The organism is Streptomyces mashuensis (genome assembly GCF_014654785.1).
GTDB lineage: Bacteria > Actinomycetota > Actinomycetes > Streptomycetales > Streptomycetaceae > Streptomyces > Streptomyces mashuensis.
In genome coordinates, this window is sequence record NZ_BNBD01000001.1 from 1,143,694 (window position 1) to 1,201,364 (window position 57,671).

Genomic DNA, 57,671 nt, shown 5'->3' on the forward strand with positions numbered 1-57,671 from the left:
TCCCCCGCACGCGCCGCGCAGGCCCTCGACCACGCGCTTGCCGCCGATGGGCACCAGGCCGACCTCCACGGGGATGCCCGGCTCGAAGCGGACGGCGGTGCCGGCGGCGATGTCCAGCCGCCGCCCGTGGGCGGCCGCGCGGTCGAAGGCGAGCCCCGGGTTGGCCTCCGCGAAGTGGTAGTGGGAGCCGACCTGCACGGGCCGGTCGGCGGTGTTGAGCACGGTCAGCCGCACGGGGTGCGTGCCCTCGTTGAGCCGCACCGGCTCGTCGGCGTACAGGACCTCACCGGGTATCACGGGCGTCTCCGGTTCACGCGATGGGCTGGTGGACGGTGACGAGCTTGGTGCCGTCCGGGAACGTGGCCTCGACCTGCACGTCGGGGATCATCTCGGGGACGCCCTCCATGACCTCCTCGCGGGCGAGCACCTTGCGCCCGGTGGACATCAGCTCCGCCACGGTGCGCCCGTCGCGGGCGCCCTCGAGGACATGCACGGTGATCAGGGCCACCGCCTCGGGGTGGTTGAGCCGCAGGCCGCGGGCGCGCCGCCGCTCGGCGACGTCGGCGGCCACGTGGATGAGCAGGCGTTCCTGCTCGTGGGGGGACAGTCGCATGCAGCCACCTCAGCACAGGGTTGACCTGGGGTTCCGTACCCCGGGAGCACAGATTGCAGATTAGGGCGCAACCTTTTCCAACGCGTTAACCGGGCCTTTGCGTTGTCATGGACGACCGCTGCGGGATCATGCCGCTCCGCCGGTACGGGATCTCCTCGGACGGATCACTGCGGTCCCGACGCAGGGACACGTACGCCGGACTACGAGCCGCGCAGACGCTCGTGCCCGCCGCGACGGGCCCGGCCGGGACGCCGCCGCGGCCGTCCCGGCGGAGTGAACGGACGGGGTGCGTGGGGATGTTGGGGGAAGGGCGGACGCGCGCGGTGCCGGTCGTGGCCCTCGCCCGGCGGGCCGGGCGGCCGGCGCCGGCGCGGTGGTCCGCCGCGCCGGGAACGGAAACATTCTTCCCCCGATCTCGTTCCGACGGCGGAGCCGATCGTAGACGTGGCGCAGCGATCATCCCGGACCGTGCGCGCACGCGGCGCTCGCGGAGATCGCCGAGCCGCAGGTGAACGGGTCAGCCGGTCCGGCCCGCAAGGATCAAACCGCCTCGCGTCCAGTCGAATTGGGCAGAGGTGACGAGGCTCACATCCCGCCGGTTCCCCTCGGAATGGCCCGGCCGGCTGGGACAAGATCCCTGCGACGACAAGACCCCGCCACCACGGCGGGGCGGTCCGGGCGGACGCCGAACCCTGCCGCCGCTCCGGGCGCCTGGTCGACAGAAGGGCATCGGCAGGGATGGAGGACCCAGGCACGGCGGGGGCGACCGGGCGGCGACGCCGGACGGGAGTCCCCTTGGGGTGAAGCCGCAGCCGCGGCCGGGCATTCTTCGCCTGCCCGAACCCGACAGGTCATCCTTCACAGGCGGCTGACGAAGGGTTTGGCATGGGCGCTCACCATCGTCCCTCAATGCTGTCCAGGGCGGGGGCCGCTTCGGCCCTGACGCTCGCGGCCGTCGGCGCCACGGCGATCCTGCCGGGCGCCGCCCCGGCCGCGGACGCCTCGTCGGTCTCCACGGCCGCCCTGTGGATCGCCGCGTCCAAGGCGGGCTCCCCGTACCAGTGGGGGGCCACCGGTCCGTACCGCTTCGACTGCTCGGGGCTGACCCAGTACGCCTTCAAGCGGGCCGGCAAGCAACTGCCGCGCACCGCCGAGGAACAGTACAACCGCACCCACCACATCCCCGCCTCCGCACGGCAGATGGGCGACCTCGTCTTCTTCCACGGCCGGGGCGGCGTCTACCACGTCGGCATCTACGCCGGTGACGGCGTCATCTGGCACGCGCCGAAGACCGGTTCCGTGGTCCGCCGCGAGCGGATCTGGTCGAAGAACGTCTCCTACGGCCGGGTGAACGGCTGACCCCACGGCCGGCCGCCGCACAACGGCCCCCGGCCCGGCACCCGTTCCCCGCCCCCTCTTCCCGTTCCCACGGCTCGGTCAGCGTACGGGCACCGGCCACGGCAGGCGGACCCACACGGTCTTGCCGCCCTCGGCGGTCGGCACCACCGACAGCCCCCCGCCGCGCTCGGCCGCGAGGAAGCGGACGATGACCAGCCCGCGCCCGTTGTCCTGCTGCACCGCTGCCGGAAGCCGCCGGGGCGGACGCGGATGACTGTCGGTGACCCCGATCCACAGCCGTCCGTCCCGGTCCACCCGCACCTCCACGGTGAACTCGGGGGACTCCTCCCGGGTGTGCAGCACGGCGTTGGTGGCGAGCTCGGAGACGACGAGCCGGGCCACCTCGGCCTCCTCCGCCCCGGCGGCCAGGCCCCACCGTTCCAGTGCACCGGTGACGTGGCGCCGGGCGACGGGGACCGATGCGGGGGCGCTCGGCAGGGTGACGGTCGCTTCCATCAGGTCGGCCATCGCGCGGTCCCCTTCCGGGCGGCTTTCGGCGACAGCCTGCCACCGGGTTCCGGCAGGGTGCGTGCCGACCACCGGATCGTGACGGCATCTGTCGCCCGAAGCGGTGAAGGAGGGGAAAATCGACCGGAACGTTCCGGACCGGGCGCCATAATGGACCGCTGCCGACCCCGGGACACGGGTGACGGGTACGTGAGGCAGCGTTACGCGGGCGACCGTGCGCGGCCGGCCCGCGCGTCGTCCGTGCCGGGCCCCGAGGGCTCATGCGCCCTCGGGCGCCGTCGCCAGGATCGTCTCGACGGCCCGTGCGACCTGCGCGTCCGACAGGTCCGCGCGCGCGGTCAGCCGCAGCCGCGAGATGCCGTCCGGCACCGACGGCGGCCGGAAGCACCCCACGAGCAGCCCCGCCGCCCGGCAGTCCGCGGCCCAGCGCACCGCCGCCCCGGGCGACGGCGCGTGGACGGACACCACCGCGGCGTCCGGGCGCGCGGCCGTCAGGCCCGCCGCCGTCAGCGTCCCGTGCAGTTCCGCGGCCACGGCCCGGACCCGGGCCGCCCGCCAGGGCTCCCGGCGCAGCACCTCCAGGGCCGCCAGGGCGCCGCCCGCCGCGGCCGGTGCGAGGCCGGTGTCGAAGATGAACGTCCGCGCGGTGCTCACCAGGTGCTCGACGACGCGGGCCGGGCCCAGCACCGCGCCGCCCTGGCTGCCCAGCGACTTGGAGAGCGTGACGGTGGCCACCACGTCGCCGGCCCCGGCCAGCCCCGCGGCCTGCACGGCGCCCCGGCCGCCGTCGCCCAGGACGCCCAGCCCGTGCGCGTCGTCGACCAGAAGGGCCGCGCCGTGGGCGCGGCAGGCGGCGGCCAGGGCGGGCAGGGGGGCGGCGTCGCCGTCGACGGAGAAGACGGAGTCGGTGACCGCCAGCGCCGGGCCGTCGTGCGCGGCCAGGGTCTTGGCCACGGCGTCGGGGTCGGCGTGCGGGACCACGGCGCGCTCGGCGCGCGAGAGCCGGCAGCCGTCGATGAGCGAGGCGTGGTTGGCCTCGTCGCTCACCAGCAGGCTCGGCGCGCCGCCGCCCGGCGGGCCGGTCAGCGCGGTGACGGCCGCCAGATTGGCGGCATAACCGGACGAGAAGACCAGAGCGGACTCTGCACCGCAGAACGCCGCAAGCTCCTCCTCCAGCTGCGCGTGCAGCTGGGTGCTGCCGGTGACCAGCCGGGAGCCGGTGGCGCCCGCGCCCCAGCGCCGGGCCGCCTCGCCCGCCGCCGCCGTGACCTCCTCGTGCCGGGTCAGACCCAGGTAGTCGTTGCCGGCGAGATCGACGGCGTCCGACCCGGCCGCGCGCGGGCGCAGCGAGCGCAGCAGCCCGGCGGACTCCAGGCGGGCGCGCCGGTCGTCGATCCAGTCGAACGGGTCCTGGGGCATGGCGGTCCCTCGGGGGTGGCGGGGCGTGGTTTGGTGGGTTCGCATAAACCTAGCCTCCGCCGCGGGCGGTGCGGGATGTGGTGATACACACATGGGAATCACCCGTCCTTGTGCGATCTCTCCTTGGCCCGGGACGGTCGCGTGAGCGAGGATCTGCGCCATGGACCTGCTGAACACGCTGGTGGAGAAGGGGTTGCGGCGCGAGCTGCCGACCCGCGAAGAGGCGCTCGCCGTGCTGGCGACCTCCGACGACGAGCTGCTCGACGTGGTGGCCGCGGCCGGCAAGGTGCGCCGGCAGTGGTTCGGGCGACGGGTGAAACTCAACTACCTCGTCAACCTGAAGTCGGGCCTCTGCCCGGAGGACTGCTCCTACTGCTCGCAGCGGCTCGGTTCCAAGGCCGAGATCCTCAAGTACACCTGGCTCAAGCCCGACGAGGCGTCCAAGGCGGCCGCCGCGGGCGTCGCCGGCGGTGCCAAGCGGGTCTGCCTCGTGGCCAGCGGCCGCGGCCCCACGGACCGCGACGTCGACCGGGTGTCGCAGACCATCCAGACCATCAAGGAGCAGAACGAGGGCATCGAGGTGTGCGCCTGCCTCGGCCTGCTCTCCGAGGGCCAGGCGGAGCGGCTGCGCGCGGCCGGCGCCGACGCCTACAACCACAACCTCAACACCTCCGAGGCCACCTACGGGGACATCACCACCACCCACACCTACGCCGACCGCGTCGACACCGTGCACCAGGCCCAGTCGGCCGGCATGTCGGCCTGCTCCGGCCTGATCGCGGGCATGGGCGAGAGCGACGAGGACCTCGTCGACGTCGTCTTCTCGCTGCGCGAGCTCGACCCGGACTCGGTCCCGGTCAACTTCCTCATCCCCTTCGAGGGCACCCCGCTGGCCAAGGAGTGGAACCTCACCCCGCAGCGCTGCCTGCGCATCCTGGCCATGGTCCGGTTCGTCTGCCCCGACGTGGAGGTCCGGCTCGCCGGCGGCCGCGAGGTGCACCTGCGCTCGCTCCAGCCGCTCGCCCTGCACGTCGTCAACTCCATCTTCCTCGGCGACTACCTCACCAGTGAGGGCCAGGAGGGCAAGGCCGACCTGGCGATGATCGCCGACGCCGGCTTCGAGGTGGAGGGCGCCGGCACCACCACGCTGCCCACCCACCGCGCGGACGCCCTGGAGGCGGCCGGAGCGGCCGGTGGCTGCGGCGGTCACTCCGGCGGCGGCTGTGGCCCCTGCGGCGACGGCGCCCCCGCGGACACCGCCGCGACCTGCGCCCCCACCGGCGGCTGCGCCCCCGCACCGGCCGCCGTGCCGGCCGCGGACCAGGCCCGTACGGACCTGGTGGCGGTGCGCCGCCGTGGCGCCGGCACCGACCTGCCGCCCAATGCCTGAGCCGCTCGGCACCGAGGCGCTGCTCGCCCTCGACCGGCAGCACGTGTGGCACCCCTACGGGCCGATGCCCGGCCGCCAGGAGCCGCTGGTCGTGGAGAGCGCATCCGGCGTACGGCTCCGCATGGCCGGCGGCCCGGGGGAGGAGCCGTACGAGCTGGTCGACGGCATGTCGTCGTGGTGGTCGGCCGTGCACGGCTACAACCACCCGGTGCTCAACCAGGCCGCTCAGGAACAGCTGGGGCGGATGAGTCATGTGATGTTCGGCGGGCTCACCCACGAGCCCGCCGTGCGGCTGGCCGCCCGGCTGGTCGAGCTCACCCCCGACGGTCTCGAACACGTCTTCCTCGCCGACTCCGGATCGGTGTCGGTCGAGGTCGCCGTGAAGATGTGCCTCCAGTACTGGCGCTCCGTCGGCCGGCCGGAGAAGCGCCGCCTGATGACGTGGCGCGGCGGCTACCACGGTGACACCTGGCAGCCCATGGCCGTGTGCGACCCCGACGGCGGGATGCACGAGCTGTGGTCCGGGGCCCTGCCCCGGCACGTGTTCGCCGACGCCCCGCCGGACGGCTTCGACGCCGGCACCGACGCCGCCTACGCCGCCCACCTGGAGGAGACCCTCGCCCGGCACGCCCACGAGCTGGCCGCGGTGATCGTCGAACCCGTCGTCCAGGGCGCCGGCGGCATGCGCTTCCACTCCCCGGAGTACCTGCGGGTGCTGCGCGACCTGTGCGACGCGCACGACGTGCTGCTCGTCCTCGACGAGATCGCCACCGGCTTCGGCCGCACCGGCGCGCTCTTCGCCGCGGACCACGCGGGCATCACCCCCGACGTGATGTGCCTCGGCAAGGCCCTGACCGGCGGCTACATGACGCTCGCGGCCACCCTGTGCACGTCGCGCGTGGCCGACGGCATCAGCTCCGGCGAGGTGCCCGTGCTCGCCCACGGCCCCACCTTCATGGGCAACCCGCTGGCCTGCGCCGTCGCCAACGCCTCCCTCGACCTGCTGCTCTCCCGCGACTGGCGCACCGAGGTCAAGACGGTCGGGGCCGGGCTGAGCGAGGGCCTCGCCCCCCTGGCCGGTGCGCCCGGCGTACGGGACGTGCGCGTGCTCGGCGCCATCGGCGTGGTCGAGCTCGACCACGAGGTGGACGTGGTGGCGGCCACCCGCGCCGCCGTCCGCGAAGGGGCCTGGCTGCGGCCCTTCCGCAACCTCATCTACACCATGCCGCCCTACATCACCGGCGAGGACGACCTCGCGCGGATCTGCGCCGCCGTGCGCGCCGCCGCACGCGAGGGCTGACCCGGGGCAGCACCCCCCACGGCAACAAGGGCAATAAGAGCAATAAGAGAGAGGAACACCAACATGTCGGTGCTGGTGGTCACCGGGACGGGCACGGAGATCGGCAAGACCGTGGTGACCGCGGCCGTGGCGACGGCCGCGCTGGCCCAGGGCCGGTCGGTCGCGGTGCTCAAGCCCGCCCAGACCGGGGTCGGCCCGGACGAACCGGGCGACGTCGCCGAGGTCGCCCGCCTCGCCGGCCCGGTCACCGGCGCCGAACTCGCCCGCTTCCCCGAGCCGCTCGCCCCGAACACCGCCGCCCGCCGCGCGGGCCGCGCCCCGGTGCGGCCCCACGAGATCGCGGAGGCCGCGCGGGAGCTGGCCGCCACCCACGACCTGGTCCTCGTCGAGGGCGCCGGCGGCCTGCTCGTCCGCCTGGACGACGAGGGGTCGACGCTCGCCGACGCGGCCCGGCTGCTGGACGCGCCGGTGCTGCTCGTCACCCAGCCGGGCCTGGGCACCCTCAACGTCACCGAGCTCAGCGCCGAGGCGCTGCGGGCGCGCGGCCTGAGCTGCGCGGGCGTGGTCCTCGGCAGCTGGCCGGCCGAACCGGACCTCGCCATGCGCTGCAACCTGGCCGACCTGCCCGTCGTGGCCGGTCTGCCGCTGCTCGGCGCGGTGCCCGAGGGCGCGGGCGCGCTGTCCCCGGAGGAGTTCCGCTCGGCCGCGCCGCTGTGGCTGGCCCCGCGCCTGGACGGCGTCTGGAACGCGGCGGCGTTCACCGCCTCCGTCGCCGCCCCCGCCCCGGTGGCCGGCTGAACCGCCGCGGGCGTACGGCTCAGCCGGCCAGCCCCGCCGGGTCCAGCCGCCGTACGTCGTACCGGCTGCTCAGCGCACCGCGCACGGCGGCCGCCGCGTGCCCGGCGCCGACCGGTACGTCGACCACCGTCCAGCCCTCGGGCCAGGCCGGGGCGCCCGGGCCGCCGTTGCCCAGGTAGTCGAGGTCCAGTTCGCGGCCGAGGCCGGTGCCCAGGCCCTTGAGGTACGCCTCCTTGCGCACCCACAGCCGGGCGAAGACCGCCGCGCGCCGCTCCGGCGGCGCGGCCGCGACCTCCTCGCGCTCCGCCGGGTGCAGCGCCGCCGAGACGTCCCGCACGGTGCTCTCCGCGGGCGGTTCCTCGACGTCCACGCCGACCGCCCCGGCGGCCACGCCCAGCAGGACCAGGCCGCCGCCGTGCGACAGCGAGAAGTGCGGTGCGCCGGGCGCGGCCACGGCGGGCCGGCCGTGGTCCTCGCCGCAGCAGGGGCACGGCTCGCGGGTGAACTCCACGTCGCCGGGCGGCAGATGGAGGTACGCGCCGAGGACGCGGCGCAGCATCAGGTGGGCGGCGACGTACCGGACCCGGTCGGTGTCGCGGACGAACGCCGCGGCGCGGGCGCGCTCCCCGGCGTCGAGCGGGGCGAGGTCGAGGGCGGCCGCGGCCGGCCAGGGGTCGGGGACGTGCAGCAGCCACAGGTCGAGGGCGCCGGGCGCCGGCGCGTCCAGGGTCGTCGGCCAGGGCGTGCGGGCGGCGGTTTCCGGGTGGCGGGTGACGGCGGGGTCGAAGGGTGACGGCACGAAATCGCTCCGGTCGTGGGTTTCCGTTGGTCGGTCGGTGACGGGCGAACGCCGCAGCGTACCGGAGACATATGTCTCGTGCAGACCGTGCCGTATCGATGTGGTCATGAGTCGATCAATTCCGGACAGGTCCGCTCAGTTCCAGCCTCGACCCGGTCTGCGGGAGATTGACACCCCTTCTTGATCTCCCTAGCGTCACCGGCGGCGTGATCGACGCCGGTCGACGCCGACCCGACGAAAGGCCAGACATCCGTGGACCCTCGCACGGCCGCCGCACCGCGGCAGCCCCTCTCCCGCCGCCGGCTGCTGGGCCTGGCGGCCCTCGGCGCCGCCGCGCTCTCCGGCGCCACCACCATCAGCGCGGCCCCCAAGGCCAAGGCCCACGCGTTAGCCGGTGCCGACGGCTCGCACACCCCCGCCGTCGTGGTGGGCACCGGCTACGGGGCCGCCGTCGCCGCCCTGCGCCTGGCCGAGGCGGGCGTGGAGACGCTCATGCTGGAGATGGGGCAGCAGTGGGACACCCCGGGCGCGGACGGCAACGTCTTCCCGTCCATGCTCAAGCCCGACGAGCGGTCCACCTGGCTGAAGAGCCGCACCGAGGCGCCGCTGGGCTCCTTCCTGTGGCTGGACGTCGTCAACAAGAACATCACCCCCTACACCGGCGTCCTGGACCGGGTGAACCTCGGCCAGATGTCCGTCTACGTCGGGCGCGGCGTCGGCGGCGGCTCGCTGGTCAACGGCGGCATGGCCGTGACGCCCCGGCGCTCCTACTTCGAGGAGGTGCTGCCGCAGGTCGACGCGGAGGAGATGTACGCCCGTCACTTCCCGCGCGCCAACGCCGCGCTGAAGGTCAACCACATCGACGCGGGCTGGTTCGAGGAGACCGAGTGGTACCGCTTCGCCCGCGTCTCGCGGGCGCAGGCGGCCAAGGCCGGGCTGGGCACCACCTTCGTGCCGAACGTCTACGACTTCGACCACATGCGCCGCGAGGCGGCCGGCGAGGCCCCCAAGTCGGCCCTGGCCACCGAGGTCATCTACGGCAACAACCACGGCAAGCGGAGCCTGGACCGCACCTACCTCGCCGCCGCCCTGGGCACCGGCAAGGTCACCATCCGCACCCTCCACCAGGTGAAGGCCATCACCCGGCAGCGCGACGGCGCGTACGTGCTGACCGTGGAGGAGACCGACACGCGCGGCCGGACCGTGGCCCGCAAGCAGCTCTCCTGCACCCACCTCTTCCTCGGCGCCGGCAGCCTGGGCACCACCGAGCTGCTGCTGCGCGCCCGCGAGACCGGCGCACTGCCGGAGCTGAGCCCCGAGATAGGCGCCGGCTGGGGCCCCAACGGCAACATCATGACCGCCCGCGCCAACCACGTGTGGAACCCCACCGGCGCCCACCAGTCCTCCATACCCGCCCTCGGCATCGACGACTGGGACAACCCCGCGGCCCCCGTCTTCGCCGAGATCGCGCCGCTGCCCGCCGGACTGGAGACCTGGGTCAGCCTCTACCTGGCCATCACCAAGAACCCCGAGCGCGGCACCTTCGTCTACGACACCGCCACCGACCGGATGGGCCTGCGCTGGACCCGGGACCAGAACGCGCCCGCCGTGGCCGCGGCCAAGTCGCTCTTCGACCGCATCAACAAGGCCAACGGCACCATCTACCGCTACGACCTGTTCGGCTCGGGCGCGCGGAACTTCGCCGACGACTTCTGCTACCACCCGCTGGGCGGCTGCGTCCTGGGCAAGGCCACCGACCTCTACGGCCGGGTCCGCGGCTACGACCACCTCTACGTCACCGACGGCTCGCTGATCCCCGGCTCCATCGGCGTCAACCCGTTCGTGACGATCACGGCGCTGGCGGAACGCAACGTGGAGCGCGTCATCGCGCAGGACATCGCCCGCTGAGGAAACGATCCTTCGGGGCATGACGGGCGGGGCGCCACCCAGTGAGGGTGGCGCCCCGCCCGTCGTTGTGCCCCTGGGCTCAGGAGGACTCGGTGTCCCGCAGCACCTTGCCGTCGTGGGCGAACCAGTCGCCGAACGGCGCCTGGGCGGTGCCCTGCGAGCGGCTGCTGCTGAGCCGGCCGTCCATGCCGAGGACCACCGCGACCGTACGGCCCTTGGCGTCCTGCGCCAGCGCGGGCGTCCCGCGGTACGGCACGCCGCCGTCGACCCACGGCCCCGGGCGGCCCGAGCCCGCGGCGAGCCGGACCCGGCCCTTGTCGTCGCGCGCGGCCAGCACCGTCGAGGAGTTGGCGCCCTGCGCGAGCGACACGCGGCCGTAGCCGCCCATCGCGTCGCACTGCACCGTGACCCGCCAGCCGCCCTGCTCCCGCAGGTCGGCGATGACCACCCGCGCGGTGACCGGCTGGCGCATGGCCAGGCGCATCCCGCCGCCCTTCAGCGGCGCCAGCGTCAGGCTGCCCGTGGTGGCCGGCAGGCGCGTCGGGTCGGCCTTGCGGAACGAGTCGCCGGACTCCTCCGCCACCCAGTGGTGCACGGTCTTGGTGTCCGCCGCCACGACGTGCACCCGGCCCTGCGCGTCCACGGCCGCGTCGATGCCGTCCTGGACCCGTACGGGCTTCCCGCCGCCGGTGGGCAGCTGCTGCCACTCCGACCACTCGCCGTCGCCGGCGGCGGAGCGGAAGGCCACCCCGCCCTCCCAGGTCTTGACGAAGACGTGCAGGGCGCCGTCCTTGCCGGTCACCGCCACCGGGTAGCCGACCTCCAGCGACCGCTCCGGGTCGCTCTCGGGCGAGCCCAGCGACTCCCACCGGCCGAAGGACGGCGTGCCGTTCGCGTCCGTGCCCTTCTGCGCGGCGCTGACGATCTCCCGGCGGTAGTCCTTGCCGCCGGCCGGGCCGGGCAGCACCGTGCGCACCGAGAACAGCCGCAGCGTGCCGTCGTTCAGGCGCAGCGCCTGCACCTGGCCCTCCAGCATCGAGCCGCCGGCCGACACGGGGCCCGACCACACGCCGCTGCCGGGCCGGGTCTCGGTCCAGCACTGGGCCTGCCCGTCGAGGAGCGCGACGGCCACGAGCCGGCCGTCGGGCAGCGGGTGCACCCAGTGCTGGGTGCCGGTGGCCCGGTGGCGGAGGTTGAAGGACCAGCGGCTGTCCTTGGAGCGGGCGCCGACCTTGCGGTCGCCGCAGCCGTTGGGGTCGCCGCAGTCCTTGCCGTCGGCCCAGCCGTAGACGTCGAGGATCTTGACCTTGTGGTCGATGGTGGGGCGGTCCAGGTTGCTGGGCAGCGTGTCGACCTCGTAGCCCACGTAGCTGTCCACGGCCGTGGGGCGCGCGTGCTTGCGGCCCCAGTACTGGGCCAGCGCGGCCTGCGCGAAGCGCGCCGAGGCCGTGTGGTCCTGGTGGTCGTGGCTGAAGATGCCCTGGAGCTCCGGCGGCGTGTCCGCGTAGTGCGGCTGCTTGGCCAGGTGCGTGGGCGTGGGGTCCAGGGTGCGCACGACCGTCGGCCGGTAGCGGTCCAGCACGGCCGTGAGCGAGTCGATCACCTGCTGGCGGCTGTAGCTGTACGCGCGGCGCACCGGGCCGGAGGCCGGCGCCATCGTGGTGAGCGTGGGCGTGGCACCGAGCCACAGGCCGCGCAGGCACTCGCGGACCGGGTTCTTGATGTACCGGGCCTCGACCAGCTCCATGAAGATCAGCTGGATGTGCGGGGCCGCCTTGAGGCTCTGCACCTCGACCTCGAGGCCGGGCATCAGCGACACGGCCTCCACCGTCCAGGGGCTGAGCCAGTCACCGGTGGCCATCTGGGCGGTCGCCTCGCGCAGGCCGTTGATCCGGGCGCGGGCGAACTCCGGGCGCTTCTCGGGCATCCGGGAGTAGCCCGGGGTGCGGGTGAGCGCGTTGCGGCCGTCGGACTCGCCGCCCGTCATGCAGACGGTCACCGAGGGGGCGCCGCTGCGTATGGACTGCTCGAGCTCCGGGTTCATGAAGTACAGCGAGTCGTCGGCGTGCGCCATGATGTGCACGAACGACTCCGAGGTGACGGCCTTCGCGGGCCGCGCGGGGAACTCCCCGCCCTGGTGTCCCTTTTCGGCACCGGGGGCCAGCCACTCCCAGGCCCCCACCGCGCCCGCTCCGACGACCAGGCCACCACCGGCGACCTGAAGCACGCGTCGACGGGGTATTCGCCCTGGCACAGGGGTCACTCCTTCGTTCCGCGCGGCGGGCGCGCGGGAGTTGGCGGTTGGCTGGCATAAAGGGGCTGATCAAGGGCGCGTCGCCCGCGTGATCATGAGGTTGATCCTATGATCCGCAAACCGCTGTTTCCCTGCTGTTGTGTAACAGCCGTGCCACGGCGAGCCATAGATTCCCGCGCGATTGGGCAAACGTGCCGTTACTTGCGGTACGAGTCACCGTTGGTGACCGATATCTACCGGAACGTGCACGTTCCCTGAGTGTCGTGCTCCGGACAATGCGGGTCCCAGGACAGCGCCCCCGGCCCGGCGCGGGCAAGGGCCGGGGGCGCGATTCGCCCGAAGGAGCGCGGGCGGGGCGGGGTCGCTCAGCCCGCCGGCGGCCGGTCGCCGAGGATGCGCTGGTACAGCCGGTGGTCGCGCCAGGCGTCGTTGATGTGCAGGTAGTTGCGGGCGATGCCGATCGGCTCGAACCCGCACTTGGCCAGGACCCGCTGCGAGGCGGTGTTGTCCAGGAGCGTCCCCGCCTCGACGCGGTGCAGGCCCAGCCGCTCGTACGCGTCGGTGCACACCGCCGACACCGCGGCAGTGGCCAGGCCGCGCCCGGTGTGGCCGGCGTCGATCCAGTAGCCGAGGTTGGTGCTGTGGAAGGCGCCGTGGACGATGTTGTTGAGGTTCACCACGCCGACGATCTCCCCGCGGTCGTCGTCCTCGGCCAGGACCCAGGGCATCACGCGCCGCTCGCGCCGCAGCGCCTCCAGGTCGCGCAGCCGGGCCGCCTGCCCCTCGGTGGTGTAGAAGACCTCGGGCCGGCGGGGGTCCCAGGGGCGCAGGTGGTCCCGGTTGCGGCGGTAGGCGCGGGCGAGCGTCTCCGCGTCGTCCGGGGAGACGGGCCGCAGGACGACACCGGGGACCGCCTCGTACCGAGGCTCCCGGTCCCGGTCGTGCGGGGCGTTCTGCTCATCGATCATGGGCCCACGGTAGGACGTCGGGGTACGCGTGCCCACACGATTTCCCGGTGGGGGCGTCCCGGCCCCCGGCCGGGGCGGCCGGCGGGGGGCCGGAGGAGCGGGGCCGGTGGGGTCAGCGCCCGCCCGGGCCCGGGCTCCGCTCCGCGTCCGGGGCGCACACGCCCGGCAGCCGGAGTCGGTGGCGGGGCTCGCCGCGCGACGGGTGGCTCGCGGCCGGCTCCTCGGGGTCCGCGCCGGCGCCGCGCGTCACGTGGCCGGCCGGGGCGGCGGGGGAGGAGTCCTGGTCCCGCACCATCTTCACGCCGCCGAGCACCACGCCGACCAGCGTGACGAACGCCGCGAACAGGGCGATGCGCTCGGTGCGGCTCCACGGCGGCCGGGCGTCCGCGTCGAGCAGGACGTACGACGAGAGGGACTTGGCGACCCACAGCAGCAGCCCCGTGACCACGGCCAGCTGGGCGCCCGCGACCAGCCACCCCCAGCCGCCCAGCTGCCACCAGGCGAGGCAGGCCGAGACGTCCGCCACCGCCAGCAGCGGCAGGGCCACCCGCAGGCTCTTCCGCAGCCGGTGCGGGACGTGCCGGCTCGCCCAGGAGCGGCGGCGGTCCAGGATGCGGCGGACGTCCCCGCACAGGCCGTCGGCGAAGTATCCCTCGCCGTCAGCAGACATCCTGATCCGGTCGGGATGGATCTCCAGCGCGAAAGATTCCTTTCCATTCTGCGCGGCGATCGAAAAAGTTCTGACAATGTCCGGTGATCCGGCGGATCGCGTTACCTTCTCCAAGGAGCTTTCGGTGTAGACGTTGTTGCCGATGCCTATGGAGAACTCCCGCATGGAGGGCGAGGGGAAGTGCTGCCTCAGGGTCTCGACGATGTCGTCGATCTGACCCTTCGAGACCGGACGCCCGGAAAGCTCGTGAGAAGCCTTGCGCGCCATGAGCCGTTGGACCTTTCGCTCGATCGGCTCGTCGGTCGGCCGGTACGACGGAAGCCCGCTTCGTCGGGGGCGTACACGTACGCGGCCGAGGTCCAGGACCATGCGGAACGCGGCATGCCTCAACCCAACGCGTAGGTTACGGCATGAACTCCGTGTGAACAGAGCCGCTTTGGACCGCTCGCTGCAGAAATGATTCCGCAGCGCTCGGACCCTGAATTTCTCACCCCCGGCACCGGGCGCCGGCCGTGACTGCGGAGCGTCACAGCCGCCGGTCCACCAGGAAGTCCGTGAGCTCCAGCAGCTCCCCGACGACCTCCTGACGGAAGGGGGCGTGCGTGAAATACTCCCGCGCCGCATCCGCGCACCCGCGCGCCCGGTCGAGGGCGAACTGCCGTCCGCCCGCCTCCTCCACGAGCACGGCGGCCTCCGCGGCCGTGGCCGGGTCCAGCGCCGTGCCCGCCCCCAGCAGCACCGCCAGCCGCCGGGACGCCGCCGTGCCCGCCGCGAGGGCCGCCAGCACCGGCAGCGTCTTCTTCCCGCGCACCAGGTCCGCCAGCACCGGCTTGCCCGTGGCCGCCGGGTCGCCCCAGATGCCCAGCAGGTCGTCCACGGCCTGGAAGGCCGTGCCCAGTTCACGGCCCGCCCGCGCCAGCACCTCCACCAGCGGCGCCGGAGCACCCCCCAGCACCGGCCCCAGGGCCAGCGCGCACGCCAGCAGCGAGCCCGTCTTGCCGGCCGCCATGGCCTCGTACTCCGCGACCGCCACCGCCTCCGGGCCCGTCCACGGCCGGTCCTCGAAGAGCAGGTCGTCGGCCTGGCCGGCCACCAGCTCCCGCAGCGCCGCACCCACCCGCCGCACCGCCGCCGCGCCGTGCCGGCCACCGCCCGCCAGCGTCTCCACGGCCAGCGCGAACAGCGCGTCCCCCGCGAGCACCGCCGGGCCCGTGCCGAACGCCTGCCAGGCGCTCGCCCGGTGCCGGCGCCGCTCGTCGCCGTCCATCACGTCGTCGTGCACCAGCGAGAAGGTGTGCACCAGCTCCACCGCGACCGCCGCCGGCACCGCGTGCTCCGCGGCGACGCCCACGGCCTCGGTGCCCAGCACCACCAGGGCCGGCCGCACGCCCTTGCCGCCGCCCCCGGGCAGCGGCACGCCGTCCGCGTCGCACCAGCCCAGCGCGTACGACGCCATGCGGCGCGGCCAGGGGTGCAGTTCCCCGACCGCGGCCCGCAGGGCCGGCTCGACCAGCTCGCGGCTGCGCTCCAGCACACGCGGCCGGTCCAGGACCGGCGCCACCTCAGCGCCCCGCCCCGGCGCCGGCGGCCACCGGCTCCAGCAGCTCGGCCCGCGCCCGTTCGACCATCTCCCGCGTGTGGTGCAGGCCCCGTCCGCGCAGCGTGCCGGCCAGCGCGTCGAGGTCGGCCGCGGTCTCCTCGGGCGCCCGGCCCAGCCGCGCCCGCGACTTGACCAGGCCCAGCGTCGCCAGGGCCGTGCCGCGCGGCTCCGCCATGGCGCGGAACTCCTCCAGCGCCGCCTCGTACGCCGTGCGCGCCTCCTCGTAACGCGCCGCGCGGTAGAGGACGTTGCCGCGCATCTTGCGGTTGTAGGCCAGCGCACCGGCCAGGCTCATCCGGCGGCAGATCCCCTCCGCCTCCGTCAGCAGCGCCAGCGCCTCCTCGCTACGGCCGTGCAGGGACACCACGTCGGCTATGCCGCGCAACGCCCAGGCGTGGCCGCGGGCGTCGTCGGCGGTCCGCGCTATCTCCGCGGCCTCCTCGAACAGCGCGAGCGCCTTGTCGTACGCGCCGGTGTTGCGGTGGATCTGGGCGATGCCCTCCAGCGCCCAGACCGTGTGCCGGGCCTCGCCACGGCGTCTCGCCTCGGCGAGCAGCTGCTCGTGCAGCTCGGCCACGGCCGCGTAGTCGCCCTGGATGCGCCCGGTCTCGGCGAGCCCGGCGAGCGCGTAGCCGCGCGCCACGACGTCGTCGCCGCGCGCGGCCAGTTCCGCGGCGAGCGTCAGCAGCCGCCGGGCCAGCGCCAGCGCCCCGCGCTGCCGGGCCAGGGTGCCGCCGCTCCACACGGCCCAGGCCATCGCGCCCTGGTGGCCGGCGGCGCGCGCCGCGCGGTAGCCGGCCCGCCAGGCCCGTTCGGCCTCCTCGACCAGGCCCAGCCGCCGGCTGGACTCGGCGACGGCGAGCTGGGCGTGCGCCGCCTCCAGCGGGTCGCCGGACTCCTCGGCCCGGCGGAGCTGGCCGAGCGCGGCCTCGCGCACCTCTTCCAGTGAGGAGTTGACCGAGAGCGCGCCGAGCGCGCCGCGGTACTCCGGAGCGAATGCCTTGCCGTACATGCGGTCCCCTCGTGCTGCGTGGTGCGCGCCGGCCCCTGACGTGGCCGACGCGGCGACGGGCGCGGCCCCCGCACCCGTCCGGTCATGATCGACAACCTAAGCCGGGCAGGGGGACGGGAACATCCGTCCGCGAGGCGGTCCGGCGTCCGACCGGAGAGGGGGAGCAGGGCCCAGGGTCATCCCCGAGTCGTACGGGAACGTCAGATTCCGGACGGATCCGGGCCGGGGGATGGCCGGAACCCGGCGGTCCGGCCGCGCGGTGACCGCAGGCGCACGGACCGTGCCCGGACGGCTGATAGCTTCTCGGCGTTGATCATCCGTTCACCCGCAGGTCACCCCCGAGTCGCCGTGCCGTGACGGACCGTCAGCCATTCACCCCCGAAAAATCACTGCATGTCGAAGGATGCACCGTGCTGCGCCACCGGCCCCGTCCCCTGACCGGCCTCGCCCGCCGGGCGACCGCCTCCGCCGTCGCCCTCGTCGCGCTCCTGCCCGCCGCCCCCGCCCACGCGGCGGCCCCGCCCGCCCCGGCCACCCCGCACCTCGATGCCGTCGAGCAGGCGCTGCGCGAGGTCTCGCCCGGCCTGGAGGGCGAGGTGTGGGAGCGCACCGCCGGCAACAAGCTCGACGGCACCACCGCCGACCCCTCCGGCTGGCTGCTCCAGACCCCTGGCTGCTGGGGCGACGCCACCTGCGCCGACCGCCCCGGCACCCGGCGGCTGCTGGCGAAGACCACGGAGAACATCGCCCGCGCCCGGCACACGGTCGACATATCCACCCTGGCGCCGTTCCCCGACGGCGCGTTCCAGGACGCCGTCGCCGAGGGCCTCAAGGCCGCCGTGGCCTCCGGCAACACCCTGCGCGTCCGCGTCCTGGCCGGCGCCGCGCCCGTCTACCACCTCAACGTGCTGCCCTCGAAGTACCGCGACGACCTCAAGGCCCGCCTCGGCCCCGCCGCCGACCGCATCACCCTCAACGTCGCCTCCGTCACCACCTCGAAGACGGGCATCTCCTGGAACCACTCCAAGCTCCTCGTCGTGGACGGCGAGACGGCCGTCACCGGCGGCGTCAACGGGTGGAACAGCGACTACGCCGCCACCACCCACCCCGTCACCGACGTCGACATGGCCCTCCGCGGCCCCGCCGCGAGCTCCGCCGGCCGGTACCTGGACACCCTGTGGACCTGGACCTGCCGCAACAAGAACAACATCGCCGACGTCTGGTTCGCCTCCTCCGGCGGCGACTGCATGCCCACCCTGCAGAAGGACGCCCACCCCAGGCCCGCCGCACCCGCCGGCGACGTCCCCGTGATCGCCGTGGGCGGCCTCGGCGTCGGCGTCCGCGACAAGGACCCCGCCTCCGCGCACCACCCGCAGCCCGCCACCGCCCCCGACACCCGCTGCGGCATCGGCCTGCCCGACCGCACCAACGCCGACCGCGACTACGCCACCGTCAACCCCGAGGAGAGCGCCCTGCGCGCCCTCATCGGCAGCGCGCAGCGCCGCGTCGTCATCTCCCAGCAGGACCTCAACGCCACCTGCCCGCCCGTGGCCCGCTACGACATCCGCCTCTACGACCTGCTCGCCGCCAAGCTGGCCGCCGGCGTGAAGGTCCGCATCGTCGTCAGCGACCCTGCCAACCGCGGCACGGTGGGCAGCGGCGGCTACTCGCAGATCAAGTCCCTCGCCGAGATCGGTGACACCCTCCGCGACCGCCTCACCCGCCTCACCGGCGACCGCGACAAGGCCCGCGCCGCCCTCTGCTCCCACCTCCAGCTCGCCACGTTCCGCAGCTCCGCGAGCCCGCGCTGGGCCGACGGCCACCCGTACGCCCTCCACCACAAGGTGGTGTCCGTGGACGACGCGGCCTTCTACATCGGCTCGAAGAACCTCTACCCGGCCTGGCTCCAGGACTTCGGCTACATCGTCGAGGACCCGCGCGCCGCGGCGCAGCTCGACGCCGAACTGCTGACCCCCGAGTGGCAGTACAGCCGCGCCGCCGCCACCGTCGACGCCGGCCAGGGCATCTGCACCGCCTGACCCCTCCGCAGCCCCCGCCCGCCCGTCCGGCCGGTGCGCACCTCCCGTGCGCCGGCCGGACGGGCGTACGACTCCCCGGCGTTCGTCCGACGGTATGCCCGTAGGGGTGAACCGGATTTCATCTCGTACGGCCGGTGGTGCGAGCATGCGCTCTCCCGCACCACCCACCCCGAACACCGAGGGAAGTCTGGAGAGTTCATGGAGTCATGTGGGGGATCCGCGACGCGCCGGTGGGGAACGGCGCTGACCGCCTCGACGGCGGCCGTCGCGGCCTGCCTGCCGGCCGGGCCCGCCGAGGCCGCCGCCGGCCCGCCGGGCGTCACCGCCCGCGGCGCCTACCTGCTGGACAGCGGCGCCGACCGCGCCCTGTGGGGCAAGGCGGCCGACGCCCGGCTGCCGATGGCCAGCACCACGAAGATCATGACGGCGGTCGTGGTCCTCGACGAGCACGCCGGTGACCTCGCCCAGCAGGTCACCGTCAAACAGTCCTACCGCGACTGGGTCGAACGCCGCCAGGCCAGCACCGCCGACCTGCGCACCGGCGACCGGCTCACCGTCCGCCAGCTGCTCTACGCACTGATGCTGCCCTCCGGCTGCGACGCCGCCTACGCCCTCGCCGACACCTTCGGCACCGGCGACACCGAGGCCGGGCGCACCGCCTCGTTCGTCGCCGCGATGAACGACAAGGCCCGCGAACTGGGCCTGCGCGACACGCACTACGACTCGTTCGACGGCAACTCCACCGGCGGCGCCAACTACACCAGCGCCCGCGACCTGGCCCGCCTGACCCGCCACGCGATGCGCAACGACCTGCTCGTCAACGTGGTGAAGTCGTCCGGCACCCAGCAGAAGGCCGCCAACGTCAACCGCCTGTACACCTGGTACAACACCAACAAGCTGCTGGGCTCCTACCCCGGCGTCATCGGCGTGAAGACCGGCTCCACCCGGGCCGCCGGGCCCTGCCTGGTCTTCGCCGCCCGCCGCGACGGCCGCACAGTCGTCGGAGTGCTCCTCAACGACCCGGCGGGCCGCTACCCGGACGCCGCGAAGATGCTCGACTACGCGTACCACGTCAGGACGCCGCTGCGGCTGCGGACCCTGCCGCCGGGCGCGCACGAGGACTGACCCGCGCCCACGCCGGCCCGGGCCCGTCCCACCCGGGCCCGGCCCGGCACGGCGTACGGCTCAGCGGCCGGCCGACTGCCGCGGCCCGGGCAGCGGGGCACGCGTACGGGCCCCGAAGTGCTCGACCGGCGTGCAGTACTCCAGCCCGGCCAGGGTCTCCCCGGAGTAGAACCGCAGCAGCAGGTCGACCAGTTGCGCCGGGCACTCCAGGTGCACCAGATGATCGGCGTCCCGGAGGGTGGTGAACCGCGCGTCCGGGCACAGGGCCGCCGTCTCCCGGCTCAGCGCCGGGGTGCTGAGCGGGTCGTGCTCACCCGTGGCCACCAGCACCGGGACCCGCACCGGAGGGCCGTCCGGCACCTTCAGGTTCGCCAGCAGCCGGCGCGAGTTGTTGCAGTACTTCGCCAGGTCGTCCGCCGACATGTCGTACAGGGCCCGGGTCAGGCACCGCACCACCGTCGCCCGGCGCGACACCGTCACCCACGGGGAACGGCACATCATGCCGTCCAGCACCCGCTGCACGAACTCCGCCCGCCGGCCCTCCTCCACCAGCCGGATGCTGTCCTCCACCGACGCCCGCGTCGCGTCCGTCAGCCGCGACGTGGCACCGACCAACGCCACCCGCTCGGCCCGCCCGGGATGCTCCCGCGCCCACTCGTACGCCACCGCGCTCCCGTACGAGGTGCCCAGCACATTGACCGGCGACGACGTGACCTTGCACAGCAGCTGGTCCAGCGCCTCCGCCAGGAAACCGAAACCGTAGTGCGCCGGCAGCCCGTCCGCGCCGCCCCAGCCCGGCAGATCGACGGTGATCACGCTGGCCGCCTCCAGACAGCCCTGCTCCAGCCGCCCCCAGGCGTTCTGGTACTGGAAGGCACCGCCCACGAAGACGATCGGGGCCAGCCTGGCACCGGGCTGGTGCACGACCCGGCCCGTGTAGGCGTAGCCGTCGAGAGTGAGCGGAATGACCTCTTCGGAAAGTGAGGTGCGGGTCGGCACGGCCGGTCTCCGATCGTGGGGGAAGGATTCACCAGGGCAACGAGGGCTAACGAAGGCTGCGGCGGGACGTCACTGCGGCGCGGGCCCCGGCCCGGCCCGCAGCGCCGCCACCTCCTGCCGCGCGAGCGCACAGAGACGGGGAGCCAGGTCCCGGTGCGCGTGATCCGCCGTCACCGCCAGCACCGCACCCCCGTCGTGCAGCACCATCGTCAGCGCCAGCGGGTGCCCCGGGCTGAGCGGCGGCATCACCGCCATGTCCGTGCACCGCGCCCCGCCCAGCCACAGCGCCCCGCAGTGCGTCGCCATGCTGCTGCACAGCACCGACGCGTACAGCGGCGAGTCCGCGTACCGCCCCAGCAGCGCCGCCACCGCCCCGTACCGCCGGGGCCGCGACGCCACCAGCCGCGCCTGCGCCACGGCACGCGGCCGCAGCCCCGCGCGCCGCGTGAACTCGTCGACCTCCCGCAGCCGGCGCAGCGGGTCCCCGCCCAGCGGCAGCGGCACCCGCACCGTGGCGTAGTGGTTGCCCAGCAGGTCCGCCTCGCCCTCCGGCCGGACGTCCACCGGCACCATCGCGCACACCCCCGGCAACGCCAGCCGCCCCGTCAGCCCGGCCGACCGCAGGGCACCCCCGGCCGTCGCCAGGAACACCGCGTTGGCCGACGCCCGGCCCGACGGCAGCGCCGCACGCGCCGCGGCCAGCTCCGCCGGCGGCAGCCGCAGCCACGACACCGCCCGCCGCCCGTCCACCGGCCCGTGGAACGGCAGCACCCGGCCCCGCGGCACCAGGTCCGCCAGCGCCCGCAGCGCCCCCGCCCCGCCCCGCGCCGCCCGCCCGTCGCCGGCCGGCCCGCGACGCGGCGGCGGCAGCGCGGCCGGACGGTCCAGCAGCGTCCGCAGCAACGCCAGCAACGACATGCCGTCCAGCAGCCCGTGGTGCGCGCGCAGCAGCAGCGCGAAACCCTCACCGGCCGGCAGCAGATGCAGCTGCCACGGGGGCCGCCCGGCCGGCAGCGGCTGCGCCAGCAGCCGCGCGGCCAGCGCCTGCGTCGGCACCAGCGGCGCCCCCGGCTCCGCGGCGACCACATGCGCCACCGCGTCGAACTCCCGGTCCATCGCCCAGCCCGGCCACGCCCGCCGGCCCCCGGCCACCACCGGCACCAGCCGCAGCCGGTCGTGCACCCGCCAGCGCTCCGCGACCCGGCACCGCAGCGCCGCGAGGTCCGGCGGCGGCCCGTCGAACCACGCCAGCGCCTCGATGGTCATGCACATCGCGCCACTGCTCTCGTGCCGGTGCATCCAGGCGTCCAGCGGCGGCATCGCCACCGGCGCCCCCACGACCACGCCCGCCACCGGCGCGGCGGCCACCGCCCGCCCCACCACCTGCCGGGCCACCTGCCCCGCCTCCGGCCCCGTCACCACGCCGTCTCCGCCACCGCCCGCACCACGGCACCCGCACCGTCCTCCCGGCCCAGCCGCCCGGCCAGCTCGATGGCCCGCCGCACGTACCGCGGATCCGACGTCACCCGGCGCAGCCCCGCCGCCAGCCGCTCCGGCGTCAGCTCCGCGAACGGCACCGCCCCCGGGCTCACCCCCAGCGCCGCCAGCCGCGCCGCCCACCACGGCTGGTCCGTGAGCACCGGCACCGGCACCGCCGGCACCCCCGCCCGCAGCCCCGCCGCCGTCGTCCCCGCACCGGCGTGGTGCACCACCGCCGCCACGCGCGGGAACAACCGCCCGTGCGGCAGCGGGCCCACCGTGATGACGTCGTCGCCCACCACCGACAGGCCGGCCCAGCCCGCCTGCACGATGCCCCGCACACCCGCCAGCCGCAGCGCCTCCGCCGTCACCTCGGCCAGCCGCCCGGGATCACCCGGCACCATGCTGCCGAACCCCACGAACACCGGCGGCGGACCGCTCGCCAGGAAGTCCGCGACCAGCGGCGGCGGTTCCCAGCCCGCGCACTCGTGCGGCCACCAGTAGCCCGCCACGTGCAGCCCCGGCCGCCAGTCCGCCGGCCGCGGCACCACCGTCGGGCTGAACCCGTGCCAGATCGGCCAGCGGCTCCGCTCCCGCTCCGCCCGCAGCCGGCCGCCGCCCCGGTGCGCCAGGCCCAGCCGCGCGTGCAGCTCCCGCAGCGCCGCCCCGTACAGCGCGTCCATCACGCCGTTGGCCAGCCGCGCCTTCAGCCGGTTCGCCCGGCCCGGCGGCCGCCACGCCGACGTGCACGGCGGGAACGCCATCGTCGGCACGTCCGGCTGGAGGAACACGCCCATGCTCGGAATCCCGTGATACCGCGTCACCACCCGGCCCAGCGGCGCCGCCAGCGTGGACAGCAGCACCAGGTCGGCCTTGGTGTCCACCGCCCCCAGCAACCCGTCCACCAGCTCCAGCGCCGCCCGCCGGGTGGCCGCGGCCAGCCCCGCCAGCGCCCCCGGCACCCGCGCCGCCCCCCGCGACCCGCGGTGCGCGGCCAGCAACTCCTCGAACGGGTCGTCCCCCAGCGAACTCACCCGCAGCCCGCAGCACGACAGCTCCGCGAAGCGCGCGTGCGCCACGACCTCCACGTCGTGCCCCTCGGCCAGCAGCCGGTGACCGAGACCGGTGTAGGGGGCGACCGAACCCGTCGTACCCGCTGTGATGATCTGGATGCGCATGCCCGGCCCTTTCACCGCCTGACCGGACAACGACGGCGCACCCGGGCCGGATACGGCCGCACCCCGCGGGACCCGCAGGGCTTGGCGAAGCGGTGAACAAGATGATGAAGTCGTCCCGGCAGCGACCACCCACATGGACCACCGACACCCCGTCAGGAGACAAGCTCCCCATGGACATCGCCGCGCTCCGCCGTGGTACCCCCGGCTGCGCCCACCGGACCCACCTCAACAACGCCGGCGCCGCCCTCCTCTCCCACCGGACCCTGAGGACGATGACGGCCCACCTGGAGCTGGAGGCACGGATCGGCGGCTACGAGGCCGCGAACGAGCGCCTGCCGGAGATCCGGGAGGTGTACGACGCCGTCGCCGCGCTCCTGGGCGGACGCGCCGACGAGGTGGCCCTGTTCGACAACGCCACGCACGCCTGGCAGGCCGCGTTCCTCGCCGTGCCGCTCGGGCCCGGCGACCGCATCCTCACCGGCCGTTCCGAGTACGGCAGCAACCTGCTGGGCTTCGTGCACGCCGCGCGGCGCACCGGTGCCGAGGTCGTCGTCGTCCCCGACGACGAGCACGGGCAGATCGACACCACCGCGCTCGCCGGGCTCCTCGACGAGCGCACCAAACTCGTCGGCGTCGCCCACGTGCCCACCGACGGCGGCCTCGTCAACCCCGTCGCCGAGGTCGGCCGCCTCACCCGCCGCGCCGGCGTGCCCTTCCTGCTGGACGCCACCCAGTCCGTCGGGCAGTTCCCCGTCGACGTCGAGGAGACCGGCTGCGACATGCTCGTCGGCACCGGCCGCAAGTTCCTCCGCGGCCCGCGCGGCATCGGCTTCCTGTGGGTGCGCACCGGCATCCTCGACCGCCTCGACCCGTACGTCTGCGAGACCGCCTCCGCGCAGTGGGACGGCGGCCTCGGCTTCCGCTGGCGCGACGGTGCGACGCGGTTCGCCACCTGGGAGATGAACTACGCGGCCGTCCTCGGCCTGGGCAGCGCCGTGCGCCAGGCCCTGGACCTGGGCCAGGACGCCATCGGCGAGCGCGCCCTCGCCCTCGGCACCGCCCTGCGCGAGCGGCTCGACGCCCTGCCCGGCGTCCGCACGCACGACCGGGGCCTCACCCGGTGCGCCATCGTCACGGCCGAGGTGGAGGGCATGGCCGCCGCCGAGGTGAAGTCCCTGCTCGGCCGGCAGGGCATCAACGTGACCGTCACCCACGGTGAGGACGGGCCGCGGTTCGACGAGAAGGACCCCGGGTTCCCGTCGCTGGTGCGGTTGTCGCCGCACTACTACAACACCGAGGAGGAACTGGACCGCGCGGCGGACGCCCTCGCGGAGCTGGCGCGGCGGGCTCAGCCCAGGTAGTCGATCTGGTACAGGTGCAGCGTCCTCGTCCGGTGGCCCAGGTAGATCACGGCGAACACCTCGTCGAGGACCAGCATCCGCATCATGCCGTCGTCCTCGCCGTACGGCACGGTCGCGCCCAGCGGGTCGGTGCAGGCCGTGGCGAGGACGTCGCTGAGCTGCTCGCTGACCTCCGGCGGCAGGGAGTCCCAGACGGCCGCCACCGTCGTGTCGTACTTGAGCGCGTACACCGGCCCAGCGTGTCAGCTCACCGAGGCGCCGCGGGAGCGAACCGCGGCCGCGTCATCCTGCACCTTCTGGGTGATGTCGATCCATTCGCCCGGCACCTGACGGCCCGCCTCCTGGGCGGCCGCGGCCTGCCGGCCGCGCTCGACGGACGCGAGCGTGCGCTCGGCGATGTCCTGCCACTTGGCCAGCAGCGCCGGCAGCTCGCGCGCCGGCGTGCGGCGGAGCTCGCGGACGAAGCGCTGCGCGAGGACGGGGCTGCCCAGGGCGTCGCGGATGCGGTCGGTGCTCCACACCGGTCCGGTGCTCATGGGTCCTCCCCGCGTCGGCGGCCGGGTCGCCCACATTAGCGAACGGTCCCCGGGGCGGGCGGAGAAACGCCGTGGCCCCGCGGACGTACGTCCGGCCGGGCGTACGGTGGCCGGGCGGCTCACGGGACGAAGTTCACGCTGTGGAACCGCCCCACCGCGTAGAAGCCGGTGGGGACGTACGCGGCCGGGCCGCGGCAGTCCGGCGTGTCGTACAGGTAGGCGCCGCGGTCGGTCTCGTTGCCGACGACGCCGTGGGCGTCGCCCACCGGGTAGCAGCGCCCGTCCACGGGGTCGGCCAGCTCGTGCGGTACCGCGCCTGCCTGGGTGTGGTATACGAACGTGCCGGCGGCGGCGTGCGCGCCGCCGGGCGAGGCCAGGGCCACCAGCCCGGCGAGGGCGAGGACGGCGGCGCACCGGGGAGAACACCAAGGACGCGCCTGGGGGCGCGGTCGGGGATGTCGCACGCCGTGAAGCTATCGGCGGCCCCTACGGCCGGTCCCGGGCGGCCGGGAGCTTCACCCGAACGATTCCGGGCCGTAGACGCGGCGGGCGTTGTCCGCGGCGATCATCGCGGCGACCCGCTGCGCGTCCGCGGCCGCCCAGACGCCCTCGGCCACCCACGCGCCCAGCACGTGGCGCAGCCCCCGGCGGAACAGCTCGGCGCCCACCACGTACAGCTCCGGCAGCCCGTAGGCGTCGGTGGAGAACAGGAGTTTGCCGAAGGGGGCGAGTTCCAGCATCTCGCCGAGCACGGCGGTGGCGCGGGCGCCGGTGTGGGTGAGGGCGAGGCCCATGTCGAGGTGGACGTGCGGGAAGGCGTGTGCGAGGTAGCCGGCCTGCCGGTGGTACGGGTAGCAGTGCAGCAGGACGAGGGGGCAGCCGGTGGGTGCGGTGGCGCGGACGAAGCCGGTGAGCAGCAGCGGGTCGCAGTGGTGGAGGGTGAGGTCGGGGTCGCCGAACCCGGTGTGCAGCTGGAGGGGCCGGCCGGTGCGGACGGCCGACCACAGCAGGTGGCGCAGGAGGACGGGGTCGGTGAGCCGGCCGCCGGGGGAGCGGCCGGCCAGCCAGCGGCCGGCGGCGGCGCGGACCTCGGCCGGGCCGGGCGGTGCGGGGTCGATGTCCAGGCCGTGGCGGTAGGCGAGCACGGATTTGAAGCCGGCGGCGGTGCCGGCGCCGTCCTCGACGGCGCCGGCCAGGCCGTCGAGGAAGGCGCGGGTGTCGTCGGTGCGGTCGGCGGTGTGTTCGGCGAGCCGTTCCAGGCGGAGGATCTCGCGGGCGGTGGTGCCGGGCCCGGCGGCCGCGGCCAGTTCGGCGGGGCCGAGGAGGTCGCCGGGGATGCCGGTGTCGACGAGGAGGCCGCCGATGCCGCTGCCGGCGAGGAGCCGCCGGGTGGTTTCGGCGGCGCCCAGTTCGCGCCGGCGGGCGAGGTAGGCGTCGGGCGGGCAGTGCGGTTCGAGGCCGAGGAGGGGTGGGCACCAGCGGCGTACGGCGAAGCCGGCCTGGGTGTCGAAGAAGGTGGTGCCCGGGGCGGGCGGCGCGTCGGACTCGGTGAGGAAGGACGCGAACCGTTCGGCGGTGGGGTCGGTGCGGAGCACGCCGTGGCAGTGGTGGTCGAGGAGGGGCGGCAGGGGCAGCGCGCTCATTCAGTACCGTCCGCGGGTGGCGGCGGCGAGCTCCTGCGGGGAGACGCCGTCCAGCAGGGCGGCTTCGGCGGCGCGGACGGCGGCGACCGTCTCGAACAGGTCGTCGCCCAGGGCCCGGCGGAGCACATCCGAGCGGCGGAAGTGGTCGAGGGCCTCGGGGAGCGAGGTGGGCAGGCGGGGGTGACCGCCGGTGACGGCGGGGTCGGCCGTGGCGGGCGGCGGCAGCCGCAGCCCGTCGTCCACCCCGGCCAGGCCGGCGGCGAGCACCGCGCCGGTGAGGAGGTACGGGTTGGCGGCGGCGTCGAAGCACTTGACCTCGGCGTTGGCGCCGGCGGGGTCGTCGGGGGCGCCGGTGATGAAGCGGAGGGCGGCTTCTCTGTTCTCCGGCCCCCAGCACTGGAACGCGCCGGCCCAGCGGGAGGGTTCCAGGCGGAGGTAGCCGGCGGGGGAGGGGGCGCCGAGGGCGAGGAGGGCGGGGAGTTCGCGCAGGACACCGGCGAGGAACGCCTGGCAGATGTCGGTCATGCCGTACGGGCCGTCGCCGCCCCGGAACAGGTTGCGGTCGTCCTCCCAGAGGCTGACGTGCAGATGGGCGCCGTTGCCCACGCCACCGGGCTCCACGACGGGGCCGAACAGGGGCGTCAGCCCGTGCCGGTGGGAGACCGCGCGGATCGTCTCGCGCACGAGGACGGACAGGTCGGCGGCGCCCACCGGGTCCGAGGGAGCCACCGACACCTCGAACTGCCCCGGCGCGTACTCGGGGTGCAGCTGCAACACGTCGACCTGCTGCGCCGCCAGAGCGCGCAGGACGTCGCGCAGGTAGCCGGAGAGCTCGGTGACGCGGGTCAGCCCATAAGCGGGGCCGGAACTGCCGTACGTGAGCGCCTCGCCCTTCCCGTCCGCCGTCCCGGCGCGGACCACGACCCACTCGGTCTCGAAGCCCATGCGCGGCCGCAGGCCCCGGTCCCGGGCCGTGTCCGCCATCCGGCGCGCGAACTGCCGCTGGCAGCCCGTGTAGGGGGTGCCGTCCTGCCAGAAGCGGTCGACCGGTGCCCACGCCCAGCCCGGATGGCCGGCGAGGACCGTCAGCCGGTCCAGGTCGGGGAAGAGCCGCAGGTCGCCCACGGGCCGGCCCTCGGCGCTGGAGTCGTCGACGAGGAAGACGTCGAAGCAGGGCCCCGCGCCCACGCCCCAGCGGGCGGTGTGCGCCAGCCGGGCCGTGGGCACCGTCTTGACCCGGCTGATGCCCGCGTTGTCAACGAACGTCAGGGCGACCCCCTGGACGTCCTGCGCGGTGAGCTGCGCGGCCGCCTGCCGTGCCGCCGACTCCGCCCGCTGCCGTTCCGGTCCTGCCACCGTCCGCTCCTCACCGGGGCGTTCCCCCTCGGCGCGATCCCATCGGGTCCGCTCGTATTACACCGCACGGCCCGCCCGGCGGGGGCGGATCCGGCCGGGCCCGGCATGCGGCGTCACCGGGCCCGGCCGTGCGCGTCAGCGCAGGGCCGTCAGCTTCTCCAGGGACGGGGAACGCTGGGCGGTGTGCCCCTTGGCGGGCGGCACCGTGCCGCAGTACTCGGCCTCCACCAGGGCCCCGAGGTCGCCCAGCCAGTCGCCGTTGAGGTTGAACGCGGTGGTGTGGCGGCCGTCGTCCGTGGAGGCGGCCAGGGTCGACGAGCCGTGGATGCCACCGGTGTGCAGCCACACGGACGTGCCGCAGGAGAGTTTCGCGCGCATGAGGCCCAGGCCGTAGCCGGCGGCACCGGCGGACTCGCCTCCGGGGCCGGTGGGCACGGCGGTCAGCAGCTCCTTCTGCTGCTTGGCGGGCAGCAGCTTCCCGCCGACGAGCGCGGAGTAGAACCGGTTGAGGTCTCCGGTGGTCGAGATGATCTCACCGGCGGCCCAGCCCCACGACGGGTTGAGCTCGGTGGTGTCCTGGATGGGGCCGGACGGGCCCGACGGGCCGAACTTCAGCTTGCTGTAGGCGCGGCCGTGCGGCGAGGGCATGGCCGACGAGTTGCCCGGCAGGGTGGTGTCGCGCAGACCGGCCGGGCGCAGCACGCGCTGCCGCACCTCCTGCGCCCAGGAGCGGCCGGTGACCTTCTCGGCCACCATGCCGGCCAGGACGTAGTTGGTGTTCGAGTAGTTCCAGCCGGTGCCGGGGGCGAAGTCCGGCTGGTGCCGCATGGCCAGGCCCACCAGCTGCCCGGGCTTCCAGACGTCGTAGCGGTGCTGGGGGAAGCCGGTGGTGAGGGCCGCGGCCAGCTCGGGGTCGGCGGTGTAGTTGTAGATGCCGCTGGTGTGGTTGAGCAGCTGGCGCAGGGTGATGCGGGTGCCGTCGTGGCCGTTGCCGCGGACCAGGCCCGGCAGGTGGCGGTCGACGGTGTCGTCCAGGTTCAGCCTGCCCTCGGCCTCCAGCTGGAGCAGCACCACGGAGGTGAAGGCCTTGGTGACGCTGCCGATGCGGAACCGGTCGCGGTCGGTGCGCTTGCGCCCGGTGGAGAGGTCGGCCACGCCGGCCGAGCCCTTCCACGTGGCGCCGTGGTCCTCGCTGCGGCCCAGGACCCCGGGTATGCCCTCCTTCACGTGTTGGTCCATCACCGCCCGTACGGCGGCGTGCCGGTCGTGGTCCGGTCCCGGTGAGGGGGCCGCCGTGGCGGCGGTCGCGGTGAGGGCTGTCGCGGCCAGGGCGGACACCATGGTCCCCGCCAGGACACGGGTCGCTCGGCGTGCTCTCATGTCGCCTGCCTTTCGGAAGAAGGTCCTGAAGAAGGTCGTCCTACGCCCTCCCGGACGGCGACCGGCGGCCCGTTGCCTGACCGGACCCGGTGGGGAGGGGCGGAATCCGGCCAGTCGGACCGTCGTACCGGGGGCACCTGACATGTCGTGATCTCGCCCTCAATCTCACCCGATCGACGGAATGCACCCGAGGTGACCGAACAACTACGGTTGGTGTATGGCGAGGCGGGGTCGTGCCGGCGGTCCGCAGTCCGTGGCGCGGGCTGTGGTGGCCGTGCTGGCCTCCGTCCTGCTGTTGCTGGCCGGCACCGTCGCCGGGGCGGGCGAGGCGGTCGAGCCGGGTACCGTCCGCGAGGAGGTGCCGCTGTCGGCGCTCGCGGTGGACGGCTCTCCCGACGAGGGCCTGCCGTGTGTGCCGGAGCAAGGCGTAGCGCGTCCGGGGAGGGTGGGGCGGCCCGTGGGCAGGCGTTCCTGTCCGCAGGCCGGCGTGTCCGGGGCGGCCGGGGCCGGGGGGCCCGCCGCCCCGCGGCCGCCGGCCGGGCCCGGTGGCGCCGCCGTCGCCGCCGGTCACGCGTGCCATTCCGTCCTGCGCTGCTGAGAGGGCCCGCTCCGTTCCGCGCCGCGTTCCGGCGTCGGACGGGGCGTCGTGCATTCCCGTCCTCTCCCGAGCCCTTGAGCCCTCGTGGCCGAGCCCCGAGGGGTTCCGCCGGCACGCCCGGCAGGCATGACAGCAGGAGTCACCCATCATGCGCATCGACCCCGCGCGCGCCCTCGGCGCCTACGTCCGCGCCGAGGCGTACCGCGCCTTCCGTCCCCGGCCCGAGCCCGAGCCGGCCCCCGTCGTCGTCGAGGAGCGGCCCGAGGAGGCGCTGCCCGCCCGGCCCGCGGGCCCGCGGCCGGGCCTGCTCGCCCGGCTGAGGTTCCTCCTCGCCGCCCGGCCCCCCGTCAGCCGTCAGGACGGCCGTCAGGAGGTGGGGAGCGGACTGCCGACGGAGTGACATTTAGGTAAGGCTAACCTAATATCCACCTGCGTCCGGTGGAGGCCCCCACCCTCCTCCGGACGCCTCCGCCTGTCCCGACCTTGACCGAATCCCACCGGCAGCCGCCGGTATTCACCGCCCGGAGCCTTCGATGACCGCACCCCTCCGCCCCCGCCCCTCCCTGCCGCGCCGCGCGGCACGGGTCCTCGCCGCCGTGGGAGCGGCCGCCCTGCTGGTGACCGGCTGCGGCTCGTCCGGAGGTTCCGGCGGTGACCGGGACGGCGGCGTGCGGGCCGGGTCCTCGGGTGGCACCCGTACGGTCAAGGACGCCACCGGCACCGCGGTGCAGGTGCCCGAGCACCCCCGGCGCATCGTCACCCTCACCCAGGAGGACCTCGACGCGGTGCTCGCCCTGGGCCTCAAGCCCGTCGGCATCACCAACGGGCAGGGGATGGACAAGCCCCCGGCCTACCTCGCGGACAAGGTCAAGGGCGTCGACGTCGTCGGCAATCTGCTGCAGCCCGTCATGGACAAGGTCGTCGCCGCCCGCCCCGACCTCATCCTGGCCGGCGACATGCAGGACCAGCAGGTGCTGAAGCAGCTGCGGAGCATCACCCCCGCGACCCTCGTCACCATGGCGCCCACGGACGACTGGAAGTTGTCGTTCCGGGGCATCGCCAACGCGGTCAACAGCATCGACAAGGCGAACGAGGTCATCGCCGGCTACGAGGCGAAGGCGAGGAGGGCCGGCGAGGACCTCGGCGCGAACAAGGGCGCCGCGGTCTCCATCGTCCGCTGGAACCCGGACGGTCCCAGCTGGATGGAGAAGAAGCAGTTCGCCAGCGGTGTCGCCCTCGACATGGGGCTGAAGCGTCCCAAGGCGCAGGACAAGGACGGCAACGCGCACACGCCGCCGCTGAGCCTGGAGCGCATCTCCGAGATCGACGGCGACTGGCTGTTCCTCTCCACGCTGACGTCCGACGGCGAGAAGGCGCTGAAGGACGTGCAGGAGAAGCCGGCGTACAAGGACCTGAACGCGGTGAAGCAGGGGCACGTCGTGACGGTGAGCGGCTCGGTGTGGTCCACGCGCGGCGGCCCCCTCGCGAGCCAGGCCGTCATCGACGACCTCACGAAGGCACTGAAGAAGTAGGGCGCGCGAACCGGGCGGGCCTCCGCGGGCCGCCCGGTACCGGCGTCGTACGGACTCGTGTCAGCGCTCCGCGCGCCGGGCCGCGAAGTCCGCGGCCGTCCACGCCATGCCCACCGCGCCGTCCACGACCGCCCGTTCCGCCTCCGGCGACACCGCCGCCTCCGCGAACGCCGCCTCGTGCGGCCCGCACGCACCGCCCGTGATGTCCAGCACCGGGTGGAGCGACGGCACCACGTGCGACACGTTCCCCATGTCCGTGCAGGCGAAGGCGGTCCGTGCCACCGGCTCCGGGCGGCCCAGCCGCCGCGCGTTCTCCCGCCACAGCCCGGCGAGCCCGGGGTCCGTGCGGAAGTCGAGGTATTCGGGCTCGGGCCGGGTCAGGGACACCTCGCACCCGGTGGCCAGCGCGCCCGCGCGGAAGCACGCCTCGACGCGGTCGCGCAGCTCCCGCAGGTCGTCCGCGACCGTGGCACGGATCTCGTACTCCGCCGTGGCCCGGTCCGGTACGAGGTTCGGCGCGGTCCCCGCGGCCGTCGTCACCCCGTGCACCTTCCACTCCGGCGGCAGCTGCTGCCGCAGCAGCCCCAGCGCGACCTGGGCGACCGTCAGGGCGTCGGCCGCGTTGCGGCCCCGGTGCGGCTCCAGCGTGGCGTGCGCCGCCTTCCCCCGGTACTCCACCGACAGCGTGCCCAGCGCGAACGACGTGAACTCCGTGACCTCGAACGGGCACGGGTGCACCATCATCGCCGCGTCCACGCCCGCGAACACCCCGGCCTCCAGCAGCAGCGCCTTGCCCGCGCCGCGCTCCTCCGCCGGGGCGCCCACGACCCGTACGGTCAGGCCCAGTTCGTCCGCGTACGGCGCCAGGGCCAGGGCCGCGCCGACGCCGGCGGCCGCGATGACGTTGTGGCCGCAGGCGTGGCCGAGGCCGGGCAGCGCGTCGTACTCGCACACCACGGCCACCGTCACCGGGCCCGTACCCGCCGTCGCGACGAAGGCGGTGTCCAGGCCGCCGGCGGGTGCGGTGACCGCGAAGCCGTGCCGGCGCAGCGCCTCGGCGCACCATGCCGCCGCGCGGTGCTCGCCGAAGGCGGTCTCCGGGTGCGCGTGGATGCGCCGGCTGAGCGCGACGAGCTCCTCGCGCAGCTGCGAAACCCGCTCGCGCATCGCTGATTTGAGGCCCTCGGCCACGGTGGTGTCCGGCATGTGCCGCTCCTGTCGTCGGTACCGGCCGGCGGGGCGCCTCGGTCCGGCACCCCTCTCACCGGCAACCAAAAGATAGCTTAGGCTTACCTAAGTCGACGTGCCCGGGATGTCCCCGGAGCGCGCAGCACCCCTGTCACCTCACGGGAGTCCCCACGCCATGCGTCACCACCCGGCCGCGTCCCCCAGCCACCCCCGCGAGGTCCCGGAACCCGCCGGACTCCCGCTGCTCGCCGCCCAGTCCGGCATCCTCCACGCCCAGGCGCTCGCCCCCGGCAGCCCCGTCTTCAACACCGGCGACACCGTCGACATCCACGGCCCCCTGGACACCGGCCACTTCGAGCAGGCGCTGCGCCGCACCGCCGGCGAGGCCGAGACGCTCTCCGTGCTCGCCGTCCCCGGCGACCACCCCCACCAGCGCACCGGCGCCGCCGGCCCCTGGCAGCTGCACCACGTCGACCTGCGCACCGCCGCCGACCCCGCCGCCGCGGCCGACGCCTGGGCCCGCGCCGACCTCGCCCGGCCCGTCGACCCCGCCCGCGGGCCCCTGGTCACCCAGGCCCTGTTCCGCCTCGCCGACGAGCACTACCGCTGGTACCAGCGCGTCCACCACTTCGCCGTCGACGCCTACGCCCTCACCCTCATCGGCCGCCGCGTCGCCGAGGTCTACACCGCCCTCGTCACCGGCACCGACCCCGCGCCCCGCACCTTCGGCACCCTGCGCGAACTCACCGACGACGAGGCCGCGTACCGCGCCGGCGAACGCCACGCCGCCGACCGCGACTTCTGGCGCCGGCGCCTGGCCGACGCGCCCGCCCCCGCCTCCTTCTCCGACCGCCCCGCCACTCCCGCCGGCCCCGCTCTGCGCCACACCGCCGACCTGCCCGCCGGCACCGTCGACCGCCTCCAGGCCGCCGCCGAGACCGCCCGCGCCACCTGGGCCGAACTCCTCGTCGCCGCCACCGCCGGCTACGTCCACCGCGTCACCGGCGCCCACGACGTCGTCCTCGGCCTGCCCCTGACCAACCGTCACGGCCGCGCCGCCCTGCGCACCCCCGCCATGACCGTCAACGTCCTGCCCCTGCGCCTCGGCGTGCGCCCCCAGGACACCGCCGCCGAACTCCTGCGCCGCGTGGTGCTCGAGATCCGCGCCGTCCGCCGCCACCAGCGCCACCGCCAGGAGGACCTGCGCCGCGACCTCGGCCTCACCGACCCCGTGCAGCCGCTGTTCGGGCCGATGGTCAACATCAAGCCCTTCGAGGCCGACCTCGACTTCGCCGGCCTGCCCGGCGTCGTCCGCAACCTCGCCGCCGGCCCCGTCGACGACCTGGCCGTCGGCGTCACCCCCCGCCCCGGCGGCGCCCTGCGCCTCGTCCTCGACGCCCACCCCGGCCGCTACGACACCGCCGCCCTCGCCACCCACGAACGCGGGCTGCGCCGCTACCTCGACGCCCTCACCACCCTCCTGCGGGACGACCCGCAGCGTCCCCTGGGCACCATCGACCTGCTCACCACGGCGGAGATACGTTCCGCCACCGCCGGCCGCACCGAACCGCCCGTCCCGCACACCCTGCCGGAACTCCTCGCCATGCAGGCCGCCCGCACCCCCGGGGCGGTCGCCGTGCGCGGCACCGACGCCACCCTCACGTTCGCCGCCCTCGACGCCGCCGCCAACCGCCTCGCCCACGAGCTGCGCGCCGCCGGCCTCACCCCCGGCACCCCCGTCGCCGTCGCCCTGCCCCGCGGCGCCCGCACCGTCGTCGCCCAGTTCGCCGTCCTCAAGGCCGGCGGCGTCTGCCAGACGCTCGACCTCGGCCACCCGCCGCAGCGCCTGGCCGCCGTGCTCGACGACACCCGCCCCGGCCACGTCATCACCACCACGGACGCGGTCACCGTCCTGCCCGGCCACGACCTGCCCGTCCTCCTCCTCGACGACCCCGCCACCCGCGCCCGCCTCGACGCCCGGCCCGCCACCGCCCCCGACGCCTCCGGCCCGGGCCAGGCCGCGTACGTCATCCACACCTCGGGCTCCACCGGCCGCCCCAAGGGCGTCCTCGTCACCCACGCCTCCCTGGCCAACCTGTACGCCGGGCACGGCACCGACCACATCGACCCCGCCACCGCCCGCGCCGGACGCGACCGGCTGCGCGTGGCCCACAACGCCTCGTTCGCCTTCGACGCCTCCTGGGACCCCGTCATCTGGATGGTCCACGGCCACGAACTGCACGTCCTCGACGACACCGCCTACCGCGACCCCGCCCTCCTCACCGCGTACGTCCACGAGCACCGCATCGACTACCTCGACGCCACCCCCTCCTACCTCGACGCCCTCCTCGCCGAGGGCCTCCTCGACACGGACCGCCACCGGCCCTCCGTCGTCGTCGCCGGCGGCGAACCCGTGCCCGGGCCGCTGTGGAGACGCCTGGCCGCCACCCCCGGCGTCACCCCCCTCGACCTCTACGGCCCCACCGAGACCACCGTCGACGCCTACGCCTGGCAGCCCGGCCCCACGCCCGGCGCCCCGCCCACCGGGCAGCCCGTGCGCGGCTCCCGCACCTACGTCCTCGACACCTGCCTGCGCCCCACCGCCCCCGGTGTCACCGGCGAGCTGTACGTCGCCGGCGCCTGCCTCGCCGCCGGCTACCTCGGCCGCCCCGGCCCGACCGCCGAACGCTTCGTCGCCGACCCCTTCGGCGCCCTCCACGGCGAACCCGGCGCCCGCATGTACCGCACCGGCGACCTCGTGCGCCGCCGCCCCGACGGCACCCTGGAGTTCCTCGGCCGCGCCGACGAACAGGTCAAGATCCGCGGCTTCCGCGTCGAACCCGGCGAGGTCCAGGCCCTGCTGGCCGCCCACCCCTCCGTCGCGCACGCCGCCGTCGTCGCCCGCGACAGCGCCACCGGCCCCCGCCTCCTCGCCTACGCCGTCCCCGCCGGCGGCACGCCCTGCGACCCCGAGGAGCTCCGCGCCCACCTCGCCGCACGGCTGCCCGCAGCCGCCGTGCCCGCCGCCGTCGTCCTCCTCGACGCGCTGCCCCGCACCGCCAACGACAAGCTCGACCACCGCGCCCTGCCCGACCCCGGGCCCGCCCCGGCCGGACCGGGCACCACCGGGCACGCCGGCCCCCGCACCGCCCACGAGGACATCGTCCGCGGCCTGTTCGCCTCGGTCCTCGGCCTCGACACCCCACCGGACCCGCACACCAGCCTCTTCGACCTCGGCGGTCACTCCCTGACCGCCGGCCGTCTCGCCGCCCGCCTCCGCGACACCTTCGGCACCCCCGTCGGCCTGGCCGAGGTCTTCGCCCACCCCACCCCCGCCGCCCTCGCCGCCCTCCTGACCCGGGCCCCCGAAGCCGGCGACCCGCCGCGTCCCGCCCTCGTCCCCGTCCCCCGCACCGGCGACCTGCCGCTGTCCCCGGCACAGAAGCGGCTGTGGTTCCTCCACCGCCTCGAAGGCCCCAGCCCCACCTACAACATCCCCCTCACCCTGACCCTCGACGGCCCCGTCGACCAGGACGCCCTGCGGCTCGCCCTCGCCGACGTCACCGCCGCCCACGAAACCCTCCGAACCGTCCATCCCGCCGTGGGCGACGAACCCCGCCAGCACATCCTCCCCGCCGGCGAGGCCACCCCCGCCCTCCACACCGCACCCCTCGACGCCGACCTCACCGCCGCCGTCCGGCACTGCTTCGACCTCGCCACCGAACCCCCGCTCCGCGCCACCCTCTTCACCGACGGCGGCCAACGGCACACCCTGCTGCTGCTCCTGCACCACATCGCCGCCGACGGCGCCTCCACCACCCCCCTGGCCCGCGACCTCGCCACCGCCTACACCGCCCGCGCCGCCGGCCGTGCCCCCCAGCTGCCGCACCGGCCCGTCCAGTACGCCGACCACACCGCCTGGCAGGAACAGCTCCTCGGCACCCCCGGCCGGCCCACCCCGCTCGCCCGGCGGCAACTCGACCACTGGAAGGAGGCCCTGGCCGGCCTCCCCGACCAGCTCGCCCTGCCCACCGACCGGCCCCGGCCCCCCGTCGCCTCCCACACCGGCGACACCGTGCCCTTCCACCTCGGCGCCGACGCCCACGCCGCCCTGCGCCGGCTCGCCCGCGCCACGGGCACCAGCGTCTTCATGACCGTCCAGGCGGGCCTCGCCGCCCTCCTCGCCCGCCACGGCTGCGGCACCGACATCCCGCTCGGCACGCCCGTCGCCGGCCGCGACGACGACACCACCGCCGGCCTCGTCGGCTTCTTCGTCAACACCCTCGTCCTGCGCACCGACGTCTCCGGCGACCCCGCCTTCCGCACCCTCCTCGACCGCGTCCGCACCACCACCCTGGCCGCCCACCGCCACGCCGACCTGCCCTTCGACCGGCTCGTCGAGGAAATCAACCCGCCCCGCTCCCTCGCCCGGCACCCCCTCTTCCAGGTGATGCTCGCCTGGCAGTCCCTGCCCGACGACACCTTCACCCTGGGCCCCGGCCTCACCGCGCGAACGACCGCCGTCCCCACCGGCACCGCCAAGTTCGACCTCACCCTCAACGCCGGCGAACGCGCCGACGGCAACGGCATCTCCGGCTTCCTCGAGTACCGCACCGACCTCTTCGACCGCGCCACCGCCGAACGCCTCTCCACCCACCTCGCCCGGCTGCTCACCGCGGCCGCCGCCGACCCCGGCACCCCCGTGGGCCGGCTGCCGCTGCTCGACGACGCCGAACGCCACCAGGCCCTGGTCGAGTGGAACACGGCCCTGTCCGTGCCCGCCGTCACCGAGCGGCGCACCCTCGTGGAGCAGTACGAGGACGCCGCCCGCCGCCACCCCGGGCGCACCGCTGTCACGTGCGACGGCGCCCACCTCACGTACGCGGAGCTGTCCGCCCGCGCCAACCGCCTGGCCCGGCAGCTCGCCGTGCGCGGCATCGGGCCCGGCGCGATCGTGGCCCTCGCCCTGCCCCGCTCCCTCGACCTCGTCACCGGGCTCCTCGCCGTCGCCAAGGCCGGCGCCGCCCACCTGCCGCTCGACCCCGACTACCCGGCCGACCGGCTCGCGTACATGCTCGCCGACGCCGCCCCGGCCGCCGTCGTCACCGACACCGCCACCGCCTCGCGCCTCCCCGCCCACGACCTGCCCGTCGTCCTCACCGACGGCACCGGCTCCGCCGCGTACGACGCCACCGACCTCACCGACGACGACCGCACCCGCCCGCTGCACGCCGACGACGTCGCGTACGTCATCTACACGTCGGGCTCCACCGGCCGCCCCAAGGGCGTGCCCGTCACCCACCACAACGTCACCCGCCTCTTCACCACCACGGCCCCCCGGTTCGGCTTCGGCGCGCACGACGTGTGGACGCTCTTCCACTCCTACGCCTTCGACTTCTCCGTATGGGAGCTGTGGGGCGCGCTGCTGCACGGCGGCCGCCTCGTCGTCGTGCCCCACCTGGTCAGCCGCGACCCGGCCGCCTTCCTGCGGCTCCTCGCCCGGGAGAAGGTGACCGTCCTCAACCAGACCCCCTCGGCCTTCCACCAGCTCATGGCGGCCGACCGGGAGAACCCGGGCAGCGACCTCGCCCTGCGCCACGTCGTCTTCGGCGGCGAGGCCCTCGAACCCGGCCGGCTCGCCGACTGGTACGAGCGCCATGCCGACGACGCGCCGACGCTCGTCAACATGTACGGCATCACCGAGACCACCGTGCACGTCACGCACCTCGCCCTCGACCGGTCGAGCGCCGCCGCCGGCACCGCGAGCACCATCGGCGTCCCCCTGCCCGACCTGCGCGTGTACGTCCTCGACCCGTACCTCCAGCCCGTGCCGCCCGGCGTCACCGGCGAGATGTACGTCGCCGGCGAGGGCCTGGCCCGCGGCTACCTCGGCCGGCCCGCCCTCACGGCGGAACGGTTCGTCGCCGACCCGTACGCGCACCTCTTCGGAGAGAGCGGCACCCGCATGTACCGCTCCGGCGACCTCGCCCGCCGCCGCCCCGACGGCACCCTGGAGTACGCCGGGCGCGCCGACCAGCAAGTGAAGATCCGCGGCTTCCGCATCGAGCCCGGCGAGATCGAGGCCGTCCTCGCCGGCCACCCCGACGTCGCCGACACCGCCGTCGTCGTCCGCGAGGACACCCCCGGCGACCAGCGCCTCGTCGCCTACGCCGTCCCCGCCCGCACCACCACCCCGGCACGGCTGCGCGAGCACTGCGCCGGCGAACTGCCGGTCCACATGGTCCCGTCGGCGGTCGTCCTCCTCGACCGGCTGCCACTCACCGCCAACGGCAAGCTGGACCGCAAGGCCCTCCCCGCCCCCGGCCCCGCCGCCCCCGTCACCGGCGGCCGCCCGCCCCGCGGCCCCCGCGAGGAACAGCTCTGCGCCCTCTTCGCCGACGTCCTGGGCCTGCCCCGCACCGGCGTCGACGACAACTTCTTCGACCTGGGCGGCCACTCGCTGCTCGCCGTACGCCTCGCCGGGCGCGTCAAGGCCGCCTTCGGCACCGACGTCGGCATCGGCACCGTCTTCCAGGCCCCCACACCCGCCGCGCTCGCCGCCGCGCTGGAGGCCACCGGGCACACCGAGCACACCGACGCCCTCGACGTCCTGCTGCCGCTGCGCCCGGCACGCGACGGCGACCGGTCACCGCTGTTCTGCGTCCACCCCGCGGGCGGCCTCGCCTGGTGCTACGCCGGCCTCATCCGCCACCTGCCCGCCGACGTGCCGGTCTACGGCCTCCAGGCCCAGGGCGTCGGCCCCGCCACCGCCGCCGAGCTGCTGCCCCGCACCCTGGAGGAGCTCGCCGCCCACTACGTGGACCGGCTGCGCGAGGTCCGGCCCGACGGCCCGTACCGCCTCCTGGGCTGGTCGACCGGCGGCATCATCGCCCACGCCATGGCCGCCCTCCTCCAGGAGCAGGGCGCCGACGTGGAACTGCTGGCCATCCTCGACGCCTACCCCGCCGAGGGCTTCCGCGACCTGCCCGTCCCCGACCTGGCCGAAGCCCTGGAAGCCCTGCTCACCATGGGCGGCCACGGCCCCGAGATCCTGGAGGGCAAGCCCCTGGACCTCGCCCACGTCACCGAGGTGCTGCGCCGCGAGGGCTCCCCGCTGGCCGGCCTCGACGCCCCCACCATCGAGGCCCTCAACCGCGTGTACCTCAACACCAACCACCTGGTGCGCGGCTACGACACCCGCGTCTTCCACGGCGACGTGCTCTTCTTCCGCGCCACCGTCGACACCGTCGACGCCACGCTCACGCCCGGGACGTGGACCCCGTACGTGACCGGGCGGATCGCCGCCACGGACGTCGCCTGCTCGCACAAGGACATGACCCTGCCCGCACCGATCGCGCACATCGCGAGCGTCATCGCCGACCACCTGAACACTCCGGAGAGCTGACCCATGAACGACGCACCCGCCAACCCCTTCGACGGCGACGGCGAGTTCCTCGTCCTCGCCAACCTCCTGGGCCAGCACAGCCTGTGGCCCGGCTTCGCCGCCGTGCCCGGCGGCTGGACCGTCGTGCACGGGCCGTGCGCCCGGCACGAGGCCGTCGACTGGATCACCGCGCACTGGACCGGCCCGACCCCGGTGGCCCCGTGACCCGCATCGCCCCGCGCATCGCCGTCGTGATCGTGTACACGGCGGCGATGTGCATGAACGGACTCGACTCCACCATCGTCAACCCGGCCCTGCTCACCATCGCGCGCGGCTTCGGCGCGCCCGTGACGGCCGCCCACACCGTCGAGACGGCCTTCCTCGTCGCCCTGGCCGTCGCGCTGCCCGCCGCCGGCCGGCTCGGCGACCGCCTCGGCACGAAACGCGTGTTCCTGGGCGCCCTGGCCGTCTTCACCGCCGCCTCGGCCGCCTGCGGGCTCGCGCCGTCGCTGACCGCCCTCGTCGTCGCGCGCGCGGTGCAGGGCGTGGCCGGCGGGCTGCTCACGCCCGTGGGCACGACGCTGCTGTTCCGCACGTTCCCGCCGCACGAGCGGGCGAGGCTGTCGAAGGTGCTCATCGTGCCGACGGCACTGACGCCCGCCCTGGGGCCGCCGCTCGGCGGCTTCCTCACCCAGCACCTGTCCTGGCACTGGCTGTTCTTCGTCAACGTGCCGGTGGGCGTCGCCGCCGTGCTGATCGGCGCGGTGGGCATCCGGGAGCGGGCCGAGGGCGCCGACGGGCCGTTCGACCGCACGGGCTTCCTGCTCGCCACGCCCGCGCTCGGCCTCCTCACCTACGCGCTGGGCACCGGCCCGTCGCACGGCTGGACCACACCGGCCGTCGCCGGCGGCGGGCTGCTCGGCCTCGCCCTCCTCGCGGCGGCGGTGACGCATCTGCTGCGGCGGGCCGCGGTGCCGCTGCTCGACCTGCGGCTGCTCGCCGACCGGGTGTTCGCGTCCGCGTCCGCGCTGGCGCTCCTCACGTCGGCGGGCCTGATGGGCGTGCTGTTCGCGTTCCCGCTGCTGTACCAGGAGGCGCTCGGCGCCTCCGCGCTGGACGCGGGCCTGTCCGTCTTCCCCGAGGCGCTGGGCCTGATGCTGGCCTCGCAGGCCGTGGACCGGCTGCTGCCGCGGCTCGGGCCCCGGTTGCTCGCCGCACCCGCCCTGGCCCTGGCCACCGGCGTCTTCGCGACGCTGGCCGTACCGGGCGTGGCGGAGCACGCCTGGGCGGTGCGGGCGCTGATGTTCTGCGTCGGCCTGGTGCTCGGCACGGCGGTGCTGACGGTGCAGATCGCCGGTTTCGACGGCATCGCCCCGGCCTCGACGGGGCAGGCCATGGGGCTGTTCACCATCGTCCGTACGCTGGGCGGCGCGCTCGGCGTTGCGGCCGTGGCGGCGGTGCTCGCCGGCTCCGGGGTGCGCGGCGAGGAGGCGGACCCCGGCCCGTACCGGGTGGCGATCCTCGCCACGGCCGCCCTGGTGGCGGCCGGCACGCCCTTCGCGCTGCGGCTGCCGGCGCGGGTTCAGCAGGCCGGGCCCGGGCCGAGCAGCCCGGCGAGCCCGGCGGCGAGCCCACCGCGCCAGCAGGCGTAGTCGTGACCGCCGTTGAACTCGTCGTACGTCACGTCGTAGCCGCGGGACCGGAGGACGTCGCGCAGGTGCCGGTTCTGCGGCAGCAGCATCCACTCCTGCAGCCCGACCTCCAGGTGGAAGCGGACCGGCCGCCGCTCGTGGCGTGCGTACTGGCGCGTGAGCCATTCACTGCCGGCGCCGGACTCCGTGCCGTCCGGCCACCAGAACGAGCCCGACTGGGACAGCACCAGCCCGAACCGCTCCGGCCGGCGGAACCCCGCGAACGCCGCGGTGAGCCCGCCGGCGCTCTGCCCCGCGACGACGGTGCGGGCCGGGTCGCCGGGCGTGCCGTACGTCCGTGCCGCCCAGGGCAGCAGCACGTCGGCCAGCCAGTCGACGAACTCCTCGCTGCACGACAGGTCGGCCATGCGGCGGTCGCGTCCCATGGTGTGCACCATCAGCGTGACGGTGGGCGGGACCCGGCCGTCGGCCAGCAGGTTGTCCATGCTGGTCCCGAAGTCCAGCACCGGTCCCCACACCTCCCCGTCGAACAGCACCACCACGGCCTGCGGCACGCCCCCGCCGGCCGGCCGGTGCACGCTGACCCGGCGCCCGTCGACGACCGCCTCGCCCCGCTCGCCCCGGGCCACGCCGTCGCGGCGCGCGACCCAGGGCTGCGGCGGGGCGTCGGGCAGCGCCAGCACGGAGGACGGGCTGCGCCCGTCCCGGGCGGGCAGCACGGCTCCGAGGGCGAGCGGATCGGGCACGGCGGTGTCGAGCACGTGCAACCAGGCGGCTCGGTCGGTGTCTGGGGTGTCGCGTGAGACGTGGAACTGGTACGAGGCCCGGTGATCTGCACGCAACCGGTGACTGAGGGCCCACACGTCGGTTCCCGGAACGCGCCGCATGAGATGCGGGGTGAGGTCACCGGCGTGCCGGTCCTTGTCGGTGACGGTGTGGAGGAGAGCGAGGACGTGGCTGTCGCCGCCGCCGCTGTCACGCCAGAGGAAGGTGACGAGCCGGTACCGCGGGTCACCCTGCGGGTCGGGCTCGACTAGGGGGGTGCCGTGGGCTTGGACGCGGGTCCAGAAGGTGTCGAGGGCAGCGGGCTCGGCGGCGAGTTCGCGAAGTGTCGCGCTCTGCAGTTCCATGGTGTGCCTTTCACGTGGCGAGGGGGGAGGGGGCCCCGGTCCCGCCCTTTCACCGTTTCCCGCTACCGCGGTGGTGTCCTCAAACGCCGGACGGGCTTGATGTGGCTGAGCGCTCAGCCATAACAGCCTCGCCGGCGTTTGAGGCGCGGGGTCCGGGGCGGAGCCCCGGTTACGGGATGGGGGTCCCCCCGGCCGGAGGCTGGGGGAGGGCGGGGTGGGGGAAGAACCGCCGGAGGCGTCTACAACCGCGCCGCACTCGACCGGCCGAGCAGCACCCACAACAGGAACGGCCCACCCAGCACGGTCGTGACGATGCCCACGGGGATCTCGGCACCGCCGAGCACAAGGCGGCCGAGCGTATCGGCGACCACAACCAGCACCGCCCCCGTAAGCGCCGCCGCAACCACCGGCACCCGCCCGGCCCCCACCACCCGCCCCGCAATCACCGGCGACGCCAGCGCCACGAACCCCACCGGCCCGCAGACGCCGACGGCCAGGCCCGCCAGGGCCACGGCCAGGAGCAGGCAGAACAGCCGTACTCGGTCCGGCGCGACGCCCAGCGACGCGGCGGTCGCGTCGTCGAACCGCAGGACGTTCAGCCGGCGCGCGACGACGAGCGCGAGCGGCACGAGCACGGCCAGCCCGAGCAGCATCGGGCCGGCCACGCCGTAGCCGCGCCCGTTGAGGCTGCCGGACGTCCACACGTACAGCGAGGTGGCCGAGGAGAGGGAGCGGCGGGCGAGCACGACCTGCGTGACGGCGGAGGCGAGCGCGGACGTGGCGAGGCCGACGACGAGGACGCGGTGGCCGCGTTGTCCCGTGCCGCCGGAGAGCGCGGTGACGAGGAGGACGGCGGCGAACGCGCCGAGCGGCCCGGCCCACCAGGCGCCGAACGTGCCGGTGAGGGTCGTGGAGACGAGCACGGCGGCGGTGGCGCCGTCGTTGACGCCGAGCAGTTCGGGTGTGGCGAGCCGGTTGCGGGCGAGGGTCTGGGTGAGGCAGCCGGCGAGGCCGAGCGCGGCGCCGGCGGCGAGGCCGGCGACGATGCGGCCGAGCCGGAATTCCTGGACGAGGAGCACGTCGAAGTGGTCGCCGGAGCCGAGGACGGCGCGGAAGGTGCGGGTGAGGCCCATGTCGCTCTGCCCGGCGTGGGCGGCGAGCACGACGGCGGCGAGCAGCAGCGCGGCCAGCGCGAGGGTGGCGAGGAGGGGCCGGCGGGGCACGAGGAGGGACAGCCGGCCGCGGCGGAGGACGAGTCCGGGGCCGGGGTCCGTCTCGGGGCGGGCCCGCCGGGTCGCCGGCGCGGGGTTTCCGTCGGTGTCGGTTGCGGGGCCGGTCAGGCCGGTGGCGGTCAGGCGGCGGGAGCGGACGATGCCGATGAGGACGGGCGCGCCGATGAGTGCGACGACGACGGAGACGGGGGCCTCGAAGGGCCGGGAGACGACGCGGGCGAGGACGTCGGCGCCGGTCAGGACGCCGGCGCCGATGAGGCCCGCGAGGAGGATCTGCGCGGTGAGCCGGGGCCCGGCGACGGCGCGGGCGAGGAACCCGGCGAGCAGCCCGAGGAAGGAGACGGGGCCGACGAGGGCGACGGAGGCGGCGGTGAGCAGGGTGACGGCCACGGCGACCGTCGCCCGGACGGTGGCGGGCCGGTGGCCGAGTCCGCGGGCGAGGTCGTCGCCGAGGGCGAGCGCGGACAGCGGGCGGACGACGAGCAGGGCGACGGCGAAGCCGGCGGCCAGGACGGGCAGGAGGCCGGTGAGTTCGCCGAGGCCCTCGACGCCGGCGAGGGAGCCGAGGATCCAGGAGCGGTAGCGGTCGTAGGTCTCGGCGGAGTTGACGACGACGATGCTGGTGATGCCGCCGAAGGTGGCGCCCAGTGCGGAGCCGGCCAGGACCAGGCGTACGGGCGAGCCGCCGCCCCGGCGGCCGGCGGCGAGCAGGACGAGCGCGCCGGCGGTCAGGGCGCCGCCGAAGGCCCACAGCAGGTGGCCGTAGCCGCTGCTCACGCCGGCGAGGGCGATGCCGGTGACGACGCCCAGGGAGGCACCGGCGTTGACGCCGAGGAGGCCGGTCTCGGCGAGGGGGTTGCGGGTGACGGCCTGGAGGAGGCTGCCGGAGGTGCCGAGTGCGGCGCCGACGAGGAGCGCGGTGAGCGTCCGGGGGATGCGCAGGTCGCCGACGACGAGGGCCAGCCGGGAGTTGTCGCGGGCGCCGTGCCGGCCGAGGAGGTAGTCGGCCACGTCGCCCGTGCCGACGTTGCCGGCGGCGCCGGTCGTGAGGGACAGGGCTGCGAGCACGAGGACGGCGAGCGCCAGGGCGGCGGTGGCGGTGGCGAGACGGGTCCGGCTGCCCCGGGGAGGGGGTGGGGGTGCGGGTGCGCCGGCGGCTTCCGCCACGGTGTCCACGTGCGACAGAGTCATAAGGTAAGGCTATCCTAACCAAGCTGACGGTATGAGGGGTCGGTGCGGAGTGGCCGACGCCGGCCGCGCATGCGAAAGCGGACATACCGCCCTACAGTGGCCGCATGCCCAGTCGCAGCCTCAAGGACAAGGTCGTCGTCGTCGCGGGTGCCTCACGGAACCTCGGCAGCCTCATCGCGACGGAGGTCGCGGCCGACGGCGCCCATGTCGTCGTGCACTACAACAGCCCGTCGTCGCGGCAGGGTGCCGAGCAGACCGCCGAGGCGGTCAAGGCGGCCGGCGGCGAGGCGGTCGTGCACGAGGCGGACCTCAGCCGGCGGGTGGAGGTGGAAGGGCTCTTCGAGGTGGCCGAGGGCGCCTTCGGCCGGGTCGACTGCGTGGTGAACACCGCCGGCATGGTCATCAAGAAGCCGCTGACGGAGGTCAGCGAGGAGGAGTACGACCGCATGTTCGCGGTCAACGCGAAGGCGGCGTTCCTCGTCATGCAGCAGGCGGCCCGGCGCGTCCAGGACGGCGGCAAGATCGTCACGATCGTGACGTCGCTGCTCGCCGCCTACACCGGCCTCTACTCCGTCTACGCCGGCAGCAAGGCCCCCGTCGAGCACTTCACCCGCGCCCTGTCCAAGGAGCTGTTCGGCCGCAACATCTCCGTCAACAACATCGCGCCCGGCCCGATGGACACCTCGTTCTTCTACCCGGCGGAGACCGACGACTCCATCGCGTACCACAAGTCGTCCGCGATGAACGGCGAGCTGACGAAGATCGAGGACATCGTGCCCTGGGTGAAGTTCCTGCTGACGGACGGCTGGTGGCTCAACGGCCAGACCGTCTTCGTCAACGGCGGCTACACCACCCGCTGACACGCCTCCCCGCCCACCGCCACCGCCGGCGTACGCGCCGGCGCCCCCGGCACCGCCGCCCGGCGCACCCCTCCCCGGCCCGCCGCCGCGCTCGCGCCCGCGGGCACCGACCACGCGCCCTCCGCCGCGAACAGCCGCACCATCACCGGCACCCGGCAGCGCGGCTCGCCCGGCCGACGCTCCTCGGCCACCTCCAGCAGGTGCCCGTCCATCAGGTCGCCGAGCAGCCGGTGCGCACGGGCCTGCCCGCAGCCCAGCAGCCCCGCCGCGGTCGCCGGCGTGAACCAGCCGGGCGGGCGGGCCGTGGCCAGCCGCCACAGCGCCGCGCGGGCCCGCTCGTCGAGCAGCGCGAACGCCCGCGCCATGGAGGCCCGGACCGTCACGTCCCCCGAACCCATCTCGCGCAGCCGCGTCCGCGGATCGGCCAGCACCTCCTCCAGGAGCGTCCGCATCGTCCAGTGCGGCCGGGCCAGCAGCCGGCACCCCACCGCCCGTAGCGCCAGCGGCAGATGACCGCACAGGCCCGCCACCACCGACGCGTCCGGGCCCGCCGCGCTCACCCGTTCCTCGCCCAGCATCCGGGCCAGGAACGCCAGCGACTCGTGCGGCCGGAACGCGGCCACCGTGACGGCCTCGGCCCCCGCCAGCCCGGACAGCCGGCGCCGGCACGTGGCCAGCACCGCCGAGCCGCCCACCGCCGGGCACACCCACCGCACCTGGGCCTCCGACACCGCGTCGTCCAGCACCACCAGCACCCTGCGCCGCGCCAGCACCGCCCGCAGGCGGGCGGCGGCCTCCTCCAGCCCGGCCGGCTCGGGGTCCGCGGCCCCCAGCGACCGCAGCACCCGCCGCACCACCTCCACCGGCCCCAGCGCCGGCGCGCCGGCCGGCGCCAGCTCCACGAACACCTGCCCGTCAGGGAAGCGCGCCCGGCACCGGTGGGCCGCGTGCACCGCCAGCGCCGTCTTGCCCGCGCCCGGCTGACCCTCCACCAGCACCGGCCGCGGACCCGCCGGGCCGGGCCCCGCCACCATCAGCCGGCCCCCGCCCAGTGCGGCCTCCAGCCGCCGCGCCTCCCGCTCCCGCCCCGTGAAGTCCACGACGTCGGGCGGCAGCTCGCACAGGCCCGCCGCCCCCGCCTCCGGTCGCGGCAGCGCCTCCCCGTAGCCCAGCCGGGCCGCCATCGCCGCCTCTGCCAGCTGCCGGGCCGTCTCGGCGCCCGGCGCCAGGGCCTCCGCCAGCAGCTCGACCGATCTGCGCTGCGGACGCCGGGTCCGCCCGCGCTCCAGATCTCCGATGGCCCGGACGCTCAGCCCGGACGCCCCGGCCAGCTCCTCCTGCGTCATCCCCGCCGCGATCCGGCAGCGACGCAGCAACAGGCCGAAATCCAGCCCCTCGGCGCCCTCGACCACCGTCATTCCCCCTTGGCCGTGCCAGCCTCTCCTTCAGAGTAGGGTCGGCGTCCGTCCCGCCACAGGGCGCACGGACCGGCGCGTTCGGGGCGCGCGCGGACGGCGGATTCCCGCGGGCGTGACCGGCGGACCGGCAGCTGCCCGGCAGTCCCCGGGCGGCCCGGGACCGGCGCCATTGCGCCACGCCCGTACGCCCGCCCAGCATGCGAGGGGTGGACAGCGACACGGGCGCACCCGCCCGACCCCGCACCGGAGCCCGCCGTGCCCCCGCACCGCGTTGAGCCCGGACCGCGGTACCTCAAGGGGTACTGCGGAGGCAACGGCTTCCTCCTCCTGCCCGACCCCGAACGGTCCGTCACCCTCTCCGAGGACGCCGTCCGCGGCCTGTGCGACCCGCACACCGGGCTGGGCGGCGACGCGCTGCTGCACCTGGTGCGCCACGACCGCCGCACCGGCCGCCCCGCGACCGGCGGCCGCCGGCGCGTGGAGTGGTTCACCGACTGCCACGCCGCCGACGGTTACCCGCTGCCCCTGTGGGGCCCCGGCCTCGGCGTCGTGGCCCGCTACCTGACCGTGTCCGGCCTGGCGCGGCCCGGCCAGATGTGGATCGGCACGCACACCGGCGACCGCCGGGTGCTGGCCCGCGAGGACGGGAACGTCACCACCGAGATGCCCGCCCCCCGCATTCTGGGCGGCTCCTGGGCCGCCCTCGACGGCCGTACGCATCCCGGCGTCGCCCTCTCGCTCGGGCCGTCGCACCTGGTGTGCGTGGTCGACGTGCCGCTGGCCTGCCTCGACCTCGGCAGCGCCCCCGAGGCCGACCTCACCGTCTTCGCCGGCGGGCCGGGCCCCCTCACGCCCGACGTCACCGTCTCGTTCGCCAACGTCCTCACCGACGGCAGTGTGCGGCTGCGCGTCCACCGCCCCGGCATCGGCGAGACGCGGCCCTGCGGTACGACGGCGTGCGCCGCGGCCGCTGCCGTCCAGCACCTCACCGGCCGGCGCGGCACCACCGTCGTCCGCACCCCGCGCGGCCCCGTGTCGGTGACGCTGGCCGCCGGGGCCCCCGCCCTGCTGGCGGGCACCGCCATCCTCGTCGCCGAAGGGGTGCTCGACGCCCGCTGGCTGGCGGCTCTCTGACGCCCCGTCGCGGGCGGTGTGGACACGGGCGGACGCCACCCCCAGGGTCGAAGCGGAAGGCGAACGGCACGCCTGGGCATGCATGCATGTCGGCAGGTGGCCAGGACCGATCCGCATCGACGAAGGGGAACCTATGCGTCACCTGCGTCACGCGCGTCCTTCGACCCACTCGCTGCATTCACGTCACTCACGTCACGTCAGGTCATGTCACGCCAGACCGTGGCTCGTCCCCGTCCTCGCCCTGTGCGCCGTCGCGGGCCTGTCCCAGGGCAGCGCCGCGCAGAACGGCCCCGCCGCCGTCCGGGAGACGGCCGCCGCCGGTGACGGGTACGGCACGGCCCCCGCCGCCCGCCACGTCGTCCTCGCCGTCCATGGCGGCGCCGGCACCGCGCTGCGCCGCGAGGACACCGACCCCGCCACGGAGAAGGCGTACCGCGACGGCCTGGCCGGGGCGCTGCGCGCGGGCGCGCGCGTGCTGCGGCGGGGCGGCGACAGCGTGGCCGCCGTGGAGGCCGCCGTACGCGTCCTGGAGGACGACCCGCTGTTCAACGCGGGCCGCGGCGCCGTGTTCACCGACGACGCGGGCCACGAACTCGACGCCTCCGTCATGCGCGGCTCCGACCTCGCCGCCGGGGGCGTCACCGCCGTACGGCACGTACGCAACCCCGTCTCCGCCGCCCGCCTGGTCATGGAGCGGACGCCCCACGTCCTCCTGTCGGGCGAGGCCGCCGACGCGTTCGCCGTCCGCGAGGGCCTGCGGCCCGTGACGCAGGACTACTACTGGACGCAGCAGCGCTGGGACGAGCTGATGAAGGCCAAGGGCCACGGCACGGCCGCCCCCGCGAAGGCCCCCGCCGGTGCCATGGGCACGGTCGGCGCCGTGGCCCGCGACGGGCGCGGCCATCTGGCCGCGGCCACCTCCACCGGGGGCAGGACGAACAAGATGGCCGGCCGCGTCGGCGACTCCCCGGTCGTCGGCGCCGGCACCTACGCCGACGACCGCACCGCCGCCGTCAGCGCCACCGGCCACGGCGAGGTGTTCCTCCGCGGCGCCGCCGCCGCGACCCTGTCCCACCTGGTCGAGTTCGGCGGCCGCGACGTCGCCTCCGCCGCCCATGAGGTCGTACGGCAGCGGCTGCCCCGCCTGGGCGGCACCGGCGGTCTCGTCGCGCTCGACCCGCGGGGCACGTACGCCGCTCCCTACAGCACCGAGGGGATGCTGCACGGCTACGTGACGGAGGACGGCCGCGTCGTCACCCGCGTCTTCCCCGACGAGGACGGAAGGGGCGGCAAGGGCTGAAGGGGCTGAGGCCCCGCGCTGCTCCCGGCGGGCCCGGCGTTCGACCGTAAGGAGGAGCCGGGCCCGGACGGCCTCCCTTATCCCGTGGGCCCGCCCCTGACGGGCCGACAGGCCTGCGACGCGCCGGAGGACCACCCGGGCGGCCCAGCGCGGTGCCGCCCCGCAGTTGCGGGAGCGCCGTCCCGGCCGGAGGGTGGGTGTCAAGATCATCGGACCGGTGGCGTCACCGGTGTGCGGTGCCGGCCCCGTCCTGCCCGCGGGCCGTCACCCGTGAGGAGTCATGCATGTCCGCACCCGGATACCGCGAAGTCCTCCGGCGGGGCCGCGGGCGCCACCGGCGGCGCCGGCGGGCTCCCCTGAAGACGGTGGCGGCCGTCTCCGCGCTCGTGACCTGCTCGGCGCTGGCCGCCACCGCCGTGGACGGCGACGACCAGCCCGAATGCCCGCCGCACACCGGGGGCGCGCGCGACGGCAACGGCGCCTGCGCGAGCGCCGCACGCTCCGCCGCGAGCCCCGCCGGCAAGGCGGGACGGCGGGCCGACGGCTCCGACGGCATGCACCCCGACCCCGACGGCGGCCGGCCCCGGGCCCCCGCACCTCCCGCCGACCCGGACGAGGCCGCGCCCTACGACCGGGAGCGGTGCGGCAACACCTCGGGCCGGGTGCTGCTGTCGCTGGACGACTGGCCGTACAACGACCCCGAGCGGTCGGTGCGGATCGGCGCGCGGCTCCAGGCGCAGGGCATCCGCGCCGCCTTCTTCCTCATCGGCAAGTTCGCCGCCCAGTACCCGAACATCACCGCCACCCTGCGCCAGCAGGGCCACTGGGTGGGCAACCACTCGTACTCCCACCAGCGGCTGACCGCCCTGGGCGACCAGGAGCTGCGCGACGAGATCCGCGGCGGCGTGCCCGGCAACCTGCTGCGCCCGCCCTATGGCGAGGCCGGCGAGCGGGAGCAGGAGGTGGCCGCCGACCTCGGCTACCGCATCTGCAACTGGACCATCGACACGCACGACTGGGAGAAGGTGGGCGGCAGCGCGCGCTCCGTCGAGGCCATCCGGGAGAGCGTGCGCGGCGCGACGCCGGAGGAGAAGCACAACGGCGTCATCCTCGGCCACCTCTTCAGCAACTTCCCCGACGCCCTGGAGGGCATCGTCAGCGACCTCAAGGCGCAGGGCTACCGGATGTGCCGCAACACCGGGCCGGTCGGCGACCAGGTGCCGATGCCGCTCCAGTGCTGACACCCGCGCCCCGGCTCAGGTGTAGCGGAGGTACTTCCGCCGTACGGCGCGGAACGCCCGCAGCCCGTCCTGCCAGGCCGCGACCACCTCGTCCGTGCCGGCACCGGCGTCGATCATGGTGCGCAGCAGCGGCGACCCGGCGAGCTTGTCGACGAACCGGTCCGGGCGCCAGGCGAAGCCGCGCCACACGCGCTTGGCGGTGACCAGCAGCGCGACGCCGGTGCGCACGGGGTCGAAGGCGGCGCGGTCGTGGACGTGCAGCTGCACCCCGCCGAGCGTGCGGCCCTGGAACGGGCCGAAGGTGGGGGAGAAGTACGCCTCACGGACGTGCAGGCCGGCCAGCCGCTCGGCCCGGACGGCACGGGCCCACCGGCCGTCGAGCCCCTCGGCCCCCAGCAGTTCGAACGGGCGGACGGTGCCGCGCCCCTCCGACATGGTGGTGCCCTCGAACAGGCCGGTGCCGGAGTAGACGAGCGCCGTGTCGGGGGTGGCCATGTTGGGGCTGGGCGGCACCCAGGGCAGGCCGGTCGCGTCGTGGAAGTGGCGCCGCCGCCATCCCGTCATGGTGACGACGGTCAGCTCGGCGGGCCGGCCGGCCTCCGCGGGCATGAACTCGCCGTTGTAGAGCAGGGCCAGCTCTCCCACGGTCATGCCGTGCGCCTGCGCGATCGGGGCGCGGCCGACGAACGACGCGTACCGCCGGTCCAGGACCGGGCCGTACGCGTCGCGGCCGGAGACCGGGTTGGGCCGGTCCAGGACCACGAAGCGCGTTCCGGTCCGGGCGGCGGCGGCCAGGCAGTCGTACAGCGTCCAGATGCACGTGTAGAAGCGGGCCCCGGCGTCCTGGCTGTCGTACACGAGGGTGTCCACGCCGGACCGGAGGACCAGTTCGTCGAGTTCCCGCCCGCTCCTGCGGTACGTGTCGAGGACGGGCAGGCCGGTGGCGGGGTCGGTGGAGTCGCCCTCCGACAGCCCGGCCTGGGGCGTGCCGCGGTAGCCGTGCTCGCCGGCGAGGACGGCCGTCACGTGCACGCGGCGGTCGGCGTGCATCACGTCGACGATGCCGCGGGCGTCGGCGGTGATCCCGCTCTGGTTGGTGACGACCCCCACGCGCTGACCACGCAGCAGCCGGTACCCGTCGGCGGCCAGCCGTTCGAACCCGGTCCGGACGGGCGCGGCTCCGGGCGCCGCGCCGGCCGCCGTGGGAAGGGCGGCGGCGGCCGCCGCTCCGGCTGCTCCGGTGGCGAGCAGAGCCCGCCGAGGGATCGTCATGTTTCCGCAACGTAGCTCACGGTGGGGCGGGGATGAGGGAGCCGCGGCCCCCAACTCCGCTAAACGCAATCCGTTTGCGTTAGGCGGCTATGGGGTCTATCGTCCACTAACGCAAACAGTTAGCTTTTATTGGAGGGGAGACGTCCCGTGCCCGCTCTCGGCCCCCCGGAGGCGGCCCGCTGGGCCGCCCACTGCGGCCTGCCGCTGCCCGCCGACCGCCATGACGTGGTGGCGGCGACCGCCCGGCACATCCACTCCGTCGTCTCGGTCCTGCGCGAGCTGGACTTCGGGGACGTGCCGCCCGCCGCGGCCTACCGCGCCGACGGCGCACACCAGGAAGAGGAGCCGCTCCATGCAGCCCTATGAGATGTCCCTGGCCGCCGCCGCGCAGGCGATACGGCAGCGACGGCTGTCCCCCGTCGAGCTGACGGACTCCGTACTGGCCCGCCTGGAGCAGGTCGAGCCCCGTCTCCAGGCGTTCGTGACGGTGACGGCCCAACGGGCGCGGCGTGCGGCACGCCGGGCCGAACGGGAGATCGCCGCCGGCCGGTACCGGGGGCCGCTGCACGGCATCCCGATGGGCCTGAAGGACCTGATCGACGTGGCCGGCGAGGCGACCACGGCCAGTTCCCGGGTACGGGCCGGCCACCGCGCCGCGTCGGACAGCACCGTCCACGCGCGCCTGACGGCGGCCGGCGCGGTGCTCGTCGGCAAGACCCACACCCACGAGTTCGCCTACGGACTGACCACCCCTCAGACGCGCAACGCCCTCTTCCCCGACCGGATCGCCGGCGGTTCCAGCGGTGGCTCGGCCGTGGCGGTGGCCGCGGGCGCGGCGACCTTCGCGCTCGGCACCGACACCGGCGGCTCGATCCGGGTGCCCGCGGCGCTCAACGGGACCGTCGGCCTGAAACCCACGTACGGCCTCGTCCTCCGGCACGGGGTGACGTCGCTGTCCTGGTCGCTGGACCACGTCGGCCCGCTCACCCGCACCGTGGAGGACGCCGGGCTGGTGCTCTCGGCCCTGACCGGACACGACCCGCGCGACCCCGCCTCACTGCCGCCGAATGCCGAGCCCGATGCGCGGGGGCTGCGGATCGGCGTACCGCGCACCTACTACTTCGACCGGGTCGACCCCGACGTGGAGGCGGCCGTGCGGCGGGCCATCGCCCACCTGGAGGAACTGGGGGCGCACCTGGTCGACGTCGACATCCCCATGACGCGGTACATCCAGGCCACCCAGTGGGGGCTGATGGTCCCCGAGGCCACCGCCTACCACGAGCGAACCCTGCGCGCCGTGCCCGACCTCTATCAGGCGGACGTCCGGGTGCTCCTCGAAGCCGGCGAGCTGATGCCCGCCGGGGACTACCTGCGGGCCCAGCGGGCGCGCACGCTCATGCGGCAGGAGTGGGCCCGCATGCTGGCGGACGTCGACGTGGTCGCCGCCCCCACCGTGCCGCTCACCGCGGTACCGGCCGGTCAGGAATCCGTCACCTGGGCCGACGGGACGGCCGAAAGCGTCTCGGACGCCTACGTGCGCCTCTCCGCCCCCGCCAACATCACGGGCGTGCCCGCCCTCACCGTCCCCGTCGGCCACGACCGCGCCGGGCTGCCGATCGGCATGCAACTCCTCGGCCGCCCGCTCGCCGAGGCCGTCCTCCTGCGGGTGGGACACGCCTACGAGCGGACACGGCCGGTACGGACAGCGGCGCCCTGCTCCGGCTCACCCCGCTAGACGCGAGATCTTTGCTTTAAGGTGGGAGGCATGAGCCGCAAGCCGATGGTCCGCCCCGGAGGGCGCAGCGCCCGCGTCCAGCAGTCGGTGCACGCCGCGGTGCGTGAACTGGAGACGGAAGTCGGCCGCGACGCCCTCACCGTGCCCTTGGTCGCGGCCCGGGCCGGTGTCACGCCGTCGACCATCTACCGCCGCTGGGGCGACCTGCAAGAACTGATGTCGGACGTGGCCGTGGAGCGGTTGCGGCCCGAACTGCCGCCGGAGGACCTGGGCGGCCTCGCGGCGGACCTGACCGCATGGGCCGAGCACTTCCTGGAGGAGATGTCTTCCTCCGCCGGCCGTGCCTACATCCGTGACGCGCTGCTCGGCGACCCCGACGGCACGAACGCCGGCCAGTGCTCGGCGTACGCGGCCGAGCAGATCGAGACCATCCTGAGCCGCGCCGCGGCGCGGGGCGAGCAGGCGCCCGCCGTGGAACGGGTCGTCGACCGTGTCGTGGCGCCGATGATGTACCGCATTCTCTTCCGCCCCGGGACGGAGACCCTCGACGCGGGCTACGCGGCCCGCCTGGTCGAGAGCCTGCTGGCCACGCCCGGCAGCTGACCTCCCGCACAACCGCCCCCGGGCAGGCGCGATTTTGACGACAGGGCCTAACCCCGGTCGGCTTCCCGGCCCGCTGGGGAGTCCGCCGGCGCGGGGCGGCGTCGGCCGCGGGCCACTTCCAGCATCAGCGGCACCAGGGACACCAGGACGACCAGGCCCACGAGCGGCAGCAGGTACCGGTCCACGTCCGGCACCACGGCGCCCAGCCCGTAGCCGGCCATCACCAGCCCCACCGTCCACACCAGTCCGCCGGCCACCTGCCACACGGTGAAGACGCGCGCGGGCATGCCGAGTGCCCCGGCCAGTGGGTTGAGGACCGTGCGCACCACCGGGACGAACCGGGCCAGGACGACGGCGCGGGCGTGGCCGTAGCGGCCCAGCAACTCCTCGGCGCGCGCCGCGCCTTCGCGCAGCCGCCTGCTGCCCGGGCGGGCCAGCAGGGCGCGCCCGCCCCGGCGCCCCAGGACGTACCCGCACTGCGCCCCGGCGAGCGCGCCGGCGGCCGCGGCGACGAGGACCTGTGCCAGCTCCAGGCGCGGCGCGGACGTGGCGCCCGGCCCGGCGGTGGTGGCGGACGCGGCACCGGCCCGGCAGAGCAGGCCGGCGGTGAGGAGCAGCGAGTCGCCGGGCAGGAAGAAGCCGACCAGCAGGCCGGTCTCGGCGAAGAGCACCAGGGCGATGCCGAGCGCCCCGAATGCGGCCAGCAGCGAGGAGGCGTCGAGCGGGTTCACGGCGGACACGGCACGGGGCCTTTCTCGGTGCGACCCGGCAACGACCGGGCAAGAAGAATCCCTCTGCCCCGGGGCCCGTACACCCGGGGCAGAGGGAATCCGGCGGGAGCCCTCCGGCGTCAGCCGTTGGCCGAGCCGTTGCCCGACAGAATCGGGATCTCGTCGATCAGGTGCGACAGCGGGTCGTCGCCGTCGTTGATCGTGGAGTTGTCCGTGCACTGCTGCTGCTGCTGCGACGTGAGGATCGGGATGTCCTGGATGCCGATGTTGAGCAGCGCGATGAGCGACTGGATGCCGATCTTGCCGATGCCGACGCAGGGCTTGTTCAGGGTTCCCTGGATCAGGCTCATCTGCGGGCTTTCGTGGCCCCCGGTCTTGGTGTTGCCGTAGCCGGTCTTCGCACCGTTGGCGTTGGCGACATCCTGGTCGTTGCCGATGGCCATCGCCGGGGTGGCGACGGCACCGACCGCGGAAGCCGTCACCGCGGCCGTGGCGAGTACCTTCTTGAGCACGTCTCTGCCTTTCGATCGATCGATGATTCCCACCGGGAAGCGAACTGAGTAACTGCGGAATATTCGAGAAGTTCTCTGTTTTCACTCATTCGCCCCAGCTTCGCCCCGGTACGGCATTTCGGCGTGGCAGTCCCAACTGCTTTTCCGTACCGTGCGTTCCGCGGCGGGATTCTCGGCCGTCGGCCCGCTCGGACCAGCGCCCCCACACGTCGTGTCCGGGCGGGCTTTTGTTAACGGGATGTGACGCGTACCACGCGGCCAGGGGCCTCGCTCCGGCTTTGAGAAGGTATAAGCTGCCGTTATGAACATGCTCGTCAAGCGCCGCCACGTGGACTTCGTCCGCATCACGAGCACGTCCTGTCGCCGCTGCGGCTGACACCCCGGGCGCGCCCGAGCCCGTCCCGCACCCGGGACCCGTGGCCGCGCGCCCGCCAGGCGACCTCGTTCCGCGCCTGATCGTTTTCTTCTGCTTTCCGCCCTTCCCCGGCCCCGCCCGGTCCGCATATCCTGCGGCTGCTCGGCGGGCCGTCCGGCCACCCGCTGGGCGTAACCGGGCTCTCACGCAGTGGACATTCCATGATCAATGAGCTTCCCGTCCTCGACCTCTCAGCCGCTTCCGCCGGTGCGGAAGCCCGAGCCCGCTTCCGCGAGGCGCTGCACAGCGCCGCCCGCGACGTGGGGTTCTTCCAGCTCACCGGCCACGGCATCACTGCCGAGGAGACGGCCGCGCTGATGCGCGTCATGCGGGACTTCTTCGCGCTGCCCGAAGCCGAGCGGCTCGCCATCAGCAACCTCAACTCGCCCCACTTCCGCGGCTACACGCGCATAGGGGACGAGCGCACCGGCGGCAGCCAGGACTGGCGCGACCAGCTCGACATAGGCGCCGAGCGCGAGGCGCACGTACCGGCGCCCGGCGAGCCCGGCTACTGGTGGCTGGACGGCCCCAACCAGTGGCCCGCCGCCCTGCCCGAGCTGCGCACCACCGCGCTCTCCTGGATCGACCGGCTCAGCGAGGTGGCCCGGCGGCTCCTGCACGAGCTGCTGGCCTCGATCGGCGCGCCCGAGGACTTCTACGACGACGCCTTCGCCGACCGCCCCCACCTGCACCTCAAGCTCGTCCGCTACCCCGGCACCGCCCCCGACGGGGCCGGCCAGGGCGTGGGCTGGCACAAGGACTACGGCTTCCTGACCCTGCTGCTCCAGGACAGCGTCGGGGGCCTCCAGGTCGACCGCGGCGACGGCTCGTACATCGACGTGCCGCCGCT

The 57,671-nt window shown here is 75.1% G+C and carries 48 protein-coding genes (2 of these 48 only partly in view); 22 read left to right on the forward strand and 26 right to left on the reverse strand.

Annotation, left to right across the window (positions count from 1 at the left end; all coding sequences use genetic code 11):
- Positions 1–297, reverse strand: the 5' portion of a protein-coding gene (locus IE305_RS04825; protein ID WP_190128074.1) for an urease subunit beta. Its footprint begins 15 nt before the window's first position; only the first 297 of its 312 coding nucleotides appear in the window; its start codon is at positions 295–297; the stop codon falls past the left edge of the window.
- Between the two features lie 13 nt (positions 298–310).
- On the reverse strand, positions 311–613 hold the full coding sequence (locus tag IE305_RS04830) for an urease subunit gamma (RefSeq protein WP_190128075.1): 303 nt from the start codon (positions 611–613) through the stop codon (positions 311–313).
- Between the two features lie 885 nt (positions 614–1,498).
- On the opposite strand from IE305_RS04830, the gene IE305_RS04835 reads away from it, so the two are divergent.
- Complete coding sequence (locus IE305_RS04835) at positions 1,499–1,972, forward strand: C40 family peptidase (protein ID WP_190128076.1); 474 nt, start codon at positions 1,499–1,501, stop codon at positions 1,970–1,972.
- 78 nt (positions 1,973–2,050) lie between these two features.
- Here IE305_RS04835 and IE305_RS04840 read toward each other — a convergent pair whose 3' ends face one another.
- Positions 2,051–2,479, reverse strand: coding sequence for an ATP-binding protein (locus IE305_RS04840; protein ID WP_190128077.1), 429 nt, complete (start codon positions 2,477–2,479; stop codon positions 2,051–2,053).
- A 258-nt stretch (positions 2,480–2,737) separates the two neighbouring features.
- A complete protein-coding gene (locus tag IE305_RS04845; RefSeq protein ID WP_190128078.1) occupies positions 2,738–3,898 on the reverse strand; it encodes an 8-amino-7-oxononanoate synthase in 1,161 nt (386 codons plus the stop codon).
- Between the two features lie 160 nt (positions 3,899–4,058).
- Between IE305_RS04845 and bioB the strand changes: the two genes are divergently transcribed.
- The 3 genes from bioB to bioD all read left to right on the forward strand — a co-directional run bounded on the left by bioB (position 4,059) and on the right by bioD (position 7,386).
- Entirely contained in the window at positions 4,059–5,288 is a 1,230-nt protein-coding gene (bioB, locus tag IE305_RS04850; RefSeq protein ID WP_190128079.1) for a biotin synthase BioB, read from the forward strand.
- Positions 5,281–6,588: an adenosylmethionine--8-amino-7-oxononanoate transaminase gene (locus tag IE305_RS04855; protein ID WP_190128080.1), complete on the forward strand. Its 1,308-nt coding sequence runs from the start codon at positions 5,281–5,283 to the stop codon at positions 6,586–6,588. The genes bioB and IE305_RS04855 overlap by 8 nt, the downstream gene beginning before the upstream one ends.
- Positions 6,589–6,651: 63 nt before the next feature.
- A complete protein-coding gene (gene bioD / locus IE305_RS04860) occupies positions 6,652–7,386 on the forward strand; it encodes a dethiobiotin synthase (protein ID WP_190128081.1) in 735 nt (244 codons plus the stop codon).
- Between the two features lie 19 nt (positions 7,387–7,405).
- On the opposite strand, the gene IE305_RS04865 is transcribed toward bioD, so the two are convergent.
- Positions 7,406–8,185: a 4'-phosphopantetheinyl transferase family protein gene (locus IE305_RS04865; protein WP_190128082.1), complete on the reverse strand. Its 780-nt coding sequence runs from the start codon at positions 8,183–8,185 to the stop codon at positions 7,406–7,408.
- A 252-nt stretch (positions 8,186–8,437) separates the two neighbouring features.
- On the opposite strand from IE305_RS04865, the gene IE305_RS04870 reads away from it, so the two are divergent.
- Positions 8,438–10,093, forward strand: coding sequence for a GMC oxidoreductase (locus IE305_RS04870; RefSeq protein WP_229890534.1), 1,656 nt, complete (start codon positions 8,438–8,440; stop codon positions 10,091–10,093).
- A 79-nt stretch (positions 10,094–10,172) separates the two neighbouring features.
- Here the strand turns inward: IE305_RS04870 and IE305_RS04875 are convergent, their stop codons facing one another.
- The 5 genes from IE305_RS04875 to IE305_RS04895 form a co-directional block, all read right to left on the reverse strand.
- Positions 10,173–12,320: a PIG-L family deacetylase gene (locus IE305_RS04875; RefSeq protein ID WP_229890536.1), complete on the reverse strand. Its 2,148-nt coding sequence runs from the start codon at positions 12,318–12,320 to the stop codon at positions 10,173–10,175.
- Positions 12,321–12,712: 392 nt separating this feature from the next.
- A complete protein-coding gene (locus IE305_RS04880) occupies positions 12,713–13,315 on the reverse strand; it encodes a GNAT family N-acetyltransferase (protein ID WP_190128084.1) in 603 nt (200 codons plus the stop codon).
- Between the two features lie 112 nt (positions 13,316–13,427).
- Positions 13,428–14,252: a hypothetical protein gene (locus IE305_RS04885; protein WP_190128085.1), complete on the reverse strand. Its 825-nt coding sequence runs from the start codon at positions 14,250–14,252 to the stop codon at positions 13,428–13,430.
- A 259-nt stretch (positions 14,253–14,511) separates the two neighbouring features.
- Positions 14,512–15,546: a polyprenyl synthetase family protein gene (locus IE305_RS04890; RefSeq protein ID WP_229890538.1), complete on the reverse strand. Its 1,035-nt coding sequence runs from the start codon at positions 15,544–15,546 to the stop codon at positions 14,512–14,514.
- Between the two features lies 1 nt (position 15,547).
- Positions 15,548–16,597, reverse strand: coding sequence for a tetratricopeptide repeat protein (locus IE305_RS04895; protein WP_190128086.1), 1,050 nt, complete (start codon positions 16,595–16,597; stop codon positions 15,548–15,550).
- A 410-nt stretch (positions 16,598–17,007) separates the two neighbouring features.
- Between IE305_RS04895 and IE305_RS04900 the strand changes: the two genes are divergently transcribed.
- Both IE305_RS04900 and IE305_RS04905 read left to right on the forward strand, forming a co-directional pair.
- Positions 17,008–18,636, forward strand: a complete 1,629-nt coding sequence (locus tag IE305_RS04900) for a phospholipase D-like domain-containing protein (protein WP_268255847.1) — start codon at positions 17,008–17,010, stop codon at positions 18,634–18,636.
- Positions 18,637–18,834: 198 nt separating this feature from the next.
- On the forward strand, positions 18,835–19,761 hold the full coding sequence (locus IE305_RS04905; RefSeq protein WP_190128087.1) for a D-alanyl-D-alanine carboxypeptidase family protein: 927 nt from the start codon (positions 18,835–18,837) through the stop codon (positions 19,759–19,761).
- A 60-nt stretch (positions 19,762–19,821) separates the two neighbouring features.
- On the opposite strand, the gene IE305_RS04910 is transcribed toward IE305_RS04905, so the two are convergent.
- The 3 genes from IE305_RS04910 to IE305_RS04920 form a co-directional block, all read right to left on the reverse strand.
- On the reverse strand, positions 19,822–20,760 hold the full coding sequence (locus IE305_RS04910; RefSeq protein WP_190128088.1) for an alpha/beta fold hydrolase: 939 nt from the start codon (positions 20,758–20,760) through the stop codon (positions 19,822–19,824).
- Between the two features lie 69 nt (positions 20,761–20,829).
- Positions 20,830–22,182 (reverse strand): wax ester/triacylglycerol synthase domain-containing protein, encoded by a 1,353-nt coding sequence (locus IE305_RS04915; RefSeq protein ID WP_190128089.1) that lies wholly within the window; start codon positions 22,180–22,182, stop codon positions 20,830–20,832.
- A complete protein-coding gene (locus tag IE305_RS04920) occupies positions 22,176–23,417 on the reverse strand; it encodes a glycosyltransferase (protein WP_190128090.1) in 1,242 nt (413 codons plus the stop codon). The genes IE305_RS04915 and IE305_RS04920 overlap by 7 nt, the downstream gene beginning before the upstream one ends.
- 170 nt (positions 23,418–23,587) lie before the next feature.
- Between IE305_RS04920 and IE305_RS04925 the strand changes: the two genes are divergently transcribed.
- On the forward strand, positions 23,588–24,778 hold the full coding sequence (locus IE305_RS04925; RefSeq protein WP_190128091.1) for an aminotransferase class V-fold PLP-dependent enzyme: 1,191 nt from the start codon (positions 23,588–23,590) through the stop codon (positions 24,776–24,778).
- On the opposite strand, the gene IE305_RS04930 is transcribed toward IE305_RS04925, so the two are convergent.
- The 6 genes from IE305_RS04930 to IE305_RS04955 all read right to left on the reverse strand — a co-directional run bounded on the left by IE305_RS04930 (position 24,766) and on the right by IE305_RS04955 (position 29,693).
- Positions 24,766–25,008, reverse strand: coding sequence for a hypothetical protein (locus IE305_RS04930; RefSeq protein ID WP_190128092.1), 243 nt, complete (start codon positions 25,006–25,008; stop codon positions 24,766–24,768). The two genes, IE305_RS04925 and IE305_RS04930, sit on opposite strands and share 13 nt — an antisense overlap.
- A 12-nt stretch (positions 25,009–25,020) precedes the next feature.
- The gene (locus IE305_RS04935) at positions 25,021–25,314 is read right to left on the reverse strand and encodes a hypothetical protein (RefSeq protein ID WP_190128093.1); all 294 of its coding nucleotides are present in this window, start codon (positions 25,312–25,314) and stop codon (positions 25,021–25,023) included.
- A 119-nt stretch (positions 25,315–25,433) separates the two neighbouring features.
- Positions 25,434–25,778 (reverse strand): hypothetical protein, encoded by a 345-nt coding sequence (locus IE305_RS04940; RefSeq protein ID WP_190128094.1) that lies wholly within the window; start codon positions 25,776–25,778, stop codon positions 25,434–25,436.
- Between the two features lie 51 nt (positions 25,779–25,829).
- Complete coding sequence (locus IE305_RS04945; protein WP_190128095.1) at positions 25,830–26,957, reverse strand: amidohydrolase family protein; 1,128 nt, start codon at positions 26,955–26,957, stop codon at positions 25,830–25,832.
- Entirely contained in the window at positions 26,958–28,313 is a 1,356-nt protein-coding gene (locus IE305_RS04950; protein WP_190128096.1) for a type I glutamate--ammonia ligase, read from the reverse strand.
- A gap of 135 nt (positions 28,314–28,448) precedes the next feature.
- A complete protein-coding gene (locus tag IE305_RS04955; RefSeq protein ID WP_190128097.1) occupies positions 28,449–29,693 on the reverse strand; it encodes a serine hydrolase domain-containing protein in 1,245 nt (414 codons plus the stop codon).
- A gap of 217 nt (positions 29,694–29,910) precedes the next feature.
- On the opposite strand from IE305_RS04955, the gene IE305_RS04960 reads away from it, so the two are divergent.
- The 3 genes from IE305_RS04960 to IE305_RS04970 all read left to right on the forward strand — a co-directional run bounded on the left by IE305_RS04960 (position 29,911) and on the right by IE305_RS04970 (position 31,823).
- Complete coding sequence (locus tag IE305_RS04960) at positions 29,911–30,291, forward strand: hypothetical protein (RefSeq protein WP_190128098.1); 381 nt, start codon at positions 29,911–29,913, stop codon at positions 30,289–30,291.
- Between the two features lie 148 nt (positions 30,292–30,439).
- Entirely contained in the window at positions 30,440–30,691 is a 252-nt protein-coding gene (locus IE305_RS04965; protein WP_190128099.1) for a hypothetical protein, read from the forward strand.
- 133 nt (positions 30,692–30,824) lie between these two features.
- On the forward strand, positions 30,825–31,823 hold the full coding sequence (locus tag IE305_RS04970; RefSeq protein ID WP_190128100.1) for an ABC transporter substrate-binding protein: 999 nt from the start codon (positions 30,825–30,827) through the stop codon (positions 31,821–31,823).
- Positions 31,824–31,883: 60 nt separating this feature from the next.
- Here IE305_RS04970 and IE305_RS04975 read toward each other — a convergent pair whose 3' ends face one another.
- Entirely contained in the window at positions 31,884–33,029 is a 1,146-nt protein-coding gene (locus IE305_RS04975; RefSeq protein ID WP_190128101.1) for a M20 family metallopeptidase, read from the reverse strand.
- Between the two features lie 157 nt (positions 33,030–33,186).
- Here IE305_RS04975 and IE305_RS04980 point away from each other — a divergent pair, with 157 nt between their 5' ends.
- The 3 genes from IE305_RS04980 to IE305_RS04990 are packed head-to-tail and all read left to right on the forward strand — an operon-like array spanning position 33,187 to position 42,047.
- Positions 33,187–40,416: a non-ribosomal peptide synthetase gene (locus tag IE305_RS04980; RefSeq protein WP_190128102.1), complete on the forward strand. Its 7,230-nt coding sequence runs from the start codon at positions 33,187–33,189 to the stop codon at positions 40,414–40,416.
- Positions 40,417–40,419: 3 nt separating this feature from the next.
- Positions 40,420–40,620 (forward strand): MbtH family protein, encoded by a 201-nt coding sequence (locus IE305_RS04985; protein ID WP_190128103.1) that lies wholly within the window; start codon positions 40,420–40,422, stop codon positions 40,618–40,620.
- A gap of 47 nt (positions 40,621–40,667) precedes the next feature.
- A complete protein-coding gene (locus IE305_RS04990) occupies positions 40,668–42,047 on the forward strand; it encodes a DHA2 family efflux MFS transporter permease subunit (RefSeq protein WP_190128232.1) in 1,380 nt (459 codons plus the stop codon).
- On the opposite strand, the gene fes is transcribed toward IE305_RS04990, so the two are convergent.
- The gene (gene fes / locus IE305_RS04995) at positions 41,978–43,177 is read right to left on the reverse strand and encodes an enterochelin esterase (RefSeq protein ID WP_190128104.1); all 1,200 of its coding nucleotides are present in this window, start codon (positions 43,175–43,177) and stop codon (positions 41,978–41,980) included. The two genes, IE305_RS04990 and fes, sit on opposite strands and share 70 nt — an antisense overlap.
- 239 nt (positions 43,178–43,416) lie before the next feature.
- The gene (gene fhuB, locus IE305_RS05000; RefSeq protein ID WP_190128105.1) at positions 43,417–45,600 is read right to left on the reverse strand and encodes a Fe(3+)-hydroxamate ABC transporter permease FhuB; all 2,184 of its coding nucleotides are present in this window, start codon (positions 45,598–45,600) and stop codon (positions 43,417–43,419) included.
- Between the two features lie 104 nt (positions 45,601–45,704).
- On the opposite strand from fhuB, the gene IE305_RS05005 reads away from it, so the two are divergent.
- Positions 45,705–46,460: an SDR family oxidoreductase gene (locus IE305_RS05005; RefSeq protein WP_190128106.1), complete on the forward strand. Its 756-nt coding sequence runs from the start codon at positions 45,705–45,707 to the stop codon at positions 46,458–46,460.
- Here the strand turns inward: IE305_RS05005 and IE305_RS05010 are convergent.
- On the reverse strand, positions 46,445–47,878 hold the full coding sequence (locus IE305_RS05010) for a helix-turn-helix domain-containing protein (RefSeq protein ID WP_190128107.1): 1,434 nt from the start codon (positions 47,876–47,878) through the stop codon (positions 46,445–46,447). The genes IE305_RS05005 and IE305_RS05010 overlap by 16 nt on opposite strands.
- A 255-nt stretch (positions 47,879–48,133) precedes the next feature.
- On the opposite strand from IE305_RS05010, the gene IE305_RS05015 reads away from it, so the two are divergent.
- The 3 genes from IE305_RS05015 (at position 48,134) to IE305_RS05025 (ending at position 51,553) form a co-directional block, all read left to right on the forward strand.
- Positions 48,134–49,012 (forward strand): diaminopimelate epimerase, encoded by an 879-nt coding sequence (locus tag IE305_RS05015; protein ID WP_190128108.1) that lies wholly within the window; start codon positions 48,134–48,136, stop codon positions 49,010–49,012.
- A 133-nt stretch (positions 49,013–49,145) separates the two neighbouring features.
- Positions 49,146–50,312: an isoaspartyl peptidase/L-asparaginase family protein gene (locus IE305_RS05020; RefSeq protein ID WP_190128109.1), complete on the forward strand. Its 1,167-nt coding sequence runs from the start codon at positions 49,146–49,148 to the stop codon at positions 50,310–50,312.
- A gap of 284 nt (positions 50,313–50,596) precedes the next feature.
- A complete protein-coding gene (locus tag IE305_RS05025; RefSeq protein WP_190128110.1) occupies positions 50,597–51,553 on the forward strand; it encodes a polysaccharide deacetylase family protein in 957 nt (318 codons plus the stop codon).
- A 15-nt stretch (positions 51,554–51,568) separates the two neighbouring features.
- Here IE305_RS05025 and IE305_RS05030 read toward each other — a convergent pair whose 3' ends face one another.
- Complete coding sequence (locus tag IE305_RS05030) at positions 51,569–52,825, reverse strand: exo-beta-N-acetylmuramidase NamZ family protein (protein WP_190128111.1); 1,257 nt, start codon at positions 52,823–52,825, stop codon at positions 51,569–51,571.
- Between the two features lie 147 nt (positions 52,826–52,972).
- Here IE305_RS05030 and IE305_RS05035 point away from each other — a divergent pair, with 147 nt between their 5' ends.
- From IE305_RS05035 to IE305_RS05045, 3 genes are read left to right on the forward strand one after another with little or no spacing between them, the layout of a single operon-like run.
- The gene (locus IE305_RS05035; protein ID WP_190128112.1) at positions 52,973–53,191 is read left to right on the forward strand and encodes a hypothetical protein; all 219 of its coding nucleotides are present in this window, start codon (positions 52,973–52,975) and stop codon (positions 53,189–53,191) included.
- Positions 53,178–54,560, forward strand: a complete 1,383-nt coding sequence (locus IE305_RS05040; protein ID WP_190128113.1) for an amidase — start codon at positions 53,178–53,180, stop codon at positions 54,558–54,560. Before IE305_RS05035 ends, IE305_RS05040 begins: the two co-directional genes overlap by 14 nt.
- A 30-nt stretch (positions 54,561–54,590) precedes the next feature.
- Positions 54,591–55,163 (forward strand): TetR/AcrR family transcriptional regulator, encoded by a 573-nt coding sequence (locus IE305_RS05045; protein ID WP_190128114.1) that lies wholly within the window; start codon positions 54,591–54,593, stop codon positions 55,161–55,163.
- Positions 55,164–55,210: 47 nt separating this feature from the next.
- Here the strand turns inward: IE305_RS05045 and IE305_RS05050 are convergent, their stop codons facing one another.
- Together IE305_RS05050 and IE305_RS05055 are read right to left on the reverse strand one after the other, a co-directional pair.
- Positions 55,211–55,894 (reverse strand): DedA family protein, encoded by a 684-nt coding sequence (locus tag IE305_RS05050; protein WP_190128233.1) that lies wholly within the window; start codon positions 55,892–55,894, stop codon positions 55,211–55,213.
- Positions 55,895–56,013: 119 nt separating this feature from the next.
- The gene (locus IE305_RS05055; protein ID WP_190128115.1) at positions 56,014–56,406 is read right to left on the reverse strand and encodes a rodlin; all 393 of its coding nucleotides are present in this window, start codon (positions 56,404–56,406) and stop codon (positions 56,014–56,016) included.
- Positions 56,407–56,982: 576 nt separating this feature from the next.
- On the opposite strand from IE305_RS05055, the gene IE305_RS05060 reads away from it, so the two are divergent.
- A protein-coding gene (locus tag IE305_RS05060; RefSeq protein WP_190128116.1) for an isopenicillin N synthase family dioxygenase crosses the window boundary here: on the forward strand, positions 56,983–57,671 show its 5' portion. It continues 319 nt past the right edge of the window; the window shows 689 of its 1,008 coding nt (coding positions 1–689); its start codon is at positions 56,983–56,985; its stop codon lies off the right edge, out of view.

Coding starts and splice junctions, on each gene's coding strand:
- IE305_RS04830 (WP_190128075.1), bottom strand. CDS start 613: ATGCGACTGTCCCCCCACGAGCAGGAACGCCTGCTCATCCACGTGGCC.
- IE305_RS04835 (WP_190128076.1), top strand. CDS start 1,499: ATGGGCGCTCACCATCGTCCCTCAATGCTGTCCAGGGCGGGGGCCGCT.
- IE305_RS04840 (WP_190128077.1), bottom strand. CDS start 2,479: ATGGCCGACCTGATGGAAGCGACCGTCACCCTGCCGAGCGCCCCCGCA.
- IE305_RS04845 (WP_190128078.1), bottom strand. CDS start 3,898: ATGCCCCAGGACCCGTTCGACTGGATCGACGACCGGCGCGCCCGCCTG.
- bioB (WP_190128079.1), top strand. CDS start 4,059: ATGGACCTGCTGAACACGCTGGTGGAGAAGGGGTTGCGGCGCGAGCTG.
- IE305_RS04855 (WP_190128080.1), top strand. CDS start 5,281: ATGCCTGAGCCGCTCGGCACCGAGGCGCTGCTCGCCCTCGACCGGCAG.
- bioD (WP_190128081.1), top strand. CDS start 6,652: ATGTCGGTGCTGGTGGTCACCGGGACGGGCACGGAGATCGGCAAGACC.
- IE305_RS04880 (WP_190128084.1), bottom strand. CDS start 13,315: ATGATCGATGAGCAGAACGCCCCGCACGACCGGGACCGGGAGCCTCGG.
- IE305_RS04885 (WP_190128085.1), bottom strand. CDS start 14,252: ATGGCGCGCAAGGCTTCTCACGAGCTTTCCGGGCGTCCGGTCTCGAAG.
- IE305_RS04895 (WP_190128086.1), bottom strand. CDS start 16,597: ATGTACGGCAAGGCATTCGCTCCGGAGTACCGCGGCGCGCTCGGCGCG.
- IE305_RS04905 (WP_190128087.1), top strand. CDS start 18,835: ATGGAGTCATGTGGGGGATCCGCGACGCGCCGGTGGGGAACGGCGCTG.
- IE305_RS04920 (WP_190128090.1), bottom strand. CDS start 23,417: ATGCGCATCCAGATCATCACAGCGGGTACGACGGGTTCGGTCGCCCCC.
- IE305_RS04925 (WP_190128091.1), top strand. CDS start 23,588: ATGGACATCGCCGCGCTCCGCCGTGGTACCCCCGGCTGCGCCCACCGG.
- IE305_RS04935 (WP_190128093.1), bottom strand. CDS start 25,314: ATGAGCACCGGACCGGTGTGGAGCACCGACCGCATCCGCGACGCCCTG.
- IE305_RS04945 (WP_190128095.1), bottom strand. CDS start 26,957: ATGAGCGCGCTGCCCCTGCCGCCCCTCCTCGACCACCACTGCCACGGC.
- IE305_RS04955 (WP_190128097.1), bottom strand. CDS start 29,693: ATGAGAGCACGCCGAGCGACCCGTGTCCTGGCGGGGACCATGGTGTCC.
- IE305_RS04960 (WP_190128098.1), top strand. CDS start 29,911: ATGGCGAGGCGGGGTCGTGCCGGCGGTCCGCAGTCCGTGGCGCGGGCT.
- IE305_RS04965 (WP_190128099.1), top strand. CDS start 30,440: ATGCGCATCGACCCCGCGCGCGCCCTCGGCGCCTACGTCCGCGCCGAG.
- IE305_RS04970 (WP_190128100.1), top strand. CDS start 30,825: ATGACCGCACCCCTCCGCCCCCGCCCCTCCCTGCCGCGCCGCGCGGCA.
- IE305_RS04975 (WP_190128101.1), bottom strand. CDS start 33,029: ATGCCGGACACCACCGTGGCCGAGGGCCTCAAATCAGCGATGCGCGAG.
- IE305_RS04980 (WP_190128102.1), top strand. CDS start 33,187: ATGCGTCACCACCCGGCCGCGTCCCCCAGCCACCCCCGCGAGGTCCCG.
- IE305_RS04985 (WP_190128103.1), top strand. CDS start 40,420: ATGAACGACGCACCCGCCAACCCCTTCGACGGCGACGGCGAGTTCCTC.
- IE305_RS04990 (WP_190128232.1), top strand. CDS start 40,668: ATGTGCATGAACGGACTCGACTCCACCATCGTCAACCCGGCCCTGCTC.
- fes (WP_190128104.1), bottom strand. CDS start 43,177: ATGGAACTGCAGAGCGCGACACTTCGCGAACTCGCCGCCGAGCCCGCT.
- fhuB (WP_190128105.1), bottom strand. CDS start 45,600: ATGACTCTGTCGCACGTGGACACCGTGGCGGAAGCCGCCGGCGCACCC.
- IE305_RS05005 (WP_190128106.1), top strand. CDS start 45,705: ATGCCCAGTCGCAGCCTCAAGGACAAGGTCGTCGTCGTCGCGGGTGCC.
- IE305_RS05010 (WP_190128107.1), bottom strand. CDS start 47,878: ATGACGGTGGTCGAGGGCGCCGAGGGGCTGGATTTCGGCCTGTTGCTG.
- IE305_RS05020 (WP_190128109.1), top strand. CDS start 49,146: ATGCGTCACCTGCGTCACGCGCGTCCTTCGACCCACTCGCTGCATTCA.
- IE305_RS05025 (WP_190128110.1), top strand. CDS start 50,597: ATGTCCGCACCCGGATACCGCGAAGTCCTCCGGCGGGGCCGCGGGCGC.
- IE305_RS05030 (WP_190128111.1), bottom strand. CDS start 52,825: ATGACGATCCCTCGGCGGGCTCTGCTCGCCACCGGAGCAGCCGGAGCG.
- IE305_RS05040 (WP_190128113.1), top strand. CDS start 53,178: ATGCAGCCCTATGAGATGTCCCTGGCCGCCGCCGCGCAGGCGATACGG.
- IE305_RS05045 (WP_190128114.1), top strand. CDS start 54,591: ATGAGCCGCAAGCCGATGGTCCGCCCCGGAGGGCGCAGCGCCCGCGTC.